The organism is Streptomyces finlayi (assembly GCF_014216315.1).
Taxonomy (GTDB): domain Bacteria; phylum Actinomycetota; class Actinomycetes; order Streptomycetales; family Streptomycetaceae; genus Streptomyces; species Streptomyces finlayi_A.
In genome coordinates, this window is record NZ_CP045702.1 from 7202293 (window position 1) to 7258761 (window position 56469).

Here is a 56469-nt window from a genome sequence, read left to right on the forward strand (position 1 = left end):
GTGCGGCCCGCGGCCCACGCCATGGTCGTGCTGCTGCTCGGTTACGTGGCGCTGGGCACGGTCGTCGGACTCGTCGTCGCGGTGACAGGGGGACACTCCGCCGAGACGTTCGCGGTGATCCTGCTGGGGCTGCCGAACCTGGTGTGGCTCGCGTTCACCCTCGGACTGGGAGTCTCCTGGGAGGGAAAGGTCGAGGGGCCGTTCGGACTGCCGATGCCCCAGGTACTCGACTCGGTGCTCCGCGCACCCGACATCTCGACGCTCGACGTCCGCACGCTCGCCGCGCAGGACGGCCGAGCATGGTGGCTGGTCGTCGTCGCCGCGCTCGCGGTCCTCGCGGCGGCCCTCCTCATGGCGCTCCGTTCACCGGCCCGTACACGTGCCTGGCAGCACGCCGCGCACATGGCGGTGGCCCTCGCCCTGACGGTGCTCTTCTGCTGTCTGGTCGCGCGGGTGTCCGCACATCTGGGCCTCTCGCTCCTGGGCCTCGGTGAGGTGGGCGGTGGCCTCGGTGGCGAGGTGCTCCTGCGTCCGCGCCTCTGGTCGGCGCTCGGAATCGCCCTCGTCTGGGGCGCGGTCGCCGGACTCCTGGGCGGGTTCCTCGCCTCGAAGGTCCGCCGGAGGAACCGTGACCGCTCGCCCTAGGGGAAGACGGGCAGGGCCCAGCGGGGCGGCGGGGGAGGCGGCTCGGCGGCACCTGAGGTCCAGGGGGCGGGGTTCCCGTTCACCAGGGTCGGCGGATGGGCGTCCGGTCCGACGCCGGCAGCCGCGGCGCGCAGGGCCGCGACGAAGCGCAGACAGGAGTCGTAACGGTCTTCCGGACTCTTGGCGAGCGCCTTCGCCAGTACGCCGTCGACCTCGGCGGGCAGATCGGGACGCTCGTCGCTCGGCGGTGGGGGAGGATCGTACTGGTGCGCCCAGAGGAGGGCCATGTCGTCGTCCCGCCGGAAGGGCGGGGCGCCGGTCAGCGTCTCGTGGACCACGCAGGCGAGGCTGTAGACGTCGCACCGGCCGTCCACCGGACGCCCTGAAATCTGCTCTGGTGCCACGTAGTCCAGCGTGCCGACGAACTGGCCCACCGTGGTGAAACCGGTCAGTGACAGCGACTTCTTCGTCAGCCCGAAGTCGGTGAGGTACACGTGTTCCGGGTGGTCGCTGTCCGTGCCCGCCGCGACGAGGATGTTGCCCGGTTTGACGTCGCGGTGGACGAGGTCGTGGTCATGGGCGGCGTCGAGTGCTGATGCCACCTGTGCGGCGATGCGGATCGCGGTGGTGAGCGGCAGCGGACCCCGGCGGTCGATCAGGACCCGCAGATCCTGTCCCGCGACGAAGCGCATCGCGATGTAGAGCAGCCCGTCCGTCTCGCCCGCCTCGAAGACCGGCACTATGTGCGGATGGTCGATCGCGGCGGCCACCCGTGACTCGTACGTGAAACGCTGCCGGAAGGTGTCGTTGCGTGCGAGCTCGGGTGCCAGCAGTTTGAGTGCCACCGTGCGGTCCAGCCGCAGATCCCTGGCGCGGTAGACGACGGCCATGCCGCCGCGGCCGATCTCGCTCTCCACGAGGTAGCCCGCGATCTGCTTCCCCAGCAGATCGTGCGGCCTTCCGGCGGGCAGCCCGGCTTCCATCGCGGATCACCGGACCGAACGGGTCGGTGGTCCCGCGGAAGGCCCCGTCGCCGGGCCCGCGTCGGGCACGACACGGGTCGGTTCCGGGTCCGACTCCCCGACGAAGCGGGTCGGTTCGGGGCCGGAGTCGTCGACCACCCGGGTCGGTTCGGGACCCGCGTCCGCTGCCGGCCCCGTCCCGGTGGCCGCTCTGCCCGGCCCGGGACCCGCCGACGCCGCGTACGTACTGAGCTGCTTTCCGTCGCAGTACACCCAGCGCTCGTGCTCCGCGTCGTACAGCCAGGCCGCTTCGCCGTCCACGATCACGCCCACCCGGAGCCCCTGGGTGCGGAGCCGGAAGCTCTCGCCGTCCAGGGCGCCGTCCGTCAGCTCCTGCGCGGCGCGCCGGTACTGGTGAAGCGCTTCGTCGACCCTGGCCAGCAGCGGCCCGGGATCGGCCGTGCGGGCGAGCGGCTGCCGGCCGGCCGGCGGAGCCTGCGGTACGGGGACGAGGAGCCTGCCGTCGATCCACGCGGACCACCCGTTGGCGCACGCGATGAACCCCCAGTCGCCCCGGCGGTCGAGAAGCTGCACGGGCAGCAGAGGATCGAGCGGCGCGGTCGGCCGGGAGACGTCGGGAGCCTCCCAGGCGGGCATTCCGTCCGGGGGGACGACATGGGTCGGTCGGAACTCGGGAGTCGCCATGGGCCGCCCCTACTTCCGCATGATGGCGGGTTCGTGGCGGCGAAGCAGCCTCACGACGAGGTATCCGAAGACGAGCGACAGCACCACGAGCATGCCCATGTTGAGCAGCCACACTCCGGCGGAGTGCGCGAACAGGGGGTCGGAGGTCAGCTTTCCGGGGACGACCGCGCCGAGGTCGATCGTTCCCGCCATCGCCCCCAGCGCCCACCGCGACGGCACCAGCCACGCCAGCTGTTCGACCCCGATCACTCCGTGCAGTTTGAGCAGGGCCCCGCAGAACACGACCTGCACGATGGCGAGGAGGACCAGCAACGGCATGGTGACCTCCTCCTTGCGCACGAGCGCGGACACCAGGAGGCCGAGCATCATCGCGGTGAAGGAGAGCAGGGCGACGGCCACGGTGATCTCCACGAGGGGTGGCAGCAGTACGCCCTTGCCCCCGGGCGCGTTGAGATCGACGCCGACCAGTCCCACCAGGGTCAGCACGACGGCCTGCAGCACCGTGACGACGCCGAGCACCACGACCTTGGACATCAGGTACGCCGATCTGGACAGCCCGACGGCCCGCTCCCGTTGGTAGATCACCCGCTCCTTGACCAGCTCCCGCACCGCGTTGGCGGCGCCGGTCAGCACACCGCCCACACAGAGGATGAGCAGGGCGTTCATCGCCGTTTCCCGGTTCAGTTCGCTGCCCGCCAGGGCGCGGGCCATCGCTCCCATCACGAACGGCAGAGCGATCATGATGACGAGGAAGGTCCGGTCGGCGCTCAGCGCGGCCGCGTAGCGACGTACGAGCGTACGGAGTTGGGCGCCCCAGTTCCTGGTCTTCGGCGGCGGGGCGACGGCCGCCGCTGCCGGGACGTCCGGCAGCCGGGGCTGGTCCGTGGAGTTCAGGATGTACCGCTGGTGGAAGGCCGACGCCTGGTACTGCCCGGCCCAGTCGCGGTCGCGGTCGTTCTCGAAGGCCTCGAACGCCTCCGGCCACTGTTCGAAACCGAAGAAGGCCAGCGCCTCGTCCGGAGGTCCGTAGTAGGCGATGCGCCCGCCGGGCGCGAGGACGAGGAGCCGGTCGCAGACATCGAGGCTCAGCACGCTGTGCGTGACGACGATGACGGTCCGGCCGTCGTCGGCGAGGCCGCGCAGCATATGCATGACGGAACGGTCCATGCCGGGGTCGAGGCCCGAGGTCGGCTCGTCGAGGAAGAGGAGCGACGGCTTCGTCAGCAGCTCCAGGGCCACGCTCACCCGCTTGCGCTGGCCTCCGGAGAGGCTGTGGATCGGCTGGTCGGCGCGTTGTTCCAGGCCCAGTTCACCCATTACCTCGGACACCCGTGCCTGCCGTTCCGCCGCCGCCGTGTCCTGCGGGAAGCGCAGCTCGGCGGCGTAACCCAGGGCGCGGCGTACGGTCAGCTGGGCGTGCAGGATGTCGTCCTGCGGCACGAGGCCGATGCGCTGGCGCAGTTCGGCGAAGTCCCGGTAGAGGTCACGGCCGTCGTACAGGACCCTGCCCCGGTCGGCGGGACGCAGCCCTGTCAGCGCGTTGAGCAGGGTGGACTTGCCGGCGCCGCTGGGCCCGACGACCGCCAGCAGACACTTCTCGCCGACCGGGAACGCCACCTCGTCCAGGAGCGTCTTGCGGCCCCGGTCCACGGTGACGGCCAGGTCCTGTACGTCGAGCGAGACCTCACCGGTGTCGACGAACTCCTGGAGTTCGTCACCGACCAGACAGAAGGCCGAGTGGCCGATCCCCACGATGTCCCCGGCCAGGACGGGGGCGCGGTCCACCGGTGCGCCGTTGAGGAAGGTTCCGTTGTGGCTTCCGAGGTCGACGATCTCGTACGTCCCGTCCGCCCGGGCGTGCAGTTCGGCGTGCCGGCGCGAGACGACCAGGTCGTCGATGACCAGGTCGTTGTCGCTGCCGCGGCCGATGCGTACGGTGCGCGAGGGCAGGGGCCGCACTGTCGTCGGCTGGCGGAAGGTGCCCGTCGCTCCGGGCATCGAGACCGCCGAGGGCCGTTCCGGCGTCCGGGAGACGGCTTTTTGCGGTTCGGACCCCACGAGAAGGGCGCGCGGCCCGTCGGAGGCGCTGCCGAAGCGGATCACACTGCCAGGACCGACGTCCGCCTCATGGACGCGGCGGCCGTCGGTGTATGTGCCGTTGGTGCTGTGCTCGTCCTCCAGCAGCCAGTGGTCCGCGGCGGGATGCAGCACGGCGTGGTGCCAGGAGACCCGGATGTCGTCGATGACGATGTCGCTCAGCGGGTCGCGACCGACGTGGTAATCCCGGCCCGGCCTCATCACTGTCGAACCCTGATCGGTTTCCAGGACGAGTTCGGGCACGGTCGCCGCCACAGGCCGCTGTCCCATGCTCGAAAGTCTAGTCAGGGCAACCCGTTTGCGCGCGCCGCCGGGGCATTTCTGTATTAGTGCAAACATGTTTCCGCACTAGTCTGAAATGGGATACGGTGATGTCATGCCCGCTCGGATACCCGCGCCCGTGACGCTGACCGGTCGGCACGTGACCCTCGTGCCGTTGACGATGGACCATGCCGAAGACCTCTTCGCGGCCGGTGGCCGCGACGACGAGGTCTGGCGCTGGCAGGGTGGCCCGACGCCACAGTCCCGGGACGAGCTCGTAGGGACGATGCGTGACCTGCTCGGCAAGGCGGAGCGGGGTACGTACGTCCCCTACGCCGTCGTCCACCGCGCGAGCGGCCGGGCGATCGGCTGGACCTCGTTCATGGACATCTGCCCGGCCGACGAACGGCTGGAGATCGGCTGGACCTGGTACGGCCGTGCGTTCTGGCGTTCGGCGGTGAACACCGAGACGAAGCTGCTCCTGATGACGTATGCCTTCGAGGAACTGGGTATGGGGCGCGTGCAGTTGAAGACGGACCACCTGAACCTCCGTTCACAGGAGGCGATCGCCCGCCTCGGCGCCCAGCGCGAGGGGGTGCTGCGCCGCCACCGTCTGCGCCACGACGGCACCTGGCGCGACACCGTCTACTTCTCGCTGCTCGTCGACGAATGGCCCGAGGTGAAGAAGCGCCTCGGCGCCCGGCTCTGACGGACGAGGGTCACGGAACGGCCCATGCCGCCCCCATGTTGGAACGTGTGGCCCCGTGTCGTAGTACATCGCGCTCGTCCACCCGGTGTTCTTCGGTTCCGCGGCCACCGGCGCGGGCGTCCCCGAACTGATCGCGGGCGGCCCGGGGTGACGCGCAGGCGCCCGCCTCCGGCACCGTGTTCAAGATCCCCCGAGGTCCGCGGCGTCACCTGCGTCGTGGAGGGGCAGATCCCCGCAGCCCGGGAGCGCGCGCCCCAGCAGCTGCTGCCCGAACTGACACGAGGTGAGGGCGTCCTGGAGTCCACCCTCGCGCAGTACCACCCGGTCACCGGTCCCGTTCCGGACCGGCCGCGTACGGACAACGATCTCCTGCACCGCAAGGAGTACCTGCTGCGCACGCTCCGCCGGGTGGCGGCCGGTGCCTGCGCGCGGCTGCTCCACGAGCGGCCGCGGGTGTCCCGCCGGAGAACCTGACGCGCCTCGGGTCCGGGCGAGCGGCGCGTCCGGCAGAAGGCGCTGCCGGAATTCTGCCGCAGGGTTTTGCGGCAGGAAGTCACCTGCACATGACAGCGGCGTAAGAGTTCTGACGCCGTGACGGCAGGGAGCGGAGAGAGAGGGCGTCGGCCCGAACAGGAATGACGGAATGTCCATGGGTGTTGCGGCGTTCATGGCTTTCTTTGTTGACGTGACCGTCCGTGGCTACGAACTCGACACCCAGGGGCATCTGAACCAGGCCGTCTACCTCCAGTACGCGGAGCACGCCCGGTGGGAACTGCTGCGGGCCGCCGGGCTGCCCCAGGAGAAACTGCTGGCCACCGGTGTGGGCCCGGTGGCCCTGGAGGTGACGGTGAAGTACGCCAGGGAGCTGCGTGGTGGAGACAAGGTCCGGGTGACCTGCGAGTTCCTCTACGGGGCCGGGAAGACCTTCCGGATCGCTCAGCAGATCATCAAGGAGGACGGCACGGTGGCCGCGGAGGTCAGCGGTGTGGGCGGCATGCTCGATCTCTCCACCCGGAGGCTGATCGCGGACCCGGGGGGCCACCTGGCGTCGCTCGCCGAGAATCCGGAACTGCTCGGCGCCTGAAGAGGAGGGTCCGCGGCCGTCCGCCGGGTCAGCGGATCGGCCCGCCCGCCGTCAGCCGCTCCGTCATCCTCCCGAGCCGGGTGGACCTGACGTCGGGAGTGCGCGCCGTCGCGAGACGCAGGATCACGAGGTACCGGGCCGACTTGCGCCAACTGGTGCGCGTGTCGCAGGAGTTCACGCGCGCATTCGTTCTTCGGCGCTGCGTCGGCAGCTGCGGCTCCAGCTCTGTACTGCCCGTTTCGCACGGACCGTCCATCCAGGGGTGTGGCGGCGGTGGGCTGGGCAGGTACAGCTGTGCGCGCCCGGCAGGGGCCGGGGGGCCGGTGCAGAGGGGCAGATGACGTGACGGAACAGAGCGCATGGCGATTCTCCGACGACCGCGGGCAGGTGGCGACGGCCGCGCGCAGTCCGGTCCGGATGCTCGCGTACATCCAGGCGGGGGCGACCCTGTGGGACCACGGGATACGACCCGTGGGGATCTTCGGATCCGGGCACGACGGCCCCGCACCCGACCGGGCGAAGGCAGGCGCCCTGCCGCTGGACACGCTCGACTACGTGGGCGCGGGCAGCGGCCTGGACGTCGAGACCCTGCTGCGGGGGGCGCCGGACCTGGTCGTCGCGGTTTCCTACGGCGGGGGACAGGTCTACGGGCTCGCTCCCGAGACCGCCAAGCAACTGGAGGAGCGGGTACCGGTCGTCGTGATCGACGTGAGCCGGGCCCGCGGCTTCGCCGGGATCGGTGACCGGTTCGCCGAACTGGCCCGCTCACTCGGTGCCGGACCGGCGCCGGGGGCCGGCAGTGAGGTGGCGGCCGCGCGAGAGCGGCTGCGTGCGGTCGCCACCGCGCACGACCGGCCCCATGCGCTCGCACTCTCGCCGGCCGGCCGCGAAGAGGTCCACCTCGCCCGCCCCGGTATGTGGCCGGAACTCAGGGTGCTGGCGGAGCTCGGGGTGAACATGACGGAGCCGGCCGAAGGGCAGGGTGCCAGTTGGTCCACCGTCGACCGGGTCCACGCGGCGGGCCTGCGGCCCCTCCTCGTCCTCGCGGACGTCCGGGGTCACGCCACTCCGCTCGACGTGTTCGCGGCGCCCCCGGGCGGGCCCGCGGGGGACGGGCCGCCGCTGTGGGAGGGGGCCCGTGCCGTGCCGTGGAACCCGGAGCCCCTGTTCAGTCCGCAGGCCCATGCGCGCTTCCTGACCCTGGTGGCCGACGCCCTGGAGGCGGCGGAGGGCGAGCGCTGAGGCCGGGCGGGAGCCGTCCGAAGTTCCCCAAGAAACTTTTGCAAAAATACTTTGGGAAAGATGCCGCTCTGTTCTAGGGTGCCGCCATGGACAGCGACGAGCAGCACCGCGTACTCGATCCCGAACACGACGCGGCGGCCCTGAAGGCCCTGACACACCCTCTGCGCATTCGGCTGCTCGGCCTCCTGCGACAGCATGGCCCGGCCACCGCGAGTGAGCTGGCGGCCCGGACGGGGGAGACGTCCGCCTCCACCAGCTACCACCTGCGGGTGCTGGCCAAGTACGCCTTCGTCGTGGAGGCGGAGCACCGCGACGGTCGGGAGCGCCGCTGGAAGTCCGTGCACGCCCTCACCTCGTGGAGCAACGAGGCGATGCACGCCACGCCGGGCAGCCTGGCCGCACTCGGGGCCCTGCGCCGTCGGCAGATCGAGCACCTGCAGAGCACGCTCGTCCAGCACGAGGCGGACATGGAGGCCGGACGGCTCGGCGCGGAGTGGCGGGAACCGTCGACCATCGGTGACCTGCTGCCCCGGCTGACTCCGGAGTCCCTCCGCGAGCTGTGGACCGCCATCGACACCAAGCTCGCCGAGCTGACGGCACGCGACACCGCCGACCCGCGGGCCGAACACGTCGTCCTGCTCACCGCCGGGCTGCCGCTGGCAGGCGGCGGCCCCATGTCCGGCGGGGCACAGCACACGGCGCCGGAAGGCACCTCATGAGCGCGAAGCGCTCCGGGCGGACCCGGAGCCCCCGTTCGGCCCCGACAACCGACGAACGGACCGCGCGGCGTCGCTTCGTCGCCGTGTCATTCCTGTTCTGGCTCCCTCTCGGCCTGACCATCGCCCCGCTGGTGCTGCTCTTCACCGAGCGGGGCATGACCCTCGTCGCCGTCGCGGGATTCTTCGCCGCGCACGCCCTCACCGCCGCCGCGCTCGAACTCCCCACCGGCGGCCTTTCCGACGTCATCGGCCGGCGCCCCGTGCTGGCCGCCGCCGGGCTTCTCAACCTGGCGGCCCTCACCCTGCTCGGCCTCGGCACGGCCGCCTGGGTGCTCACCCTCGGCATGGTGCTGATGGGCGCCGCCCGCGCGCTGTCCAGCGGACCAGCCGAATCCTGGTACGTCGACACGGTCCAGGCACAGTCGGGACCCGACGCCGAACTCCGCGCCGGCCTGGCCCGGGGCAGCGCCGCCTCCTCGGCCGCGCTCGCCGTGGGGACGCTCCTCGGCGGCGCCCTGCCCTGGCTGCTCGGGCTCGTCCCCGGACTGGGCACCGACCTGCGGACGTACACCTCCGGCCTCGTCCTCCTGCTCTCCGTCCCGGCGCTCCTGGGCGTCGTCGTCGAGCTCGTCTTCGTGCTCTACGTCCTGGGGTCCCTGCCGGAACCGTCCAGGGCGCAGGCCACCCCGCGCGGCGTGCTGCGCGGTGTCCCGGCCACCATCGCGGACGGACTGCGGCTGGGCACCCGGGACGTCCTGATCCGCCGGATCCTGCTGAGCGCGGGCGCGGCGGGCACCGCACTGGCCACGATCGAACTGCTCACCCCCGGCCGCGCCGCCGAGCTGACCGGGGCTGCCGACTCCGGCGCGGTGCTCTTCGCCGGACTCGCCTCGGCCGGATTCGTCTGCTCCGCGCTGGGCAGTCATCTCGCGCCCTTCGTCGCCCGGCTCGCGGGCAGCGGCGAGCGCGCCGTCCTGACGGGCCTCGCGGCGGGGGCGACCGGTCTCCTGCTGCTCGGCGCCACGGTGACCTCGTCCGGCGCGGTCCCCGTGGCCCTTGCCGCCGGCGGATACGGGCTGGTGTATCTGGGGCTCGGAGCGGCCGGTCCCAGCGAGAGCGAGCTGCTGCACCGGCGGGTCGGCGCCTCGGGCCGGGCCACGGCCCTCTCCGTGCAGTCGCTCTCCCTCCAGCTGGTGGGCGCGGCGGCCGGTCTGGCGGTCGGTGTCCTGCCCGCCGGGCCCCTGCCGTGGCTGCTCGGTGCCGTCGCCCTGCTGGTGGGGGCGCTCCTGTGGACCCGGGGGGCCGCGCCCGCCGATGAGCCGCGAGAGAGGCGGCCGGCCGTGGAGGCCGCCTCTCCGGCATCGTTGGCCGGCTGAACCGGACACCCCCGTACGGACGCGTGCGATCGCGCGGCACGCTCCTCTTGGCGAGGCTGGCCGGAGCCGAAACCGTACTTCCCAGGAGCAGTCATGCAGCAGGACGAACACCCCGCGTACCGCCCCGTGGTCTTCCGCGACCGGTCCGCCGGCTATGCGTTCCTGACCAGGTCCACCGCGTCGAGCGAGCAGAACATCGACTGGGACGACGGCAACAGCTACCCCGTGATCGACGTGGAGATCTCCGCCGAGAGCCATCCGTTCTTCACCGGCAAGGCCCGTGTGGTCGACACCGAGGGCCAGGTCGCCAAATACGAGCGGCGGTACGGGGAGCAGGGCGGCCAGGACGCCTCCTGAGCCCATCGCTGAGCGCTCCTGCGCATCCGAGTCTCCCGGCGTCGTTCCCAGGCGCCGGGAGACTCCGGCTGTCAGAGGTTCCGGCCGTCAGAGATGTGGTCGAGCGCCGGCCGGTCGCCGGTATGACGGGTTTCCGCTTCGCACACGGCAGGATCGGGCTCAAAGTGTCCGGAGGCCGCACCGCCTACCAGGACACCTTCGTCACCGCACTCCAGGGAGATCCACCCCATGCTCGACACACTCGACGTGCTGGTCATCGGTGAATGCGTCGCCGATATCGTCCGGCTCCCCGGTGCGGCCGACCAGGTCCATCCGGGAGGCAGCCCGGCCAACGTGGCCTACGGACTCGCACGCCTCGGGCGCAGTGCCACCCTGCTGACCCAGGTGGGCCCCGACGACAACGGGCGGCTGATCAGGGATCACCTGGAAGCCGCCGGTGTGCGGGTACGCACCGACGGCGCGACCGCGGCCACCCCGTCCGCCGTCGTGACCCTGGACGACGGCGGCCGGGCCGCGTACACGTTCGAGATCACCTGGACGCTCGGCGCAGCCGATTCCGGCAGGAGCCCGCACCAGCACGTCCACACCGGGTCGATCGCCGCCGTGATGGAGCCCGGGGCGGCCACCGTACTGGCCGCCGTCGAGTTGTCGCGGACGGCGGGGACCATCAGCTACGACCCCAATGTGCGGCCGGAACTGATGGGCGATCACGACACGGCTGTACGCCGTGTCGAACGCTGCGTCGCGTTCAGTGACATCGTCAAGGCCAGCGACGAGGACCTGGCATGGCTGTATCCGGGGGAGGACCCCGAGAAGGTGGCCGAGCGCTGGCGGGCCGCCGGCCCCGCCCTCGTGCTCGTCACCCGTGGTGCCGACGGCGCGCTGGCCGTACTGCCCGGTGGCCGTGTCACCGTGGACGCGCTGCCCGCCGAGGTCGTCGACACGGTCGGCGCGGGCGACGCGTTCATGTCGGGCACGCTGCACGCCCTGGCCTCGCGCGGGCTCCTCGGCGCGGAAGGCCGCGAGCGGCTGCGTGCCGCCGACGCGGACACCGTGACGGAGGTGCTGCGCCACGGGGCGGCCTCGGCCGCCGTGACCGTGGGACGGGCCGGGGCCAATCCGCCCGATGACGCCGAACTGCGGTCTGCGCTCGACCGGTTCTGACGCCAATGCCGTGAGCTGGTTCCTGGTTCGGTTCCGGAGCCGGTTGCGCAGCCGGTGCGCGACGAAGGGGCGGGCCCGCGGGAAACGGGTCCGCCCCCTGTCTTGCGGTGTACGTGGGTCCGTCGCGTACAGGGGGTCAGCGGCGGCGCCCCTGGCCGAACTCGCCGCCCGTGTCCTTGCCGCTGCCCATGTCCTTTCCGTCCGCGTAGTCGATCTTCTCCTTGCGGATCTCGGCGGAGACTTCCTTCTGCTCGGTGACCTTGTTGGTTTCGAGGCGGACGCGCTCGACCGGGACGGCCTCCTTGCGGACGGTGGCCCGTTCCGCGTGAAGGGTGACCTCGACGTCCTGCTCGCCGAGGTTGGACTGCCCGGTCGACTTCTCGTCCGGGAGGAGAGGTTCGCGTACGACCCGGACCTCTTCGTGGGAGACGGGCACGGTGCGGGTGACGTTCTCGGTCACCACGTACTTGTGCAGGCGGGCCTTTCCGCTCTCGTACTCCTCCGTTCCGATGTGCAGCTGCTCCTCCGAGCGGATCATCTCGTCCTTGTGGCCGCGGTCGGTGGCGGACCGTTCGCTTCCGGCACCCACCAGCGGGCGTCCGGTCGTAGCGGACGTGTCGCGGTGCCTGCCCGCGCTTGTGCCGGTTCCCGCCGTGCCGGCCGTCGTCGCCTTGCCGGTGCCCGTGCGGGCGGTTCCGGCGGTGCCTGCCGTTCCGGCTGCCCCAGCGGCGCCCATCGTGCCGGTGCCGGTGGCGGTCGGTGCGCCGGGGCCTGTCGCGGTCCCCGTGCCCGCCGATCCGGCGGCCCTGGTGGTCGACCTCTTGGTGAGGCCGTAGTGCCGGTAGAGCTCCTCTTCCTCCGATACGGAAAGGTGGGCGTCCGCGTCCAACCGCGGTGCGTCCTTGACCTTTTCCTTCGGGTGAGAGATGTGCAGGTCGGAGGCGACACGGCGAGCTCCGGCGAGCGGTACGAAGCTCTCCTTCATACCGAACATGCCGGTCTTGACCGTGATCCAGTCGGGCTTGCCCGTGACGTCGTCGACGTACACCCGCCCGACGCTTCCGACCTTCTCGCCCTCGCTGTCGTAGACGTTCAGACCGTCAAGCTCTGCGGAATCCGTGAAACCGTCTGCGGCTCCCATGGCCGATTCCTCCTCGCCCGGGCGCGTCCTGTGGGTGGATCCAGCAGGGAAGGCGCGTCCGGCTTCCATCGCGCCTCACCCGGATGGACGCTGCAACTTCCCGGCCGACCGGGGGAGGGCGCCAGGGACTCGGCAGGTGGGCCCCGTCCTGCGGACCGGCCGCTCGGGGGCCCCTTTCCAGGTTGGGCCAATCGGGTGACGGTGAGGCTGCCGGCGGCGAGGTGAGGGAGTGGTGGGAGCGGTGGGAGAGCGGGGAGGGCCGGTACGCGGCGCGGGGGCGGCCGGTCGTCGAGGGGCGGGAGGCTCCTCACCGCTCGCACGGACCGGCCGGCGCCGTACGGCCGGGACCGGCTCGCAGCCCACGGCCGGGACGCCTCTATGATCGTCGGACCATCGACCGGCCTTCGGTTTCCGACGGCCCCGTCCCGCCGTGCCACCCGGGGGTGCACCATCCCTTCCGTACGCCTCTGCCCGCCCGCACAGCGCGACGAACTGCTGACCCGGCAGGAGGACGGCCACCATCTGCACCACCTGGTCTGGCGGCTCGGCCCCGGATGGCGGGTGTGCAGCAGCGCCGTGCTCGGCGGCGGTATAGGCCCGCGCGCCTGGATCCTCAACGCCCAGGTGCCCGGCGGCTATCCGCGCATGGACCCGGAGCACCACCTCGCCGGGATCGCCGCCGCGGAAGGTCTCACCGGCCCCGGCGCCGGTCTGATGACGGCCGCCGATGTCGCCGCCCGGACCACGGCCACCGACGCGGAGGTGACCGCGACGGTCACGGCGGGGCTCGGCGTACGGGGGTGGGCCGCCGCCGCCGTCGAGGGCGTCGAAGGCGTGCCGCGGCCCGGCACGGTCAACATCGTCGTGACCCTCCCCGTCGCCCTCTGCGACGCCGCCCTGGTCAACGCCGTCACGACCGCCACCGAGGCCAAGGTCCAAGCGCTCCTGGACGCCGGCCTCGACTGCTCCGGAACCCCCACCGACGCCGTCTGCGTCGCCGCACCGGAACCCGCTGCCGGCCACCCCGGCGAACCCTTCGCGGGACCGCGTTCACCCTGGGGCGCGCGACTCGCCAGGGCCGTGCACAGCGCCGTACTGGAGAGCGCGCTGCGGCAGTCTTGAGGCCTACCCGCCGCGCCGTGCGTTCTCGGGGCGCGGCCGACGGAAGGAACCCGCATGACAGCCGCTCCCGCCTCCTCGCCCGGTGCCGTGCCCGGGCAGCCCGTCGTCGCGGTCCTCGGCACCGGGATCATGGGCTCGGGCATGGCGCGCAGCCTGCTCAGGGCCGGACTCCAGGTCCGAGCATGGAACCGCACCCAGGACAAGGCCCGGCCGCTCGCCGCCGACGGTGCCACCGTCACGGACACCGCCGAGGATGCCGTGCGCGGCGCGGATGTCGTCCTCACCGCGCTGTACGACGGCCGGTCCGTCGCCGAGACGCTCACCGCGGCCACCCCCGGTCTGCGCCCGGGCCAGGTCTGGCTGCAGACCTCCACGGTCGGCCCCGACGTCACCACGGACCTGGTGCACCGGGCCGCCGGACTGGGTCTCGTCTATCTCGACGCACCGGTGTCCGGGACCAGGGAACCCGCCGAGCGCGGCACACTCACCGTGTTCGTCTCCGGACCCTCGACCGCCCGCGCGACCGCCCTGCCCGTCCTCGAGGCGATCGGGCAGCGCACCCTGTGGGTCGGTGAGGCACAGGGTGCGGCGTCGCGGCTGAAACTGGTCGCCAACACCTGGGTCATCAACATGGTCAACAGCGTGGCCGAATGCCTCAACCTCGCGGAGGGCCTCGGTGTCTCCCCGCGGATGTTCCTCGACGTCATGAAGGGCGGCCCGCTGGACACCCCCTACCTGCAGAGCAAGGCGGGCGCGGTGCTGGCCGGGGACCTCACGCCCAGCTTCGCCCTCTCCACGGCGCTCAAGGACTCCCGGCTGATCCTGGAAGCGGCTCAGGCCGCCGGGGTGACGCTGGATCTGGTCGCCGCCTCCACCGCACGGTTCGCCCGTGCGGAGGCCGCCGGACACGGAGCCGAGGACATGATCGCCACGTACTACGCGGGACGCGCCGAATAACCGGCGCGTCCCGCGCCGCATCGGGCACGCACCTCGGACGACACATGGATGACGCCCGGGCCCGCTCAGTCCTCCGTGAGCATCCCGGTACGGAGCTTGCGCAGCAGCCGGCTGAGCAGCCGGGAGACGTGCATCTGGGAGATGCCGAGGTGTTCCCCTATCTGCGCCTGGGTCATCTCCTGACCGAACCGCATGTCGATGATGCGGCGTTCGCGCCCGTCGAGCTCGCAGAGCAGCGGCGCGAGGGCGTGCAGGTTCTCGACGGTCTCCATGGCGGGGTCCGGCTCACCCAGCACATCGGCGAAGGTGCGCCCGCCGGCACTGAGCTTCCACGACTCCGCCGTGTCGGTCGGCATGTCGAGCGAACCGGCTGTGTAGCCGTTGGCGGCGACGATGCCTTCGGTGACCTCGCCCTCGTCGATCCCCAGGTCCTCGGCGAGTTCCTGGACGGTGGGCTCGCGGTCCAGGTCGCCCGACAGGGACTCCTTGGACTTGGCGAGTTCGACACGCAACTCCTGGAGCCGGCGGGGCACGTGGACGGCCCAGCTGGTGTCACGGAAGAAGCGCTTGATCTCTCCGACGATGTAGGGAATGGCGAAGGAGGTGAACTCGACCTCCCGGGACAGGTCGAAGCGGTCGATGGCCTTGATCAGGCCGATCGTTCCGACCTGGATGATGTCCTCCATGTCGCCGCTGCCGCGGTTGCGGAACCGGCCCGCCGCGAAGCGGACCAGCGACAGGTTCATCTCGATGAGGGTGTTGCGCGCGTACTGGTGCTCGACGGTGCCCTCTTCGAGGACCTGGAGCCGGTCGAAGAACAGCCTCGACAGTGCGCGTGCGTCCTTCGGGGCGACCTTCCCGGCATCCTCGATCCACGGCAGCGCATCCGTGGTCCCCATTGTCTGCGCTTCGGCGGTTCGCGCAGTGTGCGCTGTCATCTCGTCACGCTCCCCTGGTTGTTGGCCGTGAGGTCTAGGCGTCTGCCCCCGCCTCGGGGAGTCATGCGTAACGGAAGGGGCCGATCCGGGGGACACGGGTTGATGGCCGGCATTCGCTGTACCCGGCCGCGGCCCCCTCGACAAGGGCCGCGCAGGGCGGGGGAGGCCACGGAATCGCCCCACCGGTACGGGGGAGCCCGGTGGGGCGATCGGCTCCACAGTGCCACATATAGAAGGGAGTTGGAGCCCGACCGGCCGGTAATCCACGCTCTTTGCGTTGATTTCGATGCCCGTCGGCGCCCGGGTCACGCGTTCCGTACGGGAATACGTGCAGGGCGAACCGACTTACCGCAGGTGGAGCCCCGCGGCTGCCGGACCGCCGGCCGCCCACGGGCAGTCGACGAGAAGAACCGGAGCGAGGGAACTCATGCCCAAGGCGTACGTGTTCACCCGGCACGGCGGACCCGAGGTGGAAGCCTTCGCCGACCTGCCCGTACCGGAACCAGGCCCCGGCGAACTCCTCGTCGCCGTCAGGGCGGCCGGAGTCAACCCCGTGGACTGGAAGCTGCGCAACGGCTACACGCGGCCGGGCAGCGCACCCGCCACCCTGCCGGCCGTCCTCGGCAGCGAGGCGTCCGGGACAGTGGTGGCGACCGGGCCGGGCGTGGCAGGCTTCGCACCCGGGCAGGCGGTCTTCGGCTGCCCGCTGACCGGCGGGTACGCCGAGTACACACTGATGCCCGTCGCCGTCACCGCCCACAAGCCGGACACCCTGTCCTTCACGGACGCGGCCACCCTGTCGGTGGCCGCTGCCACGGCGTACGACGGGGTGCGCCAGCTCGCACCGGCCCCCGGGTCCACCTTGCTGGTCACCGGGGCAGGCGGAGGCGTGGGGGCCGCGGTCGTGCAGCTCGCACGCCACCTCGGCGTCCGGGTCATCGGCACCGCGAGCGCCGCGAAGAAGGACCTCGTCGAATCCCTCGGCGCCGTCCATGTGCCGTACGGCCCCGGTGTGGCGGACCGTATCCGGGCCGCCGCCCCCGAGGGCATCGACGCGGTCTACGACCTGGTCGGCGGTGACGACCTGACGGTCGCCGCGGGTCTCGTCCGCGACCGCGCGAAGCTGATCAGCGCCGGTGGCAAGCAGCTGGCCGCCGAGCTCGGCGGAGCGGCCGTGCGGCGGGCCCGGAACGCCGCCGTGCTCGACGAGGTGGCGCGTCTCGTCGTCGGCGGAGTCCTGCGCCCGCACGTGACGCAGGTCTTCCCGCTGGCCGAAGCGGCACAGGCCCTGCGTACCGTGGAGGGCGGACACGCACGCGGCAAGATCGTGATCGAGGTGGCCGAATGAGTACCGCCGACACCCTGGCCGAGGGGCCCCGGTCCGAGGAAGCAGCCGCCCATCCGCTGGACAACCCGGTCCGCTCGTCGCTGACCGGGCCCCACGCACGCTTCGCCGAGCGCCGTGGCCGCATCCTGCGCTACCCACCGGCCGTCACCCCGTGGCTGGCCCTGCCGGCCGATCCGGACGGCCGGGACTGGGACGACGTTGCCGCGCTCGCCGGACCCGGCGGCACCGTCACCATCGCCGCCTTCGGCGAGTCGCCGCCGGACGACTGGCCGATCGTCTTCCAGGTGGACGGCGTCCAGCTCGTCGACGGCACCGTGGCCGCGGCTCCGGACCCCGAGGCGGTGCTGCTCGGCCCCGCCGACGTACCGGAGATGCTCGAACTGGTCGAGCGCACCCGGCCCGGCCCGTTCACCGGGCGCACCGTCGAGCTCGGCGCGTACCTCGGCATCCGTCGTTCCGGGCAACTGGTCGCGATGGCGGGGGAGCGGCTGAGTCCGACGGGCTGGACGGAGATCAGCGGGGTCTGCACCGATGAGTCCGTGCGCGGGCAGGGGCTCGCGGGCCGCCTCGTGCTCGCGGTCGCCCACGGCATCAGGGAGCGTGGCGACACACCGTTCCTGCACGCGGCGGCGTCCAACACCAACGCGGTCCGGCTCTACGAATCGCTCGGCTTCGTGCTCCGTGCCCGGCCCCGGTTCCTCTCGGCGCTCGTACCGCCCCACGCATCCGCCGCCCGGCGCGAGGACGGGGACCGCACGGCCGCCCGGGACTGAACCGCGGGAGCGTGCCGTCCCGTACAGGACCTCTGGCCCCGGACCACCGGGCCGGAGGTCCTGCCACGTTCTGGCCCGGGACCTTTGCCCCGGTTCGTTCTCTATCGACGAGGCCCCGCTGGCCTACGAGCGGCTGCACGCGGGCAGGATCAACGGCCGGGCCGTCATCCTGCCCCACGGCTGACCTCCGGCCCCTTCCGGGACCGTACGGGCCGTCGCCGCCGGGCGTACGGCCCCGTGCGTGGTCCCGGGCCGAACCGGGTTACCCCTTGCGGCCCACCGCGCAGAACATCGCGACCTCCTCGGGCGACGGCCCCGCCTCCGCGTCCGGGCGCCATCGCGAGCACGACACGACACCCGGCTCCAGGAGTTCCAGCCCGTCGAAGTAGCGGCCCACGGCTTCCGGGGTCCGCTGGGTCAGCTTGGGCGTGCCGTGCTCGTTCCAGAACGCGACAGCGTCGTCCACATCGGGCATCGAGGGGCTGGTCACGGTGTGCGAGAGCACCAGATGACTTCCGGCGGGCAGCGCGTTCAGGAGGCGCCGGACCAGCGCGTACGACTCCTCGTCGTCCTCGATGAAGATGACCACCCCGAGCAGCATGAGGGCCACGGGCCGCGTGAGGTCCAGCGTCCGCGAGGCCCGGTCGAGGATCGCGTCCACATCACGCAGATCGGCTTCCAGGTAGGCGGTCGCTCCCTCCGCACTGCTGGTCAGCAGCGCCCTCGCGTGGGCGAGTACGAGCGGGTCGTTGTCCACGTAGACGACCCGGGACTCCGGCGCCACCCGCTGGGCCACCTCGTGCGTGTTGTCCGCGCTCGGCAGGCCGGTCCCTATGTCCAGAAACTGCCGGATTCCCGCCTCGGCCGTCAGATGACGCACCGCACGGCCGAGGAAGAGCCGGTCCGCACGCGCGTAGTCGCCGATTCCGGGATGCAGCGCGCGGATCTGGTCCCCTGCCTAGTTGTCCTTGCCACCCGTCCAGTAGTTCCAGATCCTGGCCGTGTGCGGCCGAGTGGTGTCGATGCGCTGCATGATCTGCTCGGCGGTCCCGCCGTCCGGTGCGTCGCTGCTCACTCGTCTCTCTCCTGGTGCGGTCGCGAGGTGTGACTCATGACTCCCACAACCTAATCCCGCACCGGGCGCGTCTTCAGCGAACTCCCTTGTGTAGCAGAGGAGTTCACTTTGCGTACAGAACCCTGTGCACAAGACGCGCAGGCGCGGACACCCATGCGGATACGATGGGCCCCATGGGTTCGTACTACTTCTTCCGCTGATTTCGGCCAGGACGCCGCTTCCCGCTGCACGGCACCCCGCCCGCAGCGCGTTCCGTGTGCCGCTCAGGCCTTTTCACCCCAGGGAAAAGAACCCATGTCACCCGCACGCCCCCCTACGCCCGAGCACCCCACCGCGTCCGGGTGTCCCGCTTCCGCCGGGCCCTCCACGTGCGACCGGACCCAGCTCTCCTTGAAGGACGTCTCCAAGGCGTACGGGGAACGGCCCGTCCTCGACCACGTTTCGCTCACCGTCCGCCCCGGCGAGCGGGCCGGCGTCATCGGCGAGAACGGCTCCGGGAAGTCCACTCTGCTCAGGCTCATCGCCGGAACGGAGACCCCGGACAGCGGGGAACTCACCGTGCGGTTCCCCGGCTCCGTCGGTTACCTCGCCCAGACCCTGTCCCGGACTCTCGGCCTCGGCCCCCGCGACACCGTGCGGGACGCCGTGGACGTGGCGCTCGCCGAACTACGCGAACTGGAGCGCAGGATCAGCGCGACGGAAGCCGCGCTGGCCGCCCATGAGCCCACGGAAGCGGAACTCGACACCTACGGGGACCTGCTGACGGCCTACGAGCAGCGCGACGGATACCGGGCGGATGCCCGGGTCGACGCGGCCCTGCACGGTCTCGGGCTCGCCCACCTCGGCCGGGACCGCGCGCTCGGCACCCTGTCGGGTGGTGAGCAGTCCCGACTGGCGCTGGCGTGCGTCCTGGCCGCCGCCCCCGAGCTGCTGCTGCTCGACGAGCCCACCAACCATCTCGACAGCAGGGCCGTCGGCTGGCTCGAGGACCACCTCGGTGCCCACCGCGGCACCCTCGTCGTCATCACCCACGACCGGACGTTCCTGGAACGGATCACCACCGTGATCGTGGAGGTCGACAGGGATCTGCGCAGCGTCACCCGGTACGGGGACGGGTGGGCCGCGTACCGCACCGCGAAGGCCGCAGTCCGTCGGCGCCGGGCCCAGGAGCACCAGGAGTGGCTGGCCGAGGTGGCCCGTACGGAGGCTCTGATCGGGGCCGCGGGGCGGCGGCTCTCCGGAACCGGCGGCGATCCGGGGGAGGGCTTCGGCAAGCACCGCAGGTCCCATGAGTCCAAACTGTCCGGGCAGGTCAGAGCGGCCAGGGCGCGGCTCGACGCCCTGCTCGCCACCCCGGTGCCCGCTCCGCCGCAACCACTCGTCTTCACGGGCGAACCGGCCCGGGCGGCAGGCGACCCGCACGGGGCCTCCTCCGGCCCGCCGGTCGCCGAGCTCGAAGCCGTATCCGTCGGCGACCGTCTGCACCTGCCCCGGCTGCGCATCACCGCGGGACAGCGGCTCCTGGTCACCGGACCCAACGGCGCGGGCAAGACCACGCTGCTGCGGGTGCTCGCGGGGGATCTGGCACCGGACACGGGCACGGTCCGGCGCAAGGCCAGGATCGGGTATCTGCCACAAGAACTCCCTGCCAGGGTGACCCGCAGGTCCCTCCTCTCGACGTTCGCCGCAGGCCGGCCGGGACCGCCCGAGGAGTACGGGGACGACCTGCTCGCACTCGGGCTGTTCCGCGAGGAGGACCTGTACGTCCCCGTGGCTGACCTCTCCGTCGGGCAGCAGCGCAGGCTCGCCCTCGCCCGCCTCGTGACCAGGCCCGCCGATCTGCTGGTGCTCGACGAGCCGACGAACCACATCGCGCTGACGCTCGTCGAGGAGTTGGAGGCGGCGCTCGCCGCGTACCGGGGAGCCGTCGTCGTGGTCTCGCACGACCGCGGCTTCCGCGGCCGCTTCACCGGCGACCGCCTCGAACTGCGCGCGGGCCGGCCGGTCGCGTCACCCGAACAGAGTCAGGCCGAGGGAGCGCCCTCGCCGCGTACGTGACTGCGCAGCCGGCCGAGGAAGGGGCGCTGGCCCACCACCAGGCGTTCCGCGGCCTCGGCCGGAGCGAACCAGGCGAACCGGTCCATCTCGGGGAACTCCCGCTGGACGCCGGACCCTCGGGGCCACTCCATGGTGAACGTCCCGGGCACGGCCAGGGCGGGGTCCACGTCGCCCTCCAGGGCCCACACGGTCACCGTCTTGCCGCCCGCCTGACGTACCTCGCCGAGGGGCACCCACACTCCGTCAGGAACGGGCAGCCCCAGCTCCTCCGTGTACTCCCGGCGAGCAGCGGCCTCCGGTTCCTCCCCGGTGGTGTACTCGCCCTTGGGCACCGACCAGGCCGCCGATTCCCGGCCGGCCCAGAACGGGCCACCCATATGGCCGAGCAAAACCTCCGCATCCGGACCCTCCTCCGTGTCCACGACCCGGAAGAGGAGAAGTCCCGCACTACGCTTGCCCGTCGACATGCCGTCAAGTCTGCTGGCCGGGACCGGGCGACGCCACCTGGGCACACGGGCCGCTCCGGATGACCACGAAGGCCACCCGCCTGCCGCGAACTGTTCCCCCCGGTGTCCCTGCCGCCCTCTGGTGCGCCGCCCCGCGTCCGGCCATGCTGTCCGCCGACAGCGCTTACCGCCCGCGCAACACGCTGCATTCCAGGAGGACTTGTGGGAACTTGCAGATCCGGCACCGTGGTGCGGTCACTCGTACTGCTCGTGACGTTGTCCGCGACGGTGGCGGGGGCGATCACACCAGCCACCGCCGATCCGAACCCCGATCCCCGCCCTGCGGACGCCGCCGAGATCCTCCGGCCCGTCGCTCCGCCCTCCGCGAGCAACGCGGACGGCGGAGCGACGTCGGTCGTGGACGGCGACGGCATCGAGACGGCGCGCAGCTCCCGCCCGGTCGCCCCCGGCGTACGGCTCACCTCGTACGACCGGCTGGAGTCCGACAAGTGGCTGCGGGTCGACACCCTTGCCGTCGATCTCGACGGCAGCGGGGTGCGCGCCGACTACCTCTCCACGGGCAAGGTCGCCGAGCGCCGTACGGTCTCCGAACTCGCCGCGGCCCACGACCCGGGCGAAGGCCGCCGTACCGTCGCGGCGATCAACGCGGACTTCTTCGACATCAACCAGACCGGCGCTCCGCAGGGGCCGGGTGTCAAGGACGGTGCGATGGTCCACTCCCCGGCGCCCGGCATCCACCGGGCCGTCGGCATAGGCCCGGAGAGCGCGGGCCGCGTCCTGGAGCTGTACTTCGAGGGCACCCTCACGCTCCCCTCCGGCGGCCACCCGCTGACCGCGTACAACGCGGCGAACGTTCCGGCCGGGGGAGTGGGCGCGTACACCTCGGCCTGGGGAAGCGCCGACCGCGCGCTGACCGTGGACGCGGCGACGCCCGTCGCGGAGGCGGCGGTACGGGACGGCAGGGTCGTCTCCGTGTCGAACACCCCCGGATCAGGGCCCGTTCCCGACGGCACCACGGTCCTGGTCGGCCGTGAAGGGGGCGCCGCCCTCCTGTCCGCCCTCCGACCCGGCGACCCGGTGTCCATGGAGTACCGGGCCCGCACCGACAGCGCTACCGTGCCGCGGACCGCCGTCGGGGGCCGCGAACTCCTCGTCGTGGACGGTGTGGCACAGAACCATGACGGCGGCGGCAACAACACCGCCGCGCCCCGTACCGCCGTCGGCTTCTCCAGGGACGGCCGCACCATGCAGGTGATCACCGTCGACGGCCGGCAGGCCGACAGCGGAGGCGTCACCCTCACGGAACTCGCGACGATGATGCTCCGCGCGGGCTCCTACAGCGCGCTCAACCTCGACGGGGGCGGTTCCTCGACCCTCCTGGCGCGCCGGCCGGGGAGCGACGCACTCGAGGTGGAGAACAGCCCGTCCGACGGCAGCGAACGCACCGTCCCCAACGGACTCGCCCTCACCGCACCCGACGGCAGCGGCCGGCTCGACGGCTTCTGGGTGGAGACCCGCACCCCGGCCGGTGCCGCGCCCGGCGACGACCCTGTCAGAGGAGGCCACCCCGAACGGGTCTTCCCCGGCCTGACGAGGCAGCTCACCGCGGACGGACACGACGAGACCTACGGCCCCGCCGCGGGAACCCCGCACTGGAACACCGTCGCCTCCGCCGTCGGCAGGGCCGACAGCACCGGTCTCTTCACCGCCCGCCGCAGCGGCACCACCGAAGTCGTCGCCCAGCGCGGCGCCGCCCGCGGCAGCACCCGGCTGACCGTGCTCGACGAGCTGGCCCGGATCCAGCCCACCACCCGGCGCGTCGGCCTCGCCGACGCGGATGCCACCGGGACCTTCGGCATCGTCGGACTCGACGCCCACGGCACCAGCGCGCCCGTCGAACCGCGAGACGTCACCCTCGACTACGACCACGCGCTGTTCGACGTCCGCGACAACGACCGGGGCGGTTTCACCGTCATCTCGCGCACCGGCAGCGGCGCGGGGCAGATCCGGGCGACGGTCGCGGGCACCACCACCGCCCTCGCCGTCAGCGTCGGTCTCACCGAGCAGGCCGTCTCCGCCTTCGACGACGCCGCGTCGTGGAAGTTCAGCCAGGCCCGTGCGAGCGGTTCCCTCGCCGCGACGCCCGACGGCCGTACCGGCACCGGGCTGAAGCTCACGTACGACTTCACCCGGTCGACGGCCACCCGCGCCGCTTACGCGGCCCCGCCCCAGCCCGTCGTCGTGCCCGGACAGCCGCAGTCGTACTCGATGTGGATCAGGGGTGACGGCAACGGCGCCTGGCCGACACTGCACCTCAAGGACGCGGCGGGCTCCGACCAGTTGCTGCGCGGCCCGTTCGTCACCTGGACCGGCTGGCGGCAGGTCACCTTCGCCGTACCGGCGGGCGCCGCGACGCCACTGAGTGTGTTCCGCTTCTATCTCGCCGAGACGGCGGCTGCCCGGCAGTACACCGGCGAGATCGTCGTCGACGACCTGACCGCGCAGGTGCCGCCCACCGTCGCCCTGCCCGAACAGCCTTCCGCCGAGAACCCGTTGATCGATCCGGCCGCGGTGACCGAGGGCCGGGACTGGCAGTTCGCGGTGATGTCGGACGCCCAGTTCGTCGCCCGCGAACCCAACAGTCCGATCGTCGCCCAGGCCCGCCGCACCCTGCGCGAGATCAAGACGGCGGCACCCGACTTCCTCGTCATCAACGGCGACCTCGTCGACGAGGGATCGCCCGCCGACCTCGCCTTCGCCCGGCGGATACTCACCGAGGAGCTGGGAGACTCGCTGCCCTGGTACTACGTGCCCGGGAACCACGAGGTGATGGGCGGGAAGATCGACAATTTCGTCGCCGAATTCGGGCCCGCACGACGGACCTTCGACCACAAGGGCACCCGGATGATCACGCTGGACACCTCCAGCCTGAGTCTGCGGGGCGGCGGATTCGCCCAGATCAAGCATCTGCGCGAACAACTGGACGCGGCCGCGCGGGACACCGGCGTCGGATCGGTCATACTGATCGAGCACGTCCCGCCGCGTGACCCGACCGTGCAGAAGGGCAGCCAGCTCGGGGACCGCAAGGAGGCGGCCCTCGTCGAACGGTGGCTCGCCGACTTCCGTCGTACGACCGGCAAGGGCGCGGCCCTCATCGGCAGCCACGTGGGGGTGTTCCACGCCTCGCACGTCGACGGTGTGCCGTACCTGATCAACGGCAACGCGGGCAAAGCACCGGCAGGCCCGGCGGACGAGGGCGGCTTCACCGGCTGGTCACTCATCGGTGCGGACCGGGTCACCCCGCAGGAGCAGAACGCGGCCCGTCACCGCCCATGGCAGGGAGCCCCCGACTGGGTCTCGGCGCAGACCCGCGCCCATGTCGACGCCCTCGCACTCGACGCGCCGTCGGCGCTCGCCACGGGGCAGCGCGTCGAGGTCACCGCGACCGTCACCCAGGGCGCGCGCCGTGTCCCGGTCACCTTCCCGCTCAGCGCCGACTGGACGGCGTCCCCGAACGTCCACATCGGCACGGAGTCAGGCGCCCGCCCCCGCCACACGGCGGTACTCGACCCCACCACCGGCACCCTGACGGCGCTGCGCGCGGGAGCGGTGACGCTCGCGGTGACGGTCAACGGCACGACGAGCCGAGCGGACATCCGCATCACCGCGGAGGAGGCCGCCTCGGCAGCCTGACGGGCCGCAGGGCCGGGAGACGCCTCCCGGCCCCGCGGCGCGCCGAGCAACTCCTACACCTACACCTTGCGGTAGCCGTACGCCTCCGAAGCCGCCGCCTCCACCGCCGCCAGATCACCACCGGCGGACGCGGTGACCACCGCGGCCACAGCACCCTCGACGAACGGCGCGTCGACCAGCCGCGCCCCTTCGGGCAGTTCGTCCCCCTCGGCGAGCAGATCGAACGTCGGGCTGCCCTTGGCGGGCGTCGTCACGGCACTCAGCGCCACCCCGAGACTCCGGGACGACTCGTTCACCCGCCGGGCGACCGCGGCCACCTTCTCCAGGGGCGCACCCTCTTCTGCGAGCCCCCCGGCGATCTTCTCGACGAACAGAGTCGATCCGGTACCCCGCCGCCCCGCCGTGAAGGAGCTGTCGACCACCGCGACGTCGTCGTCGATCAGTACCTGCGCCACCCGCACGCCCTCGTCCTCGGCGAGCTCGGCCGCCATCGTGAAGTTGAGGACGTCACCGGTGCAGTTCTTCACGACGAACAGCACCCCGGCCCCACTGTCCACCGCGGCCGCGGCACGCACCAGATGCCGGGCCGGCCCGCCGGGGCGGGACGCTCCGTGCTCTCTTCCGTACGGCGGCCGGGGAGACGCTGGGTGTGCGGGGTGCGGTGAGCTGGGTTCGAAAGCGCCCCGCGCACGCCCCCTGATGCATGCGTCGGCACCCCTCCCCGCCTGGACAAAGCACGGAACGCACCGGAAGGCGATGTACTCCGCATGGTTCGCGCACATGTGTGAGTGGTGACATCGGTGACTATGGGAGCCCCCGGTCGTTGTGACAGTTTCTCTCCCGTCATGGCAAAGCCGAGCGAGGGGACCGTGCGTGAATCCGGAGTACGCCGCTTACTGTCAGGCGGACCGCCGCTTCTACGACGCGCCCTACCGCTCCCTCACATCGGGTGAACTCCCCGGCGAGGACGGCTCGTTCTACGCCTCGGTCCGTGGCATGGCACCCGAGGGATGGTCGCACTCCCGGCGCGGCGACTGGCTGTCGTACAGCCCCGAAGGGCTCCGACTGCCGCCCCAGGGCTGGAAGATCCACGTCTCGGCGGCCCTCGACAACGCCGCGTCGGTGCTGGACCGGGTCGTCGCCCACTGCCTGGAACACCGGCTGGCCTTCAAGTGCGTACCGAGCCCCGGCCTGCTGGCCCTGCGCAACGCCAAGTACGCCGACCGGGCCGGCAGCGGCAAGTTCATCACCGTCTACCCGCCGTCGGAGGACGCGTTCCCCGAGGTGTGCACGGCTCTGATGAGTCTGCTGGAGGGCGAGCACGGCCCGTACATCCTGAGCGACCTGCGGTGCGGAAACGGGCCCGTGCACACCCGGTACGGGGCCTTCGCCGCCCGCTTCTGCTCCGGTCCTGACGGTCGGCCCGTGCCCGCCGTCGCCGATCCGCAGGGCCGCCTGGTCCCCGACGACCGGGGACCGTCCTTCCGCGTCCCCTCCTGGGTGACCCCGCCCCGATTCCTGACGCCGCACCTCGAAGCCCGCGCCGCCGTCGGAATCGCGGACCTCCCGTACACCGTGGAGAAGGCGCTGCACTTCTCCAACGGCGGAGGGGTCTACCTCGGCCGCGACACCCGCACCGGCGAGCAGATCGTCCTCAAGGAGGCTCGCCCGTACGCCGGTCTGGCCGCCGACGGGGCCGACGCGGTGGCCCGGCTGGAGCGAGAGCGGACCACTCTGGAACAACTGGCCGGTCTGGACTGCGTACCGGCCGTCAGGGACGTGTTCGAGGTCGGGGACCACCACTTCCTGGTCCTCCAGCACATTCCCGGCACCACGCTCAACACCGTCTTCGCCCGGCGCTTCCCGCTCGCCCGGCAGCACCCGGAGCCCGAACAGCTCGCCGAACACGCCCGGTGGGCCGCGTGGATGTACGGGCAGGTGGAGCGGGCCGTCGAGGCGGTGCACGCCCGGGGCATCGTCATCAGCGACCTGCACATGAGCAACGTCATGGTGGACGAGGAGACGTCGAGGATCGTCCTGCTCGACTTCGAGGCCGCCTCCCCGGCCGCCGAACGCCGCCGCCAGATCGTCGCCAACCCGGCCTTCGTCGCCCCGCCCGACCGGCGCGGCACCGACATCGACCGTTACGCGCTCGCCTGTCTGCGGCTCGCCCTATACCTGCCGCTGACCACGCTGTTCGGAATCGACCGCACGAAGGCCGTCGGCCTCGCACGCGAGGCGGCCCGCCTTTTCCCCGTCACCGAGGAGGCCCTCCGCCCGGCGGTGACGGAGATCCTGCGCTCCCCGGACGACCCTGCGTCGCCCGGTGTTCGGGACGAACCCGTGCCGCGTACGGCCCCCGTGGTGACCGCGCCGCACCTGACCCTCGCGGACCCCGCGTCGGCCCCGCCCGCCCCCGGGGACTGGCCGCGCAGCCGTGAGGCGATGGTCCGGGCGATCACCGCCTCCTGCACACCGGAGCGCACGGACCGCTGCTTCCCCGGGGACATCGCCCAGTTCGCCACGGTCACCGGCGGCCAGTCCTTCGCGAACGGGGCCGCCGGAGTGCTCTACGCCCTGCACGAGACGGGCTCCCCGCCCTGCGCGCCGGCCGAGGACTGGCTGCTGCGGCATGCCAAGGACCCGGCGTCCGGCAGCCCGCTCGGCTTCTACGACGGTCTCACCGGCATCGCCTGGACCCTCGACCGGATCGGCCGCTCCGCCGAGGCCGCCGACCTGCTCCGCATCATCCTCGACCAGCCTCTTCAGGACCTGTCACCCGGGCTCCACAGCGGGTACGCGGGGATCGGCCTCGCCCTCGACGACCTGGCCCGCACCGCGTCCGTCACCGATAGCCCCCGACTGGCCGCCGCCGCCGACCGCTGCACCGCCCTTGCCGTGCGCGCGCTCACCGACGGACCGCCCTCGCCCCGTACCGGCCTGCTGCACGGTGCGAGCGGCATCGCGCTGCTGCTGATACGCCGCTACGCGTCCACCGGGGACGCCGCCCTGCTCGATCTGGCGGCCGTCGCCCTGCGCCGGGACCTGGACCGGTGCCGCACCGGGGACGACGGCGCGCTCCTCGTCGTCGAGGGCAAACGGCTGATGCCGTACCTCGGGGCGGGCAGTGCCGGCATCGCGGCGGTCATCGACGCCTACCTCGCCCACCGCCCGGACCCCGTCCTCGAAGCGGCGGGCCGTGACCTGCTGCCGGCCGCGCTCTCCGCCTTCTACGTCCAGCCCGGACTGCTCCGCGGCTCGGCCGGACTCCTCATGCACCTCGCGGCCACCCCACTGTGCGACGCGGCCACCCGCGAGCGCGCGATCGCCCGCCACACCAGCCTGCTGGGCAGCCACGCCCTGACCTACGCGGGCGGCCTCGCCTTCCCCGGGGAACAGCTCATGCGCCTGTCGATGGACCTGGCCACCGGGACCGCCGGCTGTCTCCTCGCCCTGGGCGGCGCGCTGGGCACACCCACGACGCTCCCCTTCCTCGCCGCCGCCCCGGCGGCGCACCCGGCCGCACGGGCGGCCCCATGAACCGGCCCTGATCAGGGCCGTTGCAACACACCGTTCATTATCAACAGTCCTCGAAAGGACACATCATGGCACTTCTCGACCTTCAGGCGATGGAAACCTCGGCCGACGAATCCTTCGGCGAGCTCGCCACGGGCAGCCAGGTCTCGCTGCTGGTCTGTGAGCACAGCTCCCTCAGCCTGACCCTCTGCACCCCGTGACCCGGTGCCGGCCGGTCCGCCGATGATCTTGTCGGTGGACCGGCCGGTCCACGCGCACCCCGGTCCTGGGCGGTTTCTCCGCCCGGGGCCGGCGGTGTCCGTACGAGCGCCGGACGAGTTCCGAGCGCCGGCGAGGCTCCTGGCAGAACCCTGAGGCCCGGGCCTTACGGCAACACCGCGAACGTGGGCGCCGGTCACCGGTCACCGCGCGCCGCGCCGCGCGACAAACGGCAGGCAGCAGGCGGCAGTTCGACTACAGGCCCCAGCGGCCGGAAGGACGACGACGTGCGGCTGCACCCCCCCACCGGCACAGCGTCCGGCACCCGGCGGCTCGCCCGGGAACACCCGGTAGCCCTCCTCTGCCTCCTCCTCTGTTCCACCGGCGGGGCGCTCGCCGCCCTCGCCTTGCCCGCCGCCCTCGGCCACACCGTCGACCGGCTCGTCTCCGGCGGCCCTCCGCCCTGGAGCGGACTGCTGCTGTGCGCCGCCCTGGTCCTGGCCGAGACCGGGTTCGACGCCGCCGCGGCGGTGGTTGGTACCGACACCACCGCCAGGCTCACCGCCTCGCTGCGCACCCGGACAGCGGCCCGCGTCCTGGCCGCCGAACCACGCCGCGCCCTCGCCGTGCCCACCGGGGACCTCACCGCCCGGCTCACCGCCCGCACGGCCGACGCCGCGTCCGCGCCCGTCACCGCCGCCGGAGCCGTCGCGGGCGTCCTGCTCCCGGCCGGCGCGATCGCGGGGCTCCTCCTCATCGACGTGTGGACGGCCGCCGCCCTCCTTCTTGGCGCGCCCCTCCTCGTCGCCCTGCTGCGCACCTTCACCCGCCGGACCGCCGACGCCGGGGCCGACTACCAGCAGGCCCAGGCTCTCATCGCCCATCGGCTCACCGAGGCACTCGACGGGGCCGACACCATCCGCGCGGCCCGCACCGGCGCGCGGGAGTACCGCCGCGTCCTGGAACCTCTCGGCACCCTCGCGGAGCACGGCCGGCGCACCTGGACCGTCTACGGGCGGGCCACCGGCCAGAGCGCCCTGCTGCTGCCCCTCCTCATGCTGCTGGTCCTCGCGGTCGGCGGAGTCCGGCTCGGCACGGGCGCGATCGGCGTCGGCGACCTGGTCGCCGCGTCCCGCTACGCGAGTCTCGCCGTCGGCATCGGGGCTCTGACGGGGGCGCTCGGCGCCCTCGCCCGAAGCCGCGCCGCGGCCCGCACCCTGGAGCCCCTCCTCACCCTCGATCCGCTGCCGCACCGAGGCGGGGCCCCCGTGCCCGATGCCCCCGGACGCCTCGAACTCCGGGGCGTCGGGGTCGTACAGGACGGGCGGGCACTGCTGACCGGCGTCGACCTGACCGTTCCGGGCGGCACGTCCCTGGCCGTCGTCGGGCGCTCCGGTTCCGGCAAATCGGTGTTCGCGGCGGTCGCCGGACGGCTGCTCGACCCGGACACCGGCACTGTGCTGCTGGACGGCGTCCCCATGGACGGCATGGAACCGGCCGAGCTGCGCCGCGAGGTCGCGTATGCCTTCGCCCGGCCCGCCCTGCCCGGCCCCACCGTCGAGGACACGATCGCCTTCGGGCCCTGGACCGCCTCGCCCGAGGCCGTACGCGCGGCGGCCCGCGCGGCCCGCGCCGACGGGTTCGTCGCGCTGCTCCCGCACGGCTACCGCACCCCCGTCGCCGACGCCCCGCTCTCCGGCGGTGAGCGCCAACGCCTCGGCCTGGCACGCGCGTTCGCCCACCCCGGCCGACTGATGATCCTCGACGACGCGCTGTCCAGCCTCGACACCGTGACCGAGCACCACGTCCGGCGCGCCCTCGACGCGCGCGCCGGGCGCTGCACCCGCGTCATCGTGGCCCACCGACTGGCCTCGGCGGCGCGGGCGGACCGGGTCCTGTGGCTGGAGGAGGGCCGGGTCCGCGGTACGGGCCGGCACGACGAGCTGTGGTCGGATCCGGACTACCGGGAGATCTTCCGCACGGACGCCCCCACCGGAACGCCCACCGCCCCCGGCTCCCGCGCGGAGGCGTGGACCGCCGCGGGCCCCCGAACGGAGGCCCGGTGAAGGGCGGTCGCGGGCCGGCCGGAGCGCTGTGGCGCGGGGGCGGCGGGGCGCGGGGCCGGGGCGCGTCCGCCGCCGGGCCGGGGAGCGGTGGTGAGCTGCGCAGGGTCGTGAGCGACGCGCGGCCTTTCCTGCGGGCCCGCACCGGGGTGATCCTGCGGCTGTCCGGCTGGTCCCTGCTGGAGTCAGCCCAGACCTTCCTCAGCGGATTCGGGGTCGCCCGCGCACTCGACCACGGCTTCCTGGCCGGGCGCCCGCTCACCGGCCTCCTATGGCTGGCCGTCGCCGCGGCGGCCGTGCTGCCCGCCCGGCTCGCCACCCGCGGGGTGTTCGCCCGGCTCGCGGACCTGGTGGAGCCGCTGCGCGACGGGCTGGTGCGGCGCGCGGTGTCCCGCGCGCTCTCCGGGGCCATCGCGCGTCCCGGAGACGTCACCACGAGGTCTCTCTCCCAGGTCACCCACCAGAGTGAGATCGCCCGGGACGGCTGGGCCGGACTCGTCCTGACGCTGCGGTCGTTCGTGTTCACGGCGGCCGGAGCCGTCGTCGGCCTGCTGGCACTGTCGCCCGCCCTCCTCCTGATCGTGCTGCCGCCCCTGTTCCTGGGAGCCGGCCTGTTCCTCGGCACCCTCCTGCCCATGGCCGCCCGCCAGCGCGACTACCTCACCGCCGACGAGGCGTACGCCGCGCACGCGGGCCAGCTCGCCGCGTCCGTACGCGACATCGCCGCCGCCGGAGCCGCCGAGCGCACGGTGGCCGAGTCCCGGACCCTCGCCGAGGCGCAGCTTGCCGCCTCCCGCTCCTTGGCCCGCTGGGCGGCCGTACGGGTGCTGGCGCTCGCGGTCTGCGGCCGGTTCCCGCCGCTCCTGCTGCTCCTGGCAGCGCCCTGGCTGCTGCGGAACGGCCTCACCCCGGGCGCGCTGGTCGGTGCGCTGACCTACCTCACCCAGGCGCTGGCCCCCGCGGTCCAGGCACTGATGACGGTGCTCGCCACGGTCGGGGGGCGGCTGGTCGTGGTCCTGGACCGGTTCACGGACGCCCCGCCCCCGCCCGCCGACGACCCGCAGCCCGCGCCCGCGGGGCACGCTCCGCCCGCATCCGACGGCGGTCCGGTCCCGCCGTCGCGCGCCCACGAGGCGGCCGGGCCGCCCGTGCCGGCCGATGCCCTGTTCCCGCCCGGTGGTCCCATCGCCGAACTGCGCCGGGTCACCTTCGCGTACGGCCCCGGAGCCCACCCCGTCCTGGACCGGCTCTCCCTGACAATCGGTTCGCAGGAGCACCTCGCGGTCGTCGGCCCCAGCGGCAGCGGCAAGTCGACCCTGGCCGCCCTGCTCGCAGGGGTCGAGCGGCCCACCGGGGGCGAGGTGCGATGGCGGGGCCGGCCGGTGAGATCGGACGACGCCGCCTCCCTGCGGGTCCTGCTGCCTCAGCACGCGTACGTGTTCAGCGGCTCGCTGCGGGACAACCTCCGCTACCTCCGCCCCGACGTCCGCGACCGGGAGATCGCCGCCATGGCCGACGTGCTCGGCCTGGACCACTTGCTCTCCCGGCTCGGCTCCCTGGACGCGGAGCTGGACCCGGAGCGGCTCTCCCAGGGGGAACGGCAGCTCGTCGCGCTGGGCCGGGCCTACCTCGCGGCTCCGCCGCTCCTGATCCTCGACGAGGCCACCAGCCGCCTCGACCCGGCCGCCGAGACCCGCGCCGAGCTGGCCTTCGCCGACCGGTCGGGCGCGCTGGTCGTCATCGCCCACCGGCTCAGCTCCGCCCGGCGCGCCGGGCGGATCCTGGTGATGGACGGCCCACACACCCAGTGCGGCACGCCCGCCGAACTCCTGCGCTCCTGCGCCCTGTACCAGGACCTCGCCGGACTGTGGGAACCGGAGGTGAGGGAGGGCGGCCCCTCGGCCGGGGTCAGATCCACCCTGCCTCCTTCGCCCGTCTGATCGCGTCCAGCCGATTATGCGCCCCCGACTTCCTGATGGCGGCGGCCAGGTAGTTGCGGACCGTGCCCGGTGCCAGATGGAGCCCGGCGGCTATGCCGGTCACGGTGTCACCGCCCTCGGCCAGCGAGAGCACGCTCAGTTCGCGTGGGGACAACGGCATGTCGGCCACCTGTAACAGACTGAAGGCCAGCGACTCGTCGATATGCCGACCGCCGTCCGCCAGTTTGTGCATCACCTCGGACAGGTCGTCCCCGGACCGGAACTTGTCGATGTAGCCGCGCGCCCCTGCCTCGTACGCCCGCCGCAGGCTCCGTGGGCCGTCGCTCCGGGTGAGTACGGCCAGCGGACACGGCCCGCCCTGCGGCGTGGCCATCGAGCTCACCTCCTCCAGGATGTCCAGGGCCCCCGGACAGTCGAGGTCGGTGAGCAGCACGTCCGGGGCGGGCCGGCCCAACGCCGCGCGTATCCCGCCCCGCGCGGCCGTGGTCACGTCGATTCCCTCCGCCGTGCCGAGCAACGAAGCCAGCGATGCGCGCCACAAAGGCACGGTGTGGATCAGTAGCACGGTCGTCATCAATCCGCCCTCATCGTTTCTCTCCTAGCCCGCGTATCGCGGAACGCGATGACGCGTGCGCGTCCAGTGACCGTCTCCAGTTGAGCGCATGACTATTCGGGTACGCCGATGAAAGGGCGGGAAAACGCGCCTGCTGGGCGCGGACGGGGGCGTTCGGATGTACGACGGGAGCGCACATAGGCGCCCGGAACCCTCGCCGACTCCCATCACCGAGCAGCTGGTTCGCCCCCACAGCCCATGAGGACCCGCCAAAGCGCCCTACCGCCTTCTCGATCGACACCGCGTTTCCGCCGCAACGCCTCCCCTGTGCGCGGCTACGCGGGTACCGGCTACCCGCCCGTGGGCGGCGTACGGCGTACGGCGTGCGGGCCCCAAGCGTGCCCTGCCCCGTGGACCTCAATGCACGCCTTGACCACGTCGTGGAACGCCTCGACTTCGAGTGGCAGAAAATAGCCGATGAGGGGCCCGTAAACCCTGCAACTGGCACGGTCCCGGCCCCGCCGGTTCCACCCAGGAGCCAGCCGACGCAGACGACTTCGATACCCGTGCGCACGGCCGCCACGGGCAGGCGGATGAGCCGAACGAGTCCGGTCATGGTGCCGTCGCGTGGCTCGCGCCGGCACTCGGAGCGGCTCGGGTCACCGCCCTCGGGGGCTTGAGGTGATCCCCGTGGTGTGGACACGCCTGACAATGGATCTTGTTGAGCTTGGAAGGTGTAGATCCACGTGGCAAGGCCCTCGAAGTACAGTGCGGAGTTCCGGTCCGCAGATGGCCAATTATCCCGACGCGACAGCAAAGTCCCTATAGGTGCGCCTGGCCGGCGCTCTCCTATGGCGACGCCCGTTGGGCGGCGACGTCGTGACTCAGATCCGGCGGTCCTGCCCTGGTTCCGTATCGGCGCTCTGAGCTGAGTGGACGTTAATGGTCCGGGTGGGCGTCGAAGGCGGCTGCGCACTCCGTTGAGCAGAACAAGTAGCGGCCGTTGTGGGTGTCGCGCCGTTCGGCGGCGGTTGCCGGGTCGAGGTGCATGCCGCAGACCGGGTCGACCGCACTGTCCTGGGGGCCCGGCCGGGGCTCTTCGCCGATGGCGGGCTCGGGCTCGGGGTGATGTCCGTGTGCTGCCGTCGCGGTGGGGGCCGGGGTTCGGTCGGCTGCGGATTCCACCTGGGGCTCCACGCGCTTCGCTGTGGCGGCCGGTTGTGGCTTGGTGTGCCAGCGGCGGAGGCGGGAGGCGTTGGTGACCACCGACAGGGAGGACAGGGCCATCGCGGCGGCGGCGATGATCGGGCTGAGGCGAATGCCCCACAGCGGGTAGAGGGCGCCTGCGGCGAGCGGCACCCCGACGGCGTTGTAGATCAGGGCGAAGAACAGGTTCTGCCGGATGTTGCGCATGGTGGCGCGCGAGAGCTGGATTGCGGTGACGACGCCGGTCAGGGAGCCGGTGATGAGGGTGATGTCGGCGGCCTCGATGGCGACGTCGGTGCCGGTGCCGATGGCCAGGCCGACATCGGCGGCGGCCAGCGCGGGGGCGTCGTTGATGCCGTCACCGACCATGCCCACGGTGCGGCCCTCGGCCTGGAGCCGACGGATCTCGTCGGCCTTGTGCTCGGGCAGGACCTCGGCCAGGACACGGTGTACGCCGACCTGTGCGGCGATGGCGGCCGCGGTGCGGGCGTTGTCGCCGGTGATGATGACCGTTTGAAGGCCGAGCCGGTGCAGGGCGGCGATGGCCTGGACGGAGTCGTCCTTGATGGTGTCGGCGACGGCGAGAACGCCGGCGGGCCGGCCGTCGACCGCCGTGAGGACAGGTGTCTTGCCTTCGGCCGAGAAGCCGGCGGCGATCGGAGTGAGGGCGCCGGAGTCGATGTCGGCATCGGCGAGCAGCCGCGCGGTGCCGACGAGGACTGTGTGGCCGTCGATGGTGGCCTGGACGCCCTTGCCGGTGACCGAGTCGAAGCCGCTTGCCGCAGGCGGGGTGAGGCCGCGGTCACGGGCCCCGGTGACGATCGCGCCCGCGAGGGGGTGCTCACTGTCCGCCTCGGCTGCAGCCACCAGGGTCAGCAGCTCGCTTTCCTGGAAGCCGTCGGCGGTGTGCACATTCGTGAGGACCGGCTTGCCCTCGGTCACCGTGCCGGTCTTGTCCAGCACGACCGTGTCCAGTTCGTGGGCGGTCTCCAGGGCCTCGGCGGAGCGGATGAGGATGCCCGCCTGGGCGCCTTTGCCCGTACCGACCATGACGGACAGGGGCGTGGCCAGGCCGAGTGCGCAGGGGCAGGCGATGATCAGCACCGCGACGGAGGAGACCAGAGCCAGGGTGAGGGCGGGGGCCGGTCCGGTCGTGTACCAGAGGGCGAAGGTGGCGACGGCGATGGCGATGACGGCTGGCACGAAGTAGGCGGAGACCGCGTCGGCGAGCCGCTGGATGGGGGCCTTGGACGCCTGGGCCTGCTGCACGAGGCGGATGATCTGAGCCAGCATCGTGTCGGCTCCGACCTTGCTCGCCCGTACCCGCAGGGAGCCGGTGGTGTTGACGGTGGCTCCGATGACCGTGTCCCCGGCGTGCTTGGTGACCGGCATCGGCTCGCCAGTGACCATGGACTCGTCCACCGCCGAGGACCCGGACAGGACCACCGAGTCGACCGGGACCTTCTCCCCGGGACGGATCACCACCTCGTCGCCGACCGTGACGTCCTCGACCGGGATCTCGGCCTCGGCGCCGTCGCGGATCACACGGGCGGTGCGGGCCTGGAGGCCGAGCAGGGAACGGATGGCCTCGCCGGTGCCCGCCTTGGCGCGTGCTTCCAGCAGGCGGCCGAGCAGGATGAGGGTGAGGATCACCCCTACCGCCTCGAAGTACACCTCCCGTACGTCCTCGGGCAGGAGGGCGGGGGCGAGGGTGACCAGCAGGCTGTAGCCGTAGGCGGCCGTGGTTCCCAGGGTGATCAAGGCGTTCATATCGGCGCCGCGGTGCTTCAGGGTCAGCCAGCCGGTGGCATGGATCGGCCAGCCGGTGTAGAACATCACCGGCGTGATCAGCGCGAGCTGCAGCCAGTGGTTGAGCAGCCAGCCCGGCACCCAGTCGGCGCCGAACAGCTCGTGGGCCATGACGGCGAAGAGCACCGGCAGCGTGAGCACGGCACCGACGGCGACCCGGCGGGTCAGATCGGAGATCTCCGCTTGCCGCTCGGCGGCCTCGGCTTCCTCCGCCTCGGCTCCACTGCCTACGCCGAGGTCCGGCCCCGCAGCGGTGGAGGCAGCCGTGCCCCGGCCCCCGCCACCCGAGGTGACCTCCGTGGTACCAGGGCCGTCCTCGGGTTCGACCAGCAGCGTGCCGTGGATCATGTTCATCCCGCAGGCGAAGCCGAACGAGCCCGCCTGGTCCGGGCTGACCCGTACGGTGGTGCGGGTGTAGGCGGGCAGCCCGGCACTGACCCGCAGGTCGGGGAAGTCGACCCGGCTGGTGCACTCCCCGCTTTCCTGCCGGTCGAAGACCAGCTCCACCGGCACCCCCTGGCGGACCTTGATGACGTTCGGGCTGTAGCCGCCCCGTACAGTCACCTCGACCCGCTGCACTCCACCGTCCAGCTGGGCGGTGCGTGCCTTGCGAGGGCCGAAGAAGAACCAGCCCAGCCCTCCGATCACAACCGCGGCCAGGATCACGACCACGACGTTGCCAACACTCATGGCAGATCGCCCCTCTTGCGTGTTCGCTTCCTTCCAGCTTCCCTCGCGGCCACCTGTACCGGATAGGTGCTGACCGGCCACCGGCTCGGGACCACATGGCCCTGCACCGCACGGCCCATGAGGGGCGAGGATGGTGGTGAACGACTGGGCGGTCAGCGCGCTCCCGCTCCGCGGTCCAGCTCACCAGGGAGATGATCGTGATGATGTTCTGGTTCGACCACGATGTCAGCGGCTGGGGCTGGTTCGTGATGTCGGTCGGCATGATTGCGTTCTGGGCTGTGATCATCACCGCCGCCGTCCTGCTCTTCCGGGCCTTGGGCCGCGCCACCGAGCCCACCCGAAGCCCCGCCGCACCCTCGCCCGAACAACTGCTCGCGGAGCGGTTCGCCCGTGGCGAGATCGACGAGGAGGAGTACCGGCGGCGCCTGGACGCGCTGCGCGTCTCCGGTCCACTCCCCCAGCATCCGCCGCCGACCCGCGGACCGCACGCGGCCGGGAACGGACGTCTCGGGAAGAAGGCGCCGTGATGCACAACAACAAGAGTCACGGCGTGTACGCGGTCGCGCTCGCCATCGCGTTCGTCGGTGCGTCGGCGCTCGGTGTCCCCCTGGGGACGCTCGCCCTCCTGGCCGTTGTCGCCGCCTGCCCGCTGATGATGTTCCTCATGATGCGCGGCATGCGCGGCGGCTACGGGGACGACCGGTCCATGGACGAGCGCGATCCGCTGCGCGGGGCACGACCACCATCAGCACCCGGACCTGCTAAGCCTTGACCAGGTCGGCCCCGCCCGGAACAGGGCGAGGCGGCGCCATGAGCGTGTCGGCAGCCGTCCTGTTCGGCGCACTGATCCTGGCCGCGATTATCTACGGCCTCGCGTGCATGGTCGCCCCCGCCGAGAGCCGCTTCCCGCCCCCGGCCCGCCGCCGCGGGAGGCGGGTTGGGGGTGTGGGACGCCCGCCACCATCGCCTCCGCCTCGGTGTACGCCGCCGAGATCACCCCTTCGGTACGTCCCCGCCACCCGAGAGCAGCACCTCATTCCGGGAGAGCAGGTCCTGACCAGCACGGGGCACCACGGCACGTGATCGAACTGCCGCGCATGACTCTCGCCCGGACAATGGAAGTGGTGCTCGGTAAGGAGGTCACCATGACCAGCATCACCCAGCGCGTCACCAACCTGTTCCGGATCAAGGCGAACAAGGCCCTGGACGAGGCCGAGGATCCGCGTGAGGTCCTGGACTACTCCTACGAGCAGCAGTTGCAGATGCTGCAGCGCGTGCGGCGCGGGGTGGCCGATGTGGCCACCAGTCGCAATCGGGTCGAACTCCAGCTCAATCGCCTCCAGCAGTCCACCGACAAGCTCCAGGGCCAGGCGGAGCAGTCGCTGGCCGCCGGGCGTGAGGACCTGGCCCGCGAGGCACTCAGCCGCCGCACGGCCGTGGCCGTGCAGATCACCGACCTGGACGCCCAGCACACGTCGCTGAAGGATCAGGAGGACAAGCTCACGCTCGCCGCACAGCGGCTGGAAGGGAAGGTGGACGCCTTCCGGACCCGCAAGGAGACGATCAAGGCCGGCTACACCGCGGCCGAGGCCCAGACCCGTATCACCGAGGCCGTGACGGGCATCGGCGAGGAGATGGGCGATGTGGGGCTGGCCATGCAGCGCGCCCAGGACAAGACCGAGCAACTGCAGGCACGCGCCGGCGCGCTCGACGAACTCATCGCCTCCGGTGCGCTGGACGACGCCACCCTCCCTGCCGGCCGGGACGACATCCAGGCCGAGCTGGAGCGCGTCACCACGGGCCAGGACGTGGAGCTCGAACTGGCCAGGATGAAGGCACGACTGCCGGCGGGTTCCGCCCGGTCCGCCCCGCAGGCGGTGGAAGCCGCCCAGGCCCGACCGGAGCAGGAGGAGAAGTCATGATCATGCGGATTCTCGGCGAGGGCCAGTACGACATCACCGACGAGCACCTCGACCGGCTCAACCACCTGGACTCCGCCGTGCAGAAAGCCGCCGACGCGGGTGACGAGACGGCGTTCGCCTCCGCCCTGTCGGCTCTGCTGGACGCCGTACGCAGCCTTGGCACACCGCTGTCGAACGAGACGATCACGCCGTCGGACCTGGTGCTTCCCGACGAGACGACCAGCCTGCCGCAGGTACGCGAGCTGCTGTCCGCCGAAGGTCTGATCCCAGGGTGACGGACTGGGGGACGGACCGATGCGGGGATGACGATGCGCAGCCGCTTCGAGCCCGACCGGCAGCTGACCGCACGCATGGCGGTCAGGATGTTCCTGCTCGGTGCTCTGTACGTGGCGTTCATCGCCGCGCTGATCGTGCTGCTGAAGTCCGTCGTCCTGGTGGGCGTCACCGCTGCTGCCCTGCTGGGGGCTCAGTTCTGGTACTCCGACCGGATCGCCCTGTACGCCACGCGCGGCCGTCACGGCCGAGGAACAGCCACACTGCATGGCGTCGTGGAGCGGCTGTGCACGAGCACGGACATACCGAAACCGCAGGTCGCGGTCTCCGACATGGACGTGCCGCTCTGGCCGCGGCGATGCTGACCGCCGGAACCGTCCGTCATGGCCTCGGCGCTGACCAAGGTCAGCGGTGACATCGCCCGCATCCCCACCGAGGACGCCCTGCTGGCCACCGCCGCCTCTCTCGCGGTGACGCGACCGTCTTCGACGCCCGCCAACGGGGCCTCTACATCGCCGCGCACATCCTGATCGCCCTCACCTACGGCCTCATCGGCGTCCTCCTCGGTCCGCTGTTCGGGCGCGTCGGTGGGGTGCTGATCGCCTTCCTGCTGCCCTTCATCGACCTGGGCATCGAGCAGAGCCCCATGCTCCAGCCCGACCCACCCACCTGGGCGCACGCCCTGCCCGGCTACGGTTCCACCCGCGTCCTCGTCGATGCCGCCGTCACCCCCGGCTTCGACGAAACCGGCCCCTGCTCATCGCCCTGGCCTGCCGGGCTCACCCTCGCCGCCACCGCTCTGCTCCGCCATGTCATCGCCCCGGCTCGCACCGGACGGACGTCATGACGAGCAGACACCTGGACGGCGTGGCGCCTGCAAGCAGGAAGTGTCCAGCGCGTACAGGTATGTCAGGTATGACCTGATCCTTTCGATCCGAGGAGCCGTACATGAGGACCACCCGATTCCTGCACCGCCGTACCGCCCTGGCGGCCATCGTCGCCGTCTCCGCGCTCTTCCTGACCGGATGCGGTGACGACGGCAACGGCTCTGCCGCCACCTCCCCCAGCCCCACCACGTCCATCTCGGTCCCGGCGGGCGAGCGCAACCAGGCAGACGTCGACTTCGCACAGGGCATGATCCCGCACCACCGCCAGGCCGTCATGATGTCCGACATGGCCGAGACCCGGGCCTCCTCCGAGGACGTCAAGGCCCTCGCCGAGAAGATCAAGAAGGCGCAGGAACCGGAGATCGCGACCATGTCCGCCTGGCTGACGGCCTGGGGTGAAGAGGTCCCCCAGGGCATGGACGGGATGGACGGGATGGACCATGGTGACGCCTCGTCCATGCCCGGCATGATGAACGACCAGCAGATGGACGACATGCGCGGCGCCTCCGGCAACACCTTCGACACCATGTTCCTCACCCAGATGATCAAGCACCACGAAGGTGCCGTCGTCATGGCCGAGACCGAGAAGAAGAAAGGCGCCTACGGCCCCGCCAAGGAACTCGCCGACGACATCGTCACCGCCCAGAAGGCGGAGATCATCCAGATGCGGGAGCTGCTCGGCACCAGCTGACCTCGGCGGGCGCAGGAGGCAGGCCCTATGTCGCGGGCAAGCGGGCAAGCGGACAGGTCGGGGACGGTCCCCGTCATAGGAACTTGTCGCATAAGCCCCGTCACTGTCTTGTCCGCCCGCCCGACCGGCGCGTGCCGCCCTCGGCTCGGACAAGCGGCAAGGACGGACATGACCAGCATGACGAACGACGGCCCGCAGATCACCGGCGGAGTCGACACCCACGGCCTGACCCACCACGCCGCCGTGATCGATTCGGTCGGCCGGCACCTGGCCGACCGCGAGTCCGAGGCCACCATCCGCGGCTGTCGTGACCTGCTGCAGTGGATGCGTGCCCATGGCGCCCTGACCGCGGTCGGGTGGAGGGGACGGGTGCCTAAGGCGCCGAGCTCGCCCGGGTGCTGACCGCGGCCGGCGTCACCGTCGTCGACGTGGACCGCCCCGACCGCAAGACGCGGCGGCAGCAGCCCCCGTAGCGGGTCACTCGGACCGGCGCCTCGACACCGGTAGGGCGGCGGCGCGCGCGGACGTACGCCCGAGGAATGGCAGGAACTCACGGAGCGGCTACCACTGCTGACGTCACCGAGGGCGGCGTCCCGGTTCCGGGTCCCGGTCCGACGGCGGCCATACGTAAGGGAGGTCGTCCGGGACTCCGGTGAACCGGCCGCGGTAGTGGTCCGGGTCCTTGCGGAGCAGTGCGGACTGATGGCTGCGATGGAACTCGGGTGTGCCGAGCCAGGGCGGAAGTTCCCCTTCCGCGCCGAGCCGTGCCTGTGAGCGCACGAGCGCACCGGGCCGATGGGCCAGGAAGTCCGACATCAGGGTCGCGGCACAGGTGTCCGGGCGCCCCTCGGCCGTCCACGCGGCGCAGATGTCCAGCCCGTACCGGACCAGCGCCTCCTCGTAACCCGCCCACATGCGGACCGCGGGATGCCTGCGCCAGCCGTACCCAGGCACGGTCAGACCGCGAAACACCTGCAGCGCTTCCACCCGCTGCTTGCCGAGCCGTCTGGCGTCCAGGACGGCCGCGGATTCCGTGAAGTCCGGAAAGGGAAGAAAAGTCTGCATACGGCCTGTCTACCCGTGCGGACACTGTCCCGCGCCCCGCCCCGCACTCCGGCCCGGGCCCGCACCCCGTCCCGGGCCCACGTCACGCGCGAGGCCCGGTAGCCAGGGGTCCGGTAGCAGGGGTCAGGGAATCGGGGTCAGGGAGTCCGGTAGTCGGGTCTTCGGGTCGGATCAGGACGCGGGGGAGGACGGCTTGGGCTCTCCCGCCGGTTCCTGTTCCGGGCGACGGCTCAGGGCCCCCGGCCACCACGCCTTCGGGCCGATGTCCCTGACGAGAGCGGGAACCAGGAGGGACCTGACGACGAGCGTGTCGAGGAGGACGCCGAACGCGACGATGAACGCGATCTGGACGAGGAAGGCGAGGGGAATCACGCCCAGCGCGGCGAACGTGGCGGCGAGCACGACACCGGCCGAGGTGATGACGCCCCCCGTCGCCGTGAGACCGCGCAGCACCCCCTCGCGCGTACCGTGCTTCAGCGACTCCTCCCGGACGCGAGACATGAGGAAGATGTTGTAGTCGACACCCAGGGCCACCAGGAACACGAACCCGTAGAGGGGTACCGAGGCGTCCGTGCCGGAGAAGCCGAAGACTCCCTGGAAGACGAGCGCGGACACCCCCAGGGTCGCCAGGAAGTTGAGGGCCACGGTGGCCACCAGCAGAACCGGCATCAGGAGGGAACGGAGCAGTCCCACCAGGATGACCAGAATGATCGCCAGTACGACCGGCACGATCAGCGTGCGGTCGCTCTCCGCGGTCTGCTGGGTGTCGTACTGCTGGGCCGTGTACCCCCCGACGAGTGCGTCGGCCCCGGGTACCGCGTGTACGGCCTCACGCAGCCGGGCGATCGTCTCCTTCGCCTCGTCACTGTCCGCCGGTGCCTGGAGCGTCGCGTTGATACGGACCTTGCCGTCGGCCACCAGCGGTGCACCGCCGCCGGGTCGCCCGGATGCCGTGACGGGACTCGCGGCCGCCACGCCCTCGGTCGCGGTGGCCGCCGCGGTGACCTGGTCCACCGTGCCTGCGGCGGCGATGACGACGGCAGGGTTGCCCGACCCGCCCGGGTAGTGCTTGCCCAGGGTGGCCTGCGCGGCGACGGAGGGCGCGTCGTTGACGAAGAGTTCGTCGAGAGGGACCCCCTTCGATTCCAGCGTCGGGGCGAAGGCCGCGCACGCGAGCAGCCCGGCGAGGGTGACGGCCCAGACCTTGCGCGGGGCCCGGTCGACCAGGGCGGCGACCCGGGGCCACACGCCTCGGCCGCCGCCCTTCCCGTCGGTGGCACCGGCAGGCTTCGGGCGCGCGGGCCAGTAGGCGCCGCGGCCGAGCAGTACGAGTGCGGCAGGGAGGAAGGTGAGGGAACTGAGCACGGCGCAGACGATGCCGATGGCACCCACCGGTCCCAGCGCGCGATTGTTGGTGAGATCGCTGAGGAGAAGCGCGATCAGGCCGAGGGCGACGGTGGCGGCGCTTGCCACGATCGGGCCGGCGGACTCGCGTACCGCCGCCCGCATGGCCGTCACCCGCTCGCCGTGGCGCTCCAGTTCCTCCCGGAAGCGGGCGGTGAGGAGCAGGGCGTAGTCGGTGGCGGCACCGATGACGAGGATGGAGAGAATGCCCTGCACCTGACCGTCGACGCGGACGATGTCCCGCTCGGCCAGCGCGTACACCACACCGCACGCGAGGCCGAGTGCGAGGACGGCGCCGATGATGATGACGAACGGGAGAAGGATGCTGCGGTAGACCAGGAGCAGGATGATCAGGACGGTGGCCAGGGCGACGCCCAGCAGCAGGCCGTCGATGCCCGCGAACGCGTCGGAGAGGTCGGCCTGACTGGCCGCGGGCCCGGCGAGGTGAACCGTCGTACCCGGTACCTGCCCGGCTGCTTCGGCCACCTCCTCCAGTACGACGGGCAGTTGGTCGCCGAGATCCGGACGGAGCTGGACGACGCCCTGGAGGGCCTGCCCGTCCTTGGACGGAACAGCCGGCGATGCCTGGCCCACGGTTCCGGTCAGCCCCGCGAGTGAGGCAAGTGCGCCGGTGGCCGACGCCCGCTGCTGTGAGGTCACTTCGGCGCCGTCGGCCGCGGTCCATACGACGATCGCCGGAAGGGTCTCGTCCTGACGGAACGCCTTCTGTGCCTCGATGGCACGGGTGGACTCGGCGTTCTGCGGCAGGAAGGCCGCCTGGTCGTTGGTGGCGACCTCGCCGAGCTTTCCGGCGTAGGGGCCGAGCGTTCCGCCGACTCCGAGCCAGGCGACGAGGAGGGCCGCGGGGACGAGCCACCGCAGAAGCCGAGAGGGGCTGGACATTGCACTCCTGGTGGGGGTGAGGGGTGTCTCTTGATCAGAGACTATCTCGATCATTGAAAGACTTTTCGGCAGTACCTGCCCGTTCGGATGCAGCGCAGGCGACTCTATTGCCGCAGCCGGTCCAGTTCCTCGTTCAGGATGGTCAGGAACCGGAGCACGGTCGTGAGCTCGGCACCGCTGAACTGCTCCTGCGTGCGGGACGTGGCCGCGGCGAGGGGCATGAAGGTGTTCCGGGCGGCCGACCTGGCATCCGGGAGGTAGTGCAGATGCACCACGCGGCGGTCGGAGCTCTCGCGGGCTCTGCGGATGTGCCCCGCCCGCTCCAACCGGTCGAGGCAGGCGGTGACCGCGCCCGACGTGAGGCCCAGATGGTGGCGCAGACGGCCCGGAGTCAACGGTGTCTCCGCGTCCAGGATCGCGGCAAGTGCCTGGATGTCCGTGGCGTGCAGCCCCTGCTCGGCCGCGAAGGCGTGGGTGAGCCGGTTGATCTCGCCGTTCATGTGCCGGAGCTGCACCGCGAAGGCGCGGAGCTCCGGACCGCTCGCCTGCGCGGCGAACTCCGCCGCCGTTGTCTTTCCTGTGCTCGCCACGCGTTCAGCCTATAGAGGCGCTGCGCCCCTGGGGGCGTCGCAGGGCGGAGCGGGTGACCATGATCCCCGGCGCGTCCGCCATCGACTCCGCCGCGAGCCACGCTCGTGCGGCCGAGGCCGACGAACTCGCAGGGGCAGCGACCTCACCCGCACTCACTGTGTCGGGCCGGTAGTCCGGCCGCCCGAAGAGCGGGCCGGACGCGGAGCGCTTCGCGGCCCGTGCGCGCACCTCTGCCGGGGCCCGGCCCGTAGGGCGGCCCTGCCGGGGCGTCCCCCCGCTCCTGCACTGCCGTCGTCCCGCCCGGCCGTCGCCCCGCACCGCCGTCGCCTGTGATGCCGCAGGTCAGCGGGGTGAAAGGGCGTGGTGACCGGGCGTCGGCAGTGGCCGGTGTGCTGCCCGGAATTTCATGGTTCCCGTTTCGAACAGGCGCCGACGAACGGGGGTACCCAGGGCACTTGAACCGCCTCACCGAGATTGGAGGAACCACGACCCGAGCTGCCGACCCGGCAGCCGGACCACCGGCTTCCTGGGCGGTCCGGCGTACGGATTGACGGGCGGTCCGTACGCCGGACTGATGCCGTGCGCCCTCCGTACGCCCGCCGGGTGGTGGATACGCCGCCGGGTGACCGGCGGCGTATCCACCACCCGGCGGCGCATCTACCAGTAGTGCTTTCGTCCGGCTACGGCGTGCCCCATCGATCCGAGGATCCACAGGACGATTCCGATCACCACGAGCACGATCCCGATCGTCCACAGAATGGAAATACCGGCTACGAACCCGATGACGAGAAGAATGACTCCGAGCAAGATCACGGTCCGCTCCCTTCTCGCATAGCTTTCATCCCAGTTTGGCCCCAACTGGGCGCAGCGGCAACCGCCTCCTGGGAGACCCCGCACGCAGGTTCGGCACCGGCCGGAAGGCCGATGCCGAACTGTGGTTTTCAGGGAATGGCCGGGGCTGGGCGCGCGGTGCTTACGACGAGTGCTTGTCGCGGCCACGCAGCTTCTTCTTGGCCTCGCCCTTCGCCTGCTCCATCTTGCCCTCGGCTTCCTTGCGACGGCTGCCGGTCATCTTGCCCATGGCCTCCTTCGCCTTGCCGGTGAGCTTGTCCTTGCCGCTTCCTTCGGGCATCAGAACTCTCCTTCGCTGTACGCATCGGGTGCGCGAATCAGAACGAATCCCCCTCCTCACCCAAAGTAGGGCGAATCGAACGCCGATGCGCGATGCGGGCAAGAGTGTTCTCGCGTTTCAGCAGCGCCGCACCGGAAACGCCTGCCATATGGTGCAATTCGGATACACGATGTTGACCGGGTAGACGGGACCCAAGCAACTGGCCGACGCCGTGGTGGTCATCGGCTCCTCACGGAGATGGACGGCTTCGACCGGAGCAGCGGCATCGTCGTACTCGCCGCGGCCAACCGGCCTGAAGCCCCCGACCCGGCCCTGCTGCGCCCCGGCCGCTTCGACCGGCACGTGACAGTCCCGCTGCCCAACCAGGCCGAGCGGGCCGCGATCCTCGCGGTCCACGCCCGCCCTGCTGTCATGCGGCGAGTCAGTCGTCCTCGACGCCACCTGGTCCGGTGCGGAACATCGCGAAGCCGCCTGCGTATGGCCGAACGCACCAGCGCCGACCTGGTGGCTCTGCACACTCAGCACCCGCGCCCCGGGGGCGTCCGACGCCACCCCTGATGTGGTCAGGCCATGGCAGTCACGGAGCCGCCGTGGGATGAGGCAGTCCCGGTCGACACCAGCGGCCTGTCGAGGCCGCGGTCGTCGAGGCGATGGCGGTCGTACGCCCGTACGGCTCCGCCCAGACGTCGGTCTTCCGCCACCCCTACATGGATCCGGTCCAAGCACAGTCATGGCGACGCGGGCAGCCGGCTGCTCGCTGGAAGGGACGGCTGCTCAGCCGGTCTGCGACTCGACCGCCGACAAACGGCACCGGCCGGTTGCGCCCGGTGGACCCGCACCCTGCCATGGCACAGAGTGGCACGTGACGTACGTGACGCACGTACACCCACTGTCTTGATCACGGAGGCTTGTCATGACCCAGAGCACCCCCTCTGAGCACGACCGTCTGTCCCTCGTCGAAGCACAGGTACAGACACTTGCCCAGGCAGTCCGGGCGCTGGCCGAAGGACTGGAGGCCAACCCCTCACAGGACACGGACACGTCGGCCCACGCGGCGCGCGGCGCACGGCTCGCTCATGAACTGCTCCTTGCCCAGGGCATGTAAGCACCACGGCCAGGCCCCGCCTGACCGAAGGCGGCGAGATCTGGTGTTCGCAGCGGGGCGGCGGCTTGACGGTTGAGGTCCAGCACCAGGTCGTCGGCTCCGCCGACGATCAGCAGGGTTGGAGCGCGTCCGGCTGTGAGGCGGGAGACCGCCAGGTCGGGGCGTCCGCCCCGGGAGACGATCGCGGTGATGTCCGACCGGGGTTCGGCAGCGGCCATGAGCGCGGCCGCGGCGCCCGTGCCGGCACCGAAGTGGACGACACCGCTGTCCTCGCTCGCCGACTCCGCCTTCGGCGTCTGTGGGCCGCGTTGGTGTTTCCCAGCGCATCGCGATCTCGTGTCGAATTGCCGTATCGCGGGGCAGGGTCAAACGCCCCGGCGTCGTGCATCGGTTTGGAACCTGGTCCTCACCTGGGAGCGGAGGGATCGGCCCACGTTCAGGTCGAAGGGCTCGGTGCTGGGGGTGAGCATCGCTGCGGCGGCCACAGCCACCCCCAGCGCGCAGGCACTGACGGGATCCTCTCCGGCGGCCAGCCGTGTGGTGAGGGCGGCGACCATACTGTCTCCCGCCCCGGCATCGCTCAGAGGCTCGCCGGGCAGCGGCGGCGCGTAGAGTTCGGTGTGGCCGTGGCCGGTCGAGCACAGTGCGCCCAGCTCTCCGAGGGTGGTGACGGCGATCTCGGCGGCCCCTGTGGTGAGCAGGTGCTCGTTGAGGGCTCGGGCGTCGTCGAATCCGCGGACGGGCCGGCCGGTCAGGCTCTCGGCCTCTGTGCGGTTGCACCTGAGTAGGAACACGCCCTCCGCGAGTGCTCCGCGAAGCGCCGGCCCGGAGGTGTCCAGGACCAGTCGGGATCCGGCTTCCTTGATACGGCGGGAGGCGGCCGCGTAGAAGTCGTCGGGCAAGCCGCCGGGCAGGCTGCCGCTGGCCACGACGTACGGGCAACTGCCGGCGGCCCGCTCCAGCGCATCCAGGGACCGCCGCCCCTCGCGGTCGTGCAGTTGCGGGCCAGGTGGCACGATGTGGTAGCTGCGGCGCGATTCGGCCTCGAACAGCACGAGTGCTTCGCGGGTTTCGTCGTCGATGTCGACGGCGACGTGGTCGATGCCCTCTTCGTCCAGCAGGTGGTTCAGGCGCAGGCCGACCTCTCCTCCGGCGGTGTGGACGGCGGTGGCTCGTCCTCCGAGCCGCACGACATGACGGGCGACGTTGATCCCTCCGCCCCCGGCGGCCACCGACCTGACCCGGGCACGGTTCTTGCCGATGCCCTCCAGGTGCCCGACCTCCCAGCAGAGATCGACCGCGGGATTCATCGTCAAGGTGAGGATCGACGGCCTGGCCGCACTCCCCGATCCCCCTGCACCGTCGGCAGTCCTGGCTGTGGTGTGGTCCGGCGTCGCGGCCGTGCTCATCGCGGTGCCCTGGTGGTCGCCCTGACCCCTGCCCGGCGTACCGCCTGCTGGGCACGGCCCCGCTTGTGGCAGCCTGAGGAGATCGGGGCCTGTCCCCACGCGCCGCCGTCGATCCCGATCCCGGCCACTGCCTGGGACAGCTTCGGCTCCTGACCGCCGTGCCGGGCGTTGAGCGCGTGGGGCCCGGCAACGCCCGCTGTCCTCTCGCGCAGGCTCACGGAGGCCGCTCTCCGCCCCGTGTCGCGGTTGCTTGGGCCTTGGGAACGGTGATCGTGGGCACACCGTCGGCCAGGGCCGCGCTGACGTCCTCGGTCTTCACTCCCGAGGGGCGCATGGCCTGGTACCCGAATCGGCCGGAACGGTGTGTGCCGCGCCCGTAGCACACCCGGGAACTGGTGCGTGCGGCCGAAGAACTCGTCCAGCTCCACCGGCCCACCGGTCCGGCGTCGCGCGGGAAGCGTCATCGCACTCACCTCCGTGGACAGCGACACGTCCGACCCGACTTCCATACTGGAACAGCTTGAGGTCACCTGCATGCCGGATCACGGCTGGGCCTGTTCCCCGGCATGGGCCAGGGGGCTGTTCCGGGGGGCGCCACGCCGATTCCGGTCTCCCTCCCGCACGACAACCGTGCGCAGGTCATGCAGCGTGGAAGGAGAAGCACGCAGTGACCGGATGTCCCGAAGGAGGACCGTCATGAGGAAACTGGACGGGCGAGTCGCCCTGGTCACCGGGGGTGCCCGTGGGATCGGCGCGGCGGTCGTGCGTGCTTTTGTCGACGAGGGCGCCTGCGTGGTGATCACGGACGTGCTGTCGGAGGAGGGCCGCGCTCTGCAGGAGGAGTTGGGGGAAGCGACTTGGTTCAGGGCTGCAGACGTGACCAGCGAGGACGACTGGGCCGCGGCCATCACCGAGGCCGAGCGGGAATTCGGGCCCGTCTCCGTCCTTGCCAACAACGCGGGAATCGTCGAGTTCGGCCCGCTCGAGGAAACCGACCCCGCCGTCTTCCGGCGCGTCATGGACGTGAACCTCTTCGGTCCGTGGCTCGGCATGCGTGCCGTGGCACCGTCGATGCGCCGTGCGGGCGGCGGCGTCATCCTGAACGTGTCGTCGACGGCTGGGCTCATGGGGTATGCGTCCCTGAGCGCCTACGTGGCCAGCAAGTGGGGGCTTCGCGGCCTGACGAAAGCCGCAGCACTGGACCTGGCAGCCGATGGCATCCGCGTCTGTTCCATCCATCCCGGTCCGATCAGCACCCCCATGACCGCCGGGATGGACGACTCCATCACCGCGTCCCAGCCCATCCCTCGCTTCGGCACACCACAGGAGGTGGCGCGGATGGCGGTCTTCCTGGCCGCGGACGCCACCTACTCCACCGGGTCGGAATTCGTGATCGACGGCGGTGCCACAACCGGCAGTATGATCCTCAACCCGCCGCAGGACTGAGGGCAGAGGCGGGGCCTCAGGCCTGCTTGGGCGCAGCCGTAGACCGGACCGTCGGCCGGCTGCTGCCCTGCAACGTGGTCGTGCGCGCCCAGGGTGACGGCAGCGTCGTCCAGGCCCTCGATCCCGGCACGATGGTCGCCCTGCCGGCGGGGTTGGGGCTTTCCGTACCCTCGGCGGTGAAGGGAGCGAATGGGCCGTCACACCTTTCCCTGTCGACTCACCGCTCTTCTATCGAGCACTGGTCGTTGTCCGCGGGCGTCTCCGCGCGGCCCGTCGACGGCAGGTCCTCCATCGTCAGGTCCGGGTCCAGGAAGACCCGCGGTCCGCGCAGCGCGAACACCAGGCACATGACCGGAGCCAGGAGGAGCAGCAGCCAGTACGTCCACCGCGGCAGCTTGCGCAGTTCGTCCATCGCATCGACGGCGCTCAGGTCCGGGGCCAGCACGGGAACTCCCGCATTCGGCCATGCCCGGAGGGAGCCTGCCCGGCAGGAGGGCAGAATCAGGCAGACACCTGCCGGCCGGGCGTCGCCGCAGCACGGGCAGCGGCAGACGGCCGGCCGAGACCGAGGAGACCACATGGTGCACGAACGGGCCGGGCAGCCGGCACAGCCAGGAGACCTGGTGGACGTGGCGCGGCTGGTGACGGCCTATTACGCCGTCCACCCCGACCCGGCCGAGGTCGGTCAGCGCGTGGCCTTCGGTACCTCCGGGCACCGGGGCAGCGCCCTGTCGGCCGCCTTCAACGACGACCACATCGCCGCCACCACACAGGCGATCTGCGACTACCGGACCCGCAGGGGAACCGACGGACCGCTCTTCCTCGGGGCCGACACGCACGCGCTGTCCGAACCCGCCCGGGTCACCGCCCTGGAGGTTCTGGCCGCCAACGGTGCCACGGTCCTGATCGACTCCGAGGACGGCTACACGCCTACCCCGGCCGTCTCGCACGCCATCCTGACGTACAACCGCAACCGCACCGGCGGTCTCGCCGACGGAATCGTGGTGACCCCCTCGCACAACCCCCCGGCCGACGGCGGGTTCAAGTACAACCCGCCGCACGGCGGTCCGGCCGGCTCGGACGCCACCTCCTGGATCCAGGACCGCGCCAACGCCCTCATCGAGGGCGGCCTGAAGGAGGTCCGCCGCGTCCCGTACGCCCGCGCGCTGGCCGCGGGCACGACCGGCCGTCATGACTTCCTCACGGCGTACGTGGACGACCTGCCGGCCGTCCTCGACCTGGACGCCGTCCGCGACGCCGGTATCCGTATCGGCGCCGACCCGCTCGGCGGCGCGTCCGTCGCCTACTGGGGGCGCATCGCGGAACGCCACCGCATCGACCTCACCGTGGTCAACCCGCTCGCCGACCCCACCTGGCGCTTCATGACACTGGACTGGGACGGGAAGATCCGCATGGACTGCTCCTCCCCGCACGCCATGGCGTCACTGATCGCGCAGCGCGACTCCTACGCCATCGCCACCGGGAACGACGCCGACGCCGACCGGCACGGCATCGTCACCCCCGACGGCGGGCTGATGAACCCCAACCACTATCTCGCCGTCGCCATCCAGTACCTGTACTCCCACCGGGACGGCTGGCCCGCCGGCACGGGTATCGGCAAGACGCTGGTCTCCTCGTCGATGATCGACCGGGTCGCCGCAGACCTCGGCCGTCCGTTGACGGAGGTGCCGGTGGGCTTCAAGTGGTTCGTCGACGGTCTCTTCGACGGCAGTCTCGGCTTCGGCGGCGAGGAGTCGGCGGGCGCCTCGTTCCTGCGCCGCGACGGGCGTGTGTGGACCACGGACAAGGACGGCATCCTCCTCGCCCTGCTGGCCTCCGAGATCACCGCCGTCACGGGATCGACCCCGTCCCAGCACTACAGCGAGCTCACCGCACGGTTCGGCGACCCCGCGTACGCCCGCGTGGACGCCCCCGCGACGCGTGAGGAGAAGGCGGTCCTGGCCGGGCTCTCCCCGGAACAGGTCACCGCGGACACCCTGGCCGGTGAACCCATCACTGCCGTCCTCACCGAGGCCCCCGGCAACGGCGCGTCCATCGGCGGCCTCAAGGTCTGCACCGACAGCGCCTGGTTCGCCGCCCGTCCCTCCGGGACCGAGGACGTCTACAAGGTCTACGCGGAGAGCTTCCAGGGACCTGACCACCTGGCCGAAGTCCAGGACGAGGCCCGGGCACTGGTCTCCGCCGCACTGCACGCCGCGGGATGACTCCGCGCGCCGCGGTGCGGTACGGCGCCGCGGCGCGCGCCGCCGGCCGGGGTGCCGCTCAGCCGCCGGGAACGGTGTGGTGCACCTGACGGTGGCCGGCCTTCCGCGCGGAAGGCCGGCCACGAGACGTCAGCCGGTCGGACCCGTGCCGGTCCCGGGCTCCGACGCTCCGCCGCGGAACGCGCCGAGAATCTGTTCGGCGGCGAGTGTGGCTGTCAACTCCCCTTCGCGCACCCGCTGTTCGAGTACAGGAGAGAGCGCCCGTACCCCGGGGTGGTTGCGCAGGCTGTCCAGCAGGTCGTCGCGGACCATCGCCCACGTCCAGTCGACCTGCTGCTCCCGGCGCTTCGCTGTCAGCCTGCCGGTGGAGCCGAGCAGGGTGCGGTGCTGTTCCAGCCGCTCCCACAACGCGTCCAGGCCGCTCGACTCGCGGGCGCTGCACGTGAGAACCGGGGGAGTCCACGCGGCGTCCGCCGGGTGCATCAGACGCAGCGCGCCCGCCAGTTCGCGCGCCGCCGACCTGGCGTCGCGCTCATGGGGGCCGTCGGCCTTGTTGACCGCGATGACGTCCGCCAGCTCCAGGACGCCCTTCTTGATGCCCTGGAGCTGATCGCCGGTGCGGGCGAGGGACAGCAGCAGGAACGTGTCGACCATATTGGCGACCGCGGTCTCCGACTGCCCGACGCCGACCGTCTCCACGAGTACGACGTCGAAGCCCGCCGCTTCCATCACGACGATGGATTCGCGCGTCGCCTTGGCCACCCCGCCGAGCGTCCCCGCGCTCGGGGAGGGACGTACGAAGGCATGGCTGTCCACGGCCAGCCGTTCCATCCGGGTCTTGTCGCCGAGAATGGAACCGCCGGTCCTGGTGGACGACGGGTCCACGGCCAGCACCGCCACCCGGTGGCCGAGGCCCGTGAGCATGGTGCCGAGCGCGTCGATGAACGTGGACTTGCCCACGCCGGGCACCCCGCTGATGCCGATACGCCGGGCCCGTCCCGCGTACGGCAGCAGTCGGGTCAGCAACTGCTGGGCCTGCGCCCGGTGCTGGGGCCGGGTCGACTCGACGAGAGTGATGGCGCGCGCGATGTACGCCCGTCTCCCGTCGAGCACCCCTTCCGCGTACGTGTCGATGTCGATGATCGGAGGCATACGGTCAGCGGCTCACAGCTCGTGGCCGAGCGCGGCACCGAGCCGCGTGACCAGGTCGTGGGCCGCGTCCGGGATCACCGTGCCGGGCGGGAACACGGCGGTGGCCCCGGCCTCGTGCAGCGCCTCGATGTCCTGCGGCGGAATCACCCCGCCGACCACGATCATGATGTCCTCGCGGCCCTCCGCCGCCAACTCCTCGCGGAGCGCCGGTACGAGGGTGAGATGCCCGGCGGCCAGTGAGGAGACACCCACGACGTGGACGTCCGCCTCGACGGCCTGCCGCGCCACCTCGCCCGGCGTCTGGAAGAGCGGGCCGACATCGACGTCGAAGCCCAGGTCGGCGAAGGCCGTGGCGATCACCTTCTGACCGCGGTCGTGTCCGTCCTGGCCCATCTTCGCGACGAGGATGCGCGGACGACGGCCCTCCGCCTCCTCGAACGCGTCGACCAGCGTGCGGGTGCGGTCCACTGCGGGGGAATCTCCTGCCTCTTTGCGGTACACCCCGGAGATCGTACGGATCTGGCCCGCGTGCCGGCCGTACACCTTCTCCAGCGCGTCCGAGATCTCGCCGACCGTGGCCATCGCCCGGGCCGCCTCGACCGCCAGCGCCAGCAGGTTCCCGTCCAGATCCGGACCGGGCTCCCGTCCGGCGGCCGCCGTCAGCGCCCGCAGCGCGTCCTGGCACGCCGTCTCGTCGCGCTCCTCGCGCAGCCGCCGCAGCTTCTCGATCTGCTGCGTGCGCACCGAGGAGTTGTCGACCTTGAGCACGTCGATCTTCTCGTCGGTCTCCACCCGGTACTTGTTGACTCCGATGACCGGCTGGCGGCCGGCGTCGATCCGCGCCTGGGTTCGGGCCGCGGCCTCCTCGATCCGGAGCTTCGGGATACCGGCGTCGATGGCCTTGGCCATACCGCCCGCGGCCTCGACCTCCTCGATGTGCTGCCAGGCCCGCTGCGCCAGATCGTGCGTGAGCTTTTCCACGTACGCGCTGCCGCCCCACGGGTCGATGACCCGGCAGGTGCCCGACTCCTGCTGGAGCAGCAACTGCGTGTTACGGGCGATGCGTGCCGAGAAGTCCGTAGGCAGGGCCAGCGCCTCGTCCAGCGCGTTGGTGTGCAGCGACTGGGTGTGGCCCTGGGTGGCGGCCATCGCCTCCACACAGGTCCTGGTGACGTTGTTGAACACGTCCTGCGCGGTCAGCGACCACCCCGAGGTCTGCGAATGGGTGCGCAGTGAGAGGGACTTGGCGTTCTTGGGCTCGAACTCCCCGACCAGTTTCGCCCACAGCAGCCGGGCCGCCCGCAGCTTCGCGATCTCCATGAAGAAGTTCATGCCGATCGCCCAGAAGAACGACAGGCGCGGAGCGAACGCGTCGACGTCCAGACCCGCCTCACGCCCGGCCCGCAGATACTCCACCCCGTCGGCCAGCGTGTACGCCAGCTCCAGATCGGCCGTCGCCCCGGCCTCCTGGATGTGATAGCCGGAGATGGAGATCGAGTTGTACCGGGGCATCTTCTGCGAGGTGAACGCGAAGATGTCGGAGATGATCCGCATCGACGGACCCGGCGGGTAGATGTAGGTGTTGCGGACCATGAACTCCTTGAGGATGTCGTTCTGGATGGTCCCGGCGAGCTTCTCCGGCGGCACACCCTGTTCCTCGGCGGCCACGATGTACAGCGCCAGTACGGGGAGCACGGCACCGTTCATCGTCATCGACACCGACATCTTGTCCAGCGGGATGCCGTCGAAGAGCTGACGCATGTCGTAGATCGAGTCGATGGCCACGCCCGCCATGCCGACATCACCCGTCACCCGCGGGTGATCGCTGTCGTAGCCGCGGTGGGTGGGCAGGTCGAAGGCGACCGAGAGCCCCTTCTGGCCGGCCGCCAGGTTGCGACGGTAGAAGGCGTTGGACTCCTCGGCGGTGGAGAAACCCGCGTACTGCCGGATGGTCCACGGCTGGTTGACGTACATCGTCGGGTAGGGGCCGCGCAGATACGGGGCGATGCCCGGATACGTCCCGAGGAAGTCGAGACCCTCCACGTCCTCGTCCGTGTACAGCGGCTTGACCGCGATGCCCTCGGGGGTCTCCCAGAGAAGCCCCTCGTCGGACAGGCCGGTCGCCTCCTTCACCGCACCGCGCCAGCGGTCGGCGGACGCCTCGGGAGCGACGGCCGTGCCGAGCGGGACCTCGGAGAAGTCGGGGATCGGACTTCCCGCAGCTGCGCCGGGGGTGGTTCCGGGGTTCTGCATCACGCCACTCCCATGCGGTCGAGTACGAAGGAGAGGACGGCGACGACGTCGCAGCCGGCGAAGACATAGCCGTCGACACCGGTGTACTCACCGGGCCGGCCGGCGAGGAACACCTGCTCGGCGCCCGCGCCCTTCAGGGCGGCGCCGACCGTGTCGGCCTGTTCGGCGTAGAGCGTGTCACTGGAACAGAGGCAGGCGATCGTCGCACCGCTGGCGGCGAACGCGCCCGCGACCGTGGAGGCGTCCACCGAGACGGGCTCGTGGACGGGCTCGATGCCACCGGCCCGGAAGAGATTCGACGCGAACGACGCCCGCGCCGTGTGCGCGGCGGCCGGACCCAGCGCCGCGAGGAACACCTTGGGACGTGCTCCCGACGCCGTCACATGGGCATCGGACCGGGCCCGCAACGCCTCGAACGCCTCGTCCCGGCGGACCTTCGGCAGACCGCCGCCCGAGGACGCGCCGGCGGCGGGTGCCGCTTCGCGCTTCACAGGGGGCTCGGTCAGATTCGGGAACTCGCTGACCCCGGTCACCGGCTCCTTGCGCCGCGCGAGATTCCGGCTCCGGGCCGCCCAGGTGGCCGCCAGCCGCTCACCGGCCATCCCGGAGCGCAGAGCGACGGCCTGTCCACCGGCCCGCTCGATCTCCTGGAAAAACTCCCAGGCAGCGGAGGCGAGTTCGGTGGTGAGGCGCTCCACGTACCAGGAGCCGCCCGCCGGGTCGATGACCCGCGCCAGATGCGACTCCTCCATCAGGATCGTCGAGGTGTTGCGGGCGATGCGCCGCGCGAACGCGTCGGGGAGCCCCAGCGCGTGGTCGAACGGCAGCACGGTCACCGACTCCGCCCCGCCGACGCCTGCCCCCAGACACGCCAGCGTCGTCCGCAGCATGTTCACCCAGGGGTCGCGGCGCGTCATCATGACCGACGAGGTCACGGCGTGCTGTCGCTGCGCCCCCGCGTCCACGGACCCGCACACCTCGGCGACCCGCGCCCAGAGCAGACGCGCGGCGCGCAGTTTGGCGATGGTCAGGAACTGGTCGGCGGTGGCCGCGAACCGGAACTCCAGCTGCGCGCACGCCGCTTCCACGGAGAGACCCGCCCCGGTCAGCGCCCGCAGGTAG

The 56469-nt window shown here is 71.6% G+C and carries 51 protein-coding genes and 6 pseudogenes (2 of these 57 cut by a window edge); 33 read left to right on the forward strand and 24 right to left on the reverse strand.

Features of this window, described 5'->3' with window-relative positions:
• Positions 1-645 carry the 3' portion of a streptophobe family protein gene (locus tag F0344_RS33075; protein WP_185302270.1) on the forward strand. Its footprint begins 633 nt before the window's first position, so only the last 645 of its 1278 coding nucleotides appear in the window; its start codon lies off the left edge, out of view; the stop codon is at positions 643-645.
• On the opposite strand, the gene F0344_RS33080 is transcribed toward F0344_RS33075, so the two are convergent.
• The 3 genes from F0344_RS33080 to F0344_RS33090 are packed head-to-tail and all read right to left on the reverse strand — an operon-like array spanning position 642 to position 4679.
• Positions 642-1628: a serine/threonine-protein kinase gene (locus F0344_RS33080; protein ID WP_185302271.1), complete on the reverse strand. Its 987-nt coding sequence runs from the start codon at positions 1626-1628 to the stop codon at positions 642-644. The two genes, F0344_RS33075 and F0344_RS33080, sit on opposite strands and share 4 nt — an antisense overlap.
• A gap of 6 nt (positions 1629-1634) precedes the next feature.
• On the reverse strand, positions 1635-2312 hold the full coding sequence (locus tag F0344_RS33085) for a hypothetical protein (RefSeq protein ID WP_185302272.1): 678 nt from the start codon (positions 2310-2312) through the stop codon (positions 1635-1637).
• A 9-nt stretch (positions 2313-2321) separates the two neighbouring features.
• Positions 2322-4679 (reverse strand): FHA domain-containing protein, encoded by a 2358-nt coding sequence (locus F0344_RS33090; RefSeq protein WP_185302273.1) that lies wholly within the window; start codon positions 4677-4679, stop codon positions 2322-2324.
• A 106-nt stretch (positions 4680-4785) separates the two neighbouring features.
• Here F0344_RS33090 and F0344_RS33095 point away from each other — a divergent pair, with 106 nt between their 5' ends.
• The 3 genes from F0344_RS33095 (at position 4786) to F0344_RS33105 (ending at position 6463) form a co-directional block, all read left to right on the forward strand.
• Positions 4786-5379: a GNAT family N-acetyltransferase gene (locus tag F0344_RS33095; RefSeq protein WP_185302274.1), complete on the forward strand. Its 594-nt coding sequence runs from the start codon at positions 4786-4788 to the stop codon at positions 5377-5379.
• A 216-nt stretch (positions 5380-5595) separates the two neighbouring features.
• Positions 5596-5853, forward strand: coding sequence for a hypothetical protein (locus F0344_RS33100; protein ID WP_374940133.1), 258 nt, complete (start codon positions 5596-5598; stop codon positions 5851-5853).
• 193 nt (positions 5854-6046) lie between these two features.
• The gene (locus tag F0344_RS33105; RefSeq protein WP_185302275.1) at positions 6047-6463 is read left to right on the forward strand and encodes an acyl-CoA thioesterase; all 417 of its coding nucleotides are present in this window, start codon (positions 6047-6049) and stop codon (positions 6461-6463) included.
• A gap of 28 nt (positions 6464-6491) precedes the next feature.
• On the opposite strand, the gene F0344_RS33110 is transcribed toward F0344_RS33105, so the two are convergent.
• Complete coding sequence (locus tag F0344_RS33110; protein WP_185302276.1) at positions 6492-6641, reverse strand: hypothetical protein; 150 nt, start codon at positions 6639-6641, stop codon at positions 6492-6494.
• A 164-nt stretch (positions 6642-6805) separates the two neighbouring features.
• On the opposite strand from F0344_RS33110, the gene F0344_RS33115 reads away from it, so the two are divergent.
• From F0344_RS33115 to F0344_RS33135, 5 genes are all read left to right on the forward strand, one after another.
• Positions 6806-7705: an ABC transporter substrate-binding protein gene (locus F0344_RS33115; protein WP_185302277.1), complete on the forward strand. Its 900-nt coding sequence runs from the start codon at positions 6806-6808 to the stop codon at positions 7703-7705.
• Between the two features lie 86 nt (positions 7706-7791).
• Positions 7792-8424: a winged helix-turn-helix domain-containing protein gene (locus tag F0344_RS33120; protein ID WP_185302278.1), complete on the forward strand. Its 633-nt coding sequence runs from the start codon at positions 7792-7794 to the stop codon at positions 8422-8424.
• The gene (locus F0344_RS33125) at positions 8421-9800 is read left to right on the forward strand and encodes an MFS transporter (protein ID WP_258050197.1); all 1380 of its coding nucleotides are present in this window, start codon (positions 8421-8423) and stop codon (positions 9798-9800) included. Before F0344_RS33120 ends, F0344_RS33125 begins: the two co-directional genes overlap by 4 nt.
• Before the next feature lie 93 nt (positions 9801-9893).
• Positions 9894-10157: a type B 50S ribosomal protein L31 gene (locus F0344_RS33130; RefSeq protein ID WP_185302279.1), complete on the forward strand. Its 264-nt coding sequence runs from the start codon at positions 9894-9896 to the stop codon at positions 10155-10157.
• A gap of 228 nt (positions 10158-10385) precedes the next feature.
• A complete protein-coding gene (locus F0344_RS33135; RefSeq protein ID WP_185302280.1) occupies positions 10386-11321 on the forward strand; it encodes a carbohydrate kinase family protein in 936 nt (311 codons plus the stop codon).
• A gap of 136 nt (positions 11322-11457) precedes the next feature.
• Here the strand turns inward: F0344_RS33135 and F0344_RS33140 are convergent, their stop codons facing one another.
• A complete protein-coding gene (locus F0344_RS33140; RefSeq protein WP_185302281.1) occupies positions 11458-12462 on the reverse strand; it encodes a PRC and DUF2382 domain-containing protein in 1005 nt (334 codons plus the stop codon).
• A 378-nt stretch (positions 12463-12840) separates the two neighbouring features.
• On the opposite strand from F0344_RS33140, the gene F0344_RS33145 reads away from it, so the two are divergent.
• Together F0344_RS33145 and F0344_RS33150 are read left to right on the forward strand one after the other, a co-directional pair.
• Positions 12841-13584 (forward strand): adenosylcobinamide amidohydrolase, encoded by a 744-nt coding sequence (locus F0344_RS33145; RefSeq protein ID WP_185302282.1) that lies wholly within the window; start codon positions 12841-12843, stop codon positions 13582-13584.
• 54 nt (positions 13585-13638) lie between these two features.
• The gene (locus F0344_RS33150) at positions 13639-14541 is read left to right on the forward strand and encodes an NAD(P)-dependent oxidoreductase (protein ID WP_185302283.1); all 903 of its coding nucleotides are present in this window, start codon (positions 13639-13641) and stop codon (positions 14539-14541) included.
• A 65-nt stretch (positions 14542-14606) separates the two neighbouring features.
• Here the strand turns inward: F0344_RS33150 and F0344_RS33155 are convergent, their stop codons facing one another.
• Entirely contained in the window at positions 14607-15479 is an 873-nt protein-coding gene (locus tag F0344_RS33155) for a SigB/SigF/SigG family RNA polymerase sigma factor (protein ID WP_185302284.1), read from the reverse strand.
• A gap of 427 nt (positions 15480-15906) precedes the next feature.
• Here F0344_RS33155 and F0344_RS33160 point away from each other — a divergent pair, with 427 nt between their 5' ends.
• Together F0344_RS33160 and F0344_RS33165 are read left to right on the forward strand one after the other, a co-directional pair.
• Positions 15907-16827 (forward strand): NADP-dependent oxidoreductase, encoded by a 921-nt coding sequence (locus F0344_RS33160; RefSeq protein ID WP_185302285.1) that lies wholly within the window; start codon positions 15907-15909, stop codon positions 16825-16827.
• Entirely contained in the window at positions 16824-17600 is a 777-nt protein-coding gene (locus tag F0344_RS33165) for a GNAT family N-acetyltransferase (RefSeq protein WP_185302286.1), read from the forward strand. The genes F0344_RS33160 and F0344_RS33165 overlap by 4 nt, the downstream gene beginning before the upstream one ends.
• A 262-nt stretch (positions 17601-17862) precedes the next feature.
• Here the strand turns inward: F0344_RS33165 and F0344_RS33170 are convergent.
• Positions 17863-18633, reverse strand: a pseudogene (locus tag F0344_RS33170) (SAM-dependent methyltransferase).
• 336 nt (positions 18634-18969) lie between these two features.
• Here F0344_RS33170 and abc-f point away from each other — a divergent pair.
• A complete protein-coding gene (gene abc-f / locus F0344_RS33175) occupies positions 18970-20733 on the forward strand; it encodes a ribosomal protection-like ABC-F family protein (RefSeq protein ID WP_185302287.1) in 1764 nt (587 codons plus the stop codon).
• Here abc-f and F0344_RS33180 read toward each other — a convergent pair.
• Positions 20700-21200 carry an NUDIX domain-containing protein gene (locus tag F0344_RS33180; protein ID WP_185302288.1) on the reverse strand — a complete coding sequence of 167 codons (501 nt, stop codon included), beginning with the start codon at positions 21198-21200 and terminating at the stop codon, positions 20700-20702. The two genes, abc-f and F0344_RS33180, sit on opposite strands and share 34 nt — an antisense overlap.
• Before the next feature lie 201 nt (positions 21201-21401).
• Between F0344_RS33180 and F0344_RS33185 the strand changes: the two genes are divergently transcribed.
• The gene (locus F0344_RS33185; protein WP_258050198.1) at positions 21402-24893 is read left to right on the forward strand and encodes a phosphodiester glycosidase family protein; all 3492 of its coding nucleotides are present in this window, start codon (positions 21402-21404) and stop codon (positions 24891-24893) included.
• 215 nt (positions 24894-25108) lie between these two features.
• Here the strand turns inward: F0344_RS33185 and F0344_RS33190 are convergent.
• Positions 25109-25471 (reverse strand): annotated as a pseudogene (locus F0344_RS33190) (dihydroxyacetone kinase subunit DhaK); the annotation flags it as partial.
• Positions 25472-25766: 295 nt separating this feature from the next.
• On the opposite strand from F0344_RS33190, the gene lanKC reads away from it, so the two are divergent.
• The 4 genes from lanKC (at position 25767) to F0344_RS33210 (ending at position 32631) form a co-directional block, all read left to right on the forward strand.
• Positions 25767-28433, forward strand: a complete 2667-nt coding sequence (gene lanKC, locus F0344_RS33195) for a class III lanthionine synthetase LanKC (RefSeq protein WP_185302289.1) — start codon at positions 25767-25769, stop codon at positions 28431-28433.
• A gap of 65 nt (positions 28434-28498) precedes the next feature.
• Positions 28499-28630, forward strand: coding sequence for a SapB/AmfS family lanthipeptide (locus tag F0344_RS33200; RefSeq protein ID WP_185302290.1), 132 nt, complete (start codon positions 28499-28501; stop codon positions 28628-28630).
• A gap of 285 nt (positions 28631-28915) precedes the next feature.
• On the forward strand, positions 28916-30694 hold the full coding sequence (locus tag F0344_RS33205) for an ATP-binding cassette domain-containing protein (RefSeq protein ID WP_185302291.1): 1779 nt from the start codon (positions 28916-28918) through the stop codon (positions 30692-30694).
• A gap of 107 nt (positions 30695-30801) precedes the next feature.
• On the forward strand, positions 30802-32631 hold the full coding sequence (locus tag F0344_RS33210) for an ATP-binding cassette domain-containing protein (protein ID WP_374940175.1): 1830 nt from the start codon (positions 30802-30804) through the stop codon (positions 32629-32631).
• Here F0344_RS33210 and F0344_RS33215 read toward each other — a convergent pair.
• Both F0344_RS33215 and F0344_RS33220 read right to left on the reverse strand, forming a co-directional pair.
• Positions 32600-33205, reverse strand: coding sequence for a response regulator transcription factor (locus F0344_RS33215; RefSeq protein WP_185302292.1), 606 nt, complete (start codon positions 33203-33205; stop codon positions 32600-32602). The genes F0344_RS33210 and F0344_RS33215 overlap by 32 nt on opposite strands.
• Before the next feature lie 918 nt (positions 33206-34123).
• A complete protein-coding gene (locus F0344_RS33220) occupies positions 34124-36889 on the reverse strand; it encodes a heavy metal translocating P-type ATPase (RefSeq protein WP_185302293.1) in 2766 nt (921 codons plus the stop codon).
• Between the two features lie 200 nt (positions 36890-37089).
• Between F0344_RS33220 and F0344_RS33225 the strand changes: the two genes are divergently transcribed.
• From F0344_RS33225 to F0344_RS33265, 9 genes and pseudogenes are all read left to right on the forward strand, one after another.
• Positions 37090-37416, forward strand: coding sequence for an SHOCT domain-containing protein (locus F0344_RS33225; protein WP_185303001.1), 327 nt, complete (start codon positions 37090-37092; stop codon positions 37414-37416).
• Positions 37416-37661: a DUF2933 domain-containing protein gene (locus F0344_RS33230; RefSeq protein ID WP_185302294.1), complete on the forward strand. Its 246-nt coding sequence runs from the start codon at positions 37416-37418 to the stop codon at positions 37659-37661. The genes F0344_RS33225 and F0344_RS33230 overlap by 1 nt, the downstream gene beginning before the upstream one ends.
• A 373-nt stretch (positions 37662-38034) precedes the next feature.
• Positions 38035-38811, forward strand: coding sequence for a PspA/IM30 family protein (locus tag F0344_RS33235; RefSeq protein WP_185302295.1), 777 nt, complete (start codon positions 38035-38037; stop codon positions 38809-38811).
• Positions 38808-39086 carry a PspA-associated protein PspAA gene (gene pspAA, locus F0344_RS33240; RefSeq protein ID WP_185302296.1) on the forward strand — a complete coding sequence of 93 codons (279 nt, stop codon included), beginning with the start codon at positions 38808-38810 and terminating at the stop codon, positions 39084-39086. Before F0344_RS33235 ends, pspAA begins: the two co-directional genes overlap by 4 nt.
• A 33-nt stretch (positions 39087-39119) precedes the next feature.
• Positions 39120-39428, forward strand: a pseudogene (locus F0344_RS33245) (zinc metalloprotease HtpX); the annotation flags it as partial.
• A 39-nt stretch (positions 39429-39467) separates the two neighbouring features.
• Positions 39468-39614: a hypothetical protein gene (locus F0344_RS33250; RefSeq protein ID WP_185302298.1), complete on the forward strand. Its 147-nt coding sequence runs from the start codon at positions 39468-39470 to the stop codon at positions 39612-39614.
• A gap of 62 nt (positions 39615-39676) precedes the next feature.
• Positions 39677-39931, forward strand: a complete 255-nt coding sequence (locus F0344_RS33255; RefSeq protein WP_185302299.1) for a hypothetical protein — start codon at positions 39677-39679, stop codon at positions 39929-39931.
• Between the two features lie 101 nt (positions 39932-40032).
• Positions 40033-40662, forward strand: coding sequence for a DUF305 domain-containing protein (locus tag F0344_RS33260; RefSeq protein ID WP_185302300.1), 630 nt, complete (start codon positions 40033-40035; stop codon positions 40660-40662).
• Positions 40663-40830: 168 nt separating this feature from the next.
• Positions 40831-41064, forward strand: coding sequence for a hypothetical protein (locus tag F0344_RS33265; protein WP_185302301.1), 234 nt, complete (start codon positions 40831-40833; stop codon positions 41062-41064).
• Between the two features lie 174 nt (positions 41065-41238).
• Here the strand turns inward: F0344_RS33265 and F0344_RS33270 are convergent, their stop codons facing one another.
• The 5 genes from F0344_RS33270 to F0344_RS33290 all read right to left on the reverse strand — a co-directional run bounded on the left by F0344_RS33270 (position 41239) and on the right by F0344_RS33290 (position 45757).
• The gene (locus tag F0344_RS33270; protein WP_185302302.1) at positions 41239-41727 is read right to left on the reverse strand and encodes an MSMEG_6728 family protein; all 489 of its coding nucleotides are present in this window, start codon (positions 41725-41727) and stop codon (positions 41239-41241) included.
• A gap of 171 nt (positions 41728-41898) precedes the next feature.
• Positions 41899-44034: an MMPL family transporter gene (locus F0344_RS33275; protein ID WP_185302303.1), complete on the reverse strand. Its 2136-nt coding sequence runs from the start codon at positions 44032-44034 to the stop codon at positions 41899-41901.
• Positions 44035-44138: 104 nt separating this feature from the next.
• Entirely contained in the window at positions 44139-44624 is a 486-nt protein-coding gene (locus tag F0344_RS33280) for a MarR family winged helix-turn-helix transcriptional regulator (protein WP_258050199.1), read from the reverse strand.
• Positions 44625-45282: 658 nt separating this feature from the next.
• Entirely contained in the window at positions 45283-45438 is a 156-nt protein-coding gene (locus F0344_RS33285; protein WP_185302304.1) for a DUF6131 family protein, read from the reverse strand.
• A gap of 160 nt (positions 45439-45598) precedes the next feature.
• Positions 45599-45757, reverse strand: coding sequence for a CsbD family protein (locus F0344_RS33290; protein ID WP_185302305.1), 159 nt, complete (start codon positions 45755-45757; stop codon positions 45599-45601).
• Between the two features lie 162 nt (positions 45758-45919).
• On the opposite strand from F0344_RS33290, the pseudogene F0344_RS36935 reads away from it, so the two are divergent.
• From F0344_RS36935 to F0344_RS33300, 3 genes and pseudogenes are all read left to right on the forward strand, one after another.
• Positions 45920-46102, forward strand: a pseudogene (locus F0344_RS36935) (AAA family ATPase); the annotation flags it as partial.
• Positions 46103-46157: 55 nt separating this feature from the next.
• Positions 46158-46473, forward strand: a pseudogene (locus F0344_RS36940) (AAA family ATPase); the annotation flags it as partial.
• Positions 46474-46670: 197 nt separating this feature from the next.
• Positions 46671-46862 carry a hypothetical protein gene (locus tag F0344_RS33300; protein ID WP_185302306.1) on the forward strand — a complete coding sequence of 64 codons (192 nt, stop codon included), beginning with the start codon at positions 46671-46673 and terminating at the stop codon, positions 46860-46862.
• A gap of 47 nt (positions 46863-46909) precedes the next feature.
• On the opposite strand, the pseudogene F0344_RS36305 reads toward F0344_RS33300, so the two are convergent.
• The 4 genes and pseudogenes from F0344_RS36305 to F0344_RS36945 form a co-directional block, all read right to left on the reverse strand.
• Positions 46910-47116: pseudogene (locus tag F0344_RS36305) on the reverse strand (phosphoribosyltransferase); the annotation flags it as partial.
• A 111-nt stretch (positions 47117-47227) separates the two neighbouring features.
• Positions 47228-48178, reverse strand: a complete 951-nt coding sequence (locus tag F0344_RS33305; RefSeq protein WP_185302307.1) for a 1-phosphofructokinase family hexose kinase — start codon at positions 48176-48178, stop codon at positions 47228-47230.
• Positions 48179-48267: 89 nt separating this feature from the next.
• A complete protein-coding gene (locus F0344_RS33310; protein ID WP_185302308.1) occupies positions 48268-48489 on the reverse strand; it encodes a hypothetical protein in 222 nt (73 codons plus the stop codon).
• Positions 48486-48707: an Hsp20 family protein gene (locus F0344_RS36945; RefSeq protein WP_374940134.1), complete on the reverse strand. Its 222-nt coding sequence runs from the start codon at positions 48705-48707 to the stop codon at positions 48486-48488. The genes F0344_RS33310 and F0344_RS36945 overlap by 4 nt, the downstream gene beginning before the upstream one ends.
• Before the next feature lie 260 nt (positions 48708-48967).
• On the opposite strand from F0344_RS36945, the gene F0344_RS33320 reads away from it, so the two are divergent.
• Entirely contained in the window at positions 48968-49717 is a 750-nt protein-coding gene (locus F0344_RS33320; protein ID WP_185302309.1) for an SDR family NAD(P)-dependent oxidoreductase, read from the forward strand.
• A gap of 217 nt (positions 49718-49934) precedes the next feature.
• Here F0344_RS33320 and F0344_RS33325 read toward each other — a convergent pair whose 3' ends face one another.
• Complete coding sequence (locus F0344_RS33325) at positions 49935-50162, reverse strand: hypothetical protein (protein ID WP_185302310.1); 228 nt, start codon at positions 50160-50162, stop codon at positions 49935-49937.
• A gap of 133 nt (positions 50163-50295) precedes the next feature.
• Here F0344_RS33325 and pgm point away from each other — a divergent pair, with 133 nt between their 5' ends.
• A complete protein-coding gene (gene pgm / locus F0344_RS33330) occupies positions 50296-51942 on the forward strand; it encodes a phosphoglucomutase (alpha-D-glucose-1,6-bisphosphate-dependent) (RefSeq protein WP_185302311.1) in 1647 nt (548 codons plus the stop codon).
• Between the two features lie 129 nt (positions 51943-52071).
• On the opposite strand, the gene meaB is transcribed toward pgm, so the two are convergent.
• The 3 genes in view from meaB to F0344_RS33345 are tightly spaced (at most 12 nt apart) and all read right to left on the reverse strand, a layout consistent with a single transcriptional unit that may run on beyond the window.
• Positions 52072-53094 (reverse strand): methylmalonyl Co-A mutase-associated GTPase MeaB, encoded by a 1023-nt coding sequence (gene meaB / locus F0344_RS33335; RefSeq protein WP_185302312.1) that lies wholly within the window; start codon positions 53092-53094, stop codon positions 52072-52074.
• Between the two features lie 12 nt (positions 53095-53106).
• Positions 53107-55347: a methylmalonyl-CoA mutase gene (gene scpA / locus F0344_RS33340; protein WP_185302313.1), complete on the reverse strand. Its 2241-nt coding sequence runs from the start codon at positions 55345-55347 to the stop codon at positions 53107-53109.
• Positions 55347-56469 carry the 3' portion of a methylmalonyl-CoA mutase family protein gene (locus F0344_RS33345; protein ID WP_185302314.1) on the reverse strand. 740 nt of this gene lie beyond the right edge of the window, so 1123 of the gene's 1863 nt are visible here — the last part of the coding sequence; its start codon lies beyond the right edge, outside the window — the gene reads right to left on this strand; its stop codon occupies positions 55347-55349. Before F0344_RS33345 ends, scpA begins: the two co-directional genes overlap by 1 nt.

Coding starts and splice junctions, on each gene's coding strand:
- F0344_RS33080 (WP_185302271.1), bottom strand. CDS start 1,628: ATGGAAGCCGGGCTGCCCGCCGGAAGGCCGCACGATCTGCTGGGGAAG.
- F0344_RS33085 (WP_185302272.1), bottom strand. CDS start 2,312: ATGGCGACTCCCGAGTTCCGACCGACCCATGTCGTCCCCCCGGACGGA.
- F0344_RS33090 (WP_185302273.1), bottom strand. CDS start 4,679: ATGGGACAGCGGCCTGTGGCGGCGACCGTGCCCGAACTCGTCCTGGAA.
- F0344_RS33095 (WP_185302274.1), top strand. CDS start 4,786: ATGCCCGCTCGGATACCCGCGCCCGTGACGCTGACCGGTCGGCACGTG.
- F0344_RS33105 (WP_185302275.1), top strand. CDS start 6,047: ATGGCTTTCTTTGTTGACGTGACCGTCCGTGGCTACGAACTCGACACC.
- F0344_RS33120 (WP_185302278.1), top strand. CDS start 7,792: ATGGACAGCGACGAGCAGCACCGCGTACTCGATCCCGAACACGACGCG.
- F0344_RS33125 (WP_258050197.1), top strand. CDS start 8,421: ATGAGCGCGAAGCGCTCCGGGCGGACCCGGAGCCCCCGTTCGGCCCCG.
- F0344_RS33130 (WP_185302279.1), top strand. CDS start 9,894: ATGCAGCAGGACGAACACCCCGCGTACCGCCCCGTGGTCTTCCGCGAC.
- F0344_RS33135 (WP_185302280.1), top strand. CDS start 10,386: ATGCTCGACACACTCGACGTGCTGGTCATCGGTGAATGCGTCGCCGAT.
- F0344_RS33140 (WP_185302281.1), bottom strand. CDS start 12,462: ATGGGAGCCGCAGACGGTTTCACGGATTCCGCAGAGCTTGACGGTCTG.
- F0344_RS33145 (WP_185302282.1), top strand. CDS start 12,841: ATGATCGTCGGACCATCGACCGGCCTTCGGTTTCCGACGGCCCCGTCC.
- F0344_RS33150 (WP_185302283.1), top strand. CDS start 13,639: ATGACAGCCGCTCCCGCCTCCTCGCCCGGTGCCGTGCCCGGGCAGCCC.
- F0344_RS33155 (WP_185302284.1), bottom strand. CDS start 15,479: ATGACAGCGCACACTGCGCGAACCGCCGAAGCGCAGACAATGGGGACC.
- F0344_RS33160 (WP_185302285.1), top strand. CDS start 15,907: ATGCCCAAGGCGTACGTGTTCACCCGGCACGGCGGACCCGAGGTGGAA.
- F0344_RS33165 (WP_185302286.1), top strand. CDS start 16,824: ATGAGTACCGCCGACACCCTGGCCGAGGGGCCCCGGTCCGAGGAAGCA.
- abc-f (WP_185302287.1), top strand. CDS start 18,970: ATGTCACCCGCACGCCCCCCTACGCCCGAGCACCCCACCGCGTCCGGG.
- F0344_RS33180 (WP_185302288.1), bottom strand. CDS start 21,200: ATGTCGACGGGCAAGCGTAGTGCGGGACTTCTCCTCTTCCGGGTCGTG.
- F0344_RS33200 (WP_185302290.1), top strand. CDS start 28,499: ATGGCACTTCTCGACCTTCAGGCGATGGAAACCTCGGCCGACGAATCC.
- F0344_RS33215 (WP_185302292.1), bottom strand. CDS start 33,205: ATGACGACCGTGCTACTGATCCACACCGTGCCTTTGTGGCGCGCATCG.
- F0344_RS33220 (WP_185302293.1), bottom strand. CDS start 36,889: ATGAGTGTTGGCAACGTCGTGGTCGTGATCCTGGCCGCGGTTGTGATC.
- F0344_RS33225 (WP_185303001.1), top strand. CDS start 37,090: ATGATGTTCTGGTTCGACCACGATGTCAGCGGCTGGGGCTGGTTCGTG.
- F0344_RS33230 (WP_185302294.1), top strand. CDS start 37,416: ATGCACAACAACAAGAGTCACGGCGTGTACGCGGTCGCGCTCGCCATC.
- F0344_RS33235 (WP_185302295.1), top strand. CDS start 38,035: ATGACCAGCATCACCCAGCGCGTCACCAACCTGTTCCGGATCAAGGCG.
- pspAA (WP_185302296.1), top strand. CDS start 38,808: ATGATCATGCGGATTCTCGGCGAGGGCCAGTACGACATCACCGACGAG.
- F0344_RS33250 (WP_185302298.1), top strand. CDS start 39,468: ATGGCCTCGGCGCTGACCAAGGTCAGCGGTGACATCGCCCGCATCCCC.
- F0344_RS33260 (WP_185302300.1), top strand. CDS start 40,033: ATGAGGACCACCCGATTCCTGCACCGCCGTACCGCCCTGGCGGCCATC.
- F0344_RS33265 (WP_185302301.1), top strand. CDS start 40,831: ATGACCAGCATGACGAACGACGGCCCGCAGATCACCGGCGGAGTCGAC.
- F0344_RS33270 (WP_185302302.1), bottom strand. CDS start 41,727: ATGCAGACTTTTCTTCCCTTTCCGGACTTCACGGAATCCGCGGCCGTC.
- F0344_RS33275 (WP_185302303.1), bottom strand. CDS start 44,034: ATGTCCAGCCCCTCTCGGCTTCTGCGGTGGCTCGTCCCCGCGGCCCTC.
- F0344_RS33290 (WP_185302305.1), bottom strand. CDS start 45,757: ATGCCCGAAGGAAGCGGCAAGGACAAGCTCACCGGCAAGGCGAAGGAG.
- F0344_RS33300 (WP_185302306.1), top strand. CDS start 46,671: ATGACCCAGAGCACCCCCTCTGAGCACGACCGTCTGTCCCTCGTCGAA.
- F0344_RS33320 (WP_185302309.1), top strand. CDS start 48,968: ATGAGGAAACTGGACGGGCGAGTCGCCCTGGTCACCGGGGGTGCCCGT.
- pgm (WP_185302311.1), top strand. CDS start 50,296: ATGGTGCACGAACGGGCCGGGCAGCCGGCACAGCCAGGAGACCTGGTG.
- meaB (WP_185302312.1), bottom strand. CDS start 53,094: ATGCCTCCGATCATCGACATCGACACGTACGCGGAAGGGGTGCTCGAC.
- scpA (WP_185302313.1), bottom strand. CDS start 55,347: ATGCAGAACCCCGGAACCACCCCCGGCGCAGCTGCGGGAAGTCCGATC.